General features: G+C 65.8%; 49 protein-coding genes and 1 other RNA gene (2 of these 50 running past the window's edge). 22 read left to right on the top strand and 28 right to left on the bottom strand.

The window, feature by feature from the left end:
- The 3 genes in view from CU669_RS05965 to CU669_RS05955 are tightly spaced (each overlapping or abutting the next) and all read left to right on the top strand, a layout consistent with a single transcriptional unit that may run on beyond the window.
- A protein-coding gene (locus CU669_RS05965) for a hydrogenase 4 subunit F (RefSeq protein WP_112142905.1) crosses the window boundary here: on the top strand, nt 1-1329 show its 3' portion. Its footprint begins 162 nt before the window's first position; 1329 of the gene's 1491 nt are visible here — the last part of the coding sequence; the start codon falls outside the window, past its left edge; its stop codon occupies nt 1327-1329.
- Entirely contained in the window at nt 1326-2846 is a 1521-nt protein-coding gene (locus CU669_RS05960; protein WP_239988564.1) for a hydrogenase large subunit, read from the top strand. Before CU669_RS05965 ends, CU669_RS05960 begins: the two co-directional genes overlap by 4 nt.
- Nucleotides 2843-3373 carry an NADH-quinone oxidoreductase subunit B family protein gene (locus tag CU669_RS05955; protein ID WP_112142904.1) on the top strand — a complete coding sequence of 177 codons (531 nt, stop codon included), beginning with the start codon at nt 2843-2845 and terminating at the stop codon, nt 3371-3373. Before CU669_RS05960 ends, CU669_RS05955 begins: the two co-directional genes overlap by 4 nt.
- A 98-nt stretch (nt 3374-3471) precedes the next feature.
- On the opposite strand, the gene CU669_RS05950 is transcribed toward CU669_RS05955, so the two are convergent.
- Nucleotides 3472-4248, bottom strand: coding sequence for an FCD domain-containing protein (locus CU669_RS05950; protein ID WP_112142903.1), 777 nt, complete (start codon nt 4246-4248; stop codon nt 3472-3474).
- Between the two features lie 149 nt (nt 4249-4397).
- Between CU669_RS05950 and pyc the strand changes: the two genes are divergently transcribed.
- Together pyc and CU669_RS05940 are read left to right on the top strand one after the other, a co-directional pair.
- Nucleotides 4398-7859, top strand: a complete 3462-nt coding sequence (gene pyc, locus CU669_RS05945) for a pyruvate carboxylase (protein ID WP_112142902.1) — start codon at nt 4398-4400, stop codon at nt 7857-7859.
- A 108-nt stretch (nt 7860-7967) separates the two neighbouring features.
- Entirely contained in the window at nt 7968-8198 is a 231-nt protein-coding gene (locus CU669_RS05940) for an FmdB family zinc ribbon protein (RefSeq protein ID WP_112142901.1), read from the top strand.
- A gap of 258 nt (nt 8199-8456) precedes the next feature.
- On the opposite strand, the gene ftsZ is transcribed toward CU669_RS05940, so the two are convergent.
- From ftsZ to CU669_RS05850, 18 genes are all read right to left on the bottom strand, one after another.
- The gene (gene ftsZ, locus CU669_RS05935) at nt 8457-10157 is read right to left on the bottom strand and encodes a cell division protein FtsZ (protein ID WP_112142900.1); all 1701 of its coding nucleotides are present in this window, start codon (nt 10155-10157) and stop codon (nt 8457-8459) included.
- 53 nt (nt 10158-10210) lie between these two features.
- The gene (ftsA, locus tag CU669_RS05930; RefSeq protein WP_112142899.1) at nt 10211-11458 is read right to left on the bottom strand and encodes a cell division protein FtsA; all 1248 of its coding nucleotides are present in this window, start codon (nt 11456-11458) and stop codon (nt 10211-10213) included.
- 1 nt (nt 11459) lies between these two features.
- A complete protein-coding gene (locus CU669_RS05925) occupies nt 11460-12404 on the bottom strand; it encodes a cell division protein FtsQ/DivIB (RefSeq protein ID WP_112142898.1) in 945 nt (314 codons plus the stop codon).
- The gene (locus tag CU669_RS05920) at nt 12392-13309 is read right to left on the bottom strand and encodes a D-alanine--D-alanine ligase (RefSeq protein WP_112142897.1); all 918 of its coding nucleotides are present in this window, start codon (nt 13307-13309) and stop codon (nt 12392-12394) included. Before CU669_RS05920 ends, CU669_RS05925 begins: the two co-directional genes overlap by 13 nt.
- A gap of 133 nt (nt 13310-13442) precedes the next feature.
- On the bottom strand, nt 13443-14363 hold the full coding sequence (gene murB, locus CU669_RS05915) for a UDP-N-acetylmuramate dehydrogenase (RefSeq protein ID WP_112143042.1): 921 nt from the start codon (nt 14361-14363) through the stop codon (nt 13443-13445).
- On the bottom strand, nt 14363-15781 hold the full coding sequence (gene murC / locus CU669_RS05910) for a UDP-N-acetylmuramate--L-alanine ligase (protein ID WP_112142896.1): 1419 nt from the start codon (nt 15779-15781) through the stop codon (nt 14363-14365). The genes murB and murC overlap by 1 nt, the downstream gene beginning before the upstream one ends.
- 3 nt (nt 15782-15784) lie before the next feature.
- Complete coding sequence (murG, locus tag CU669_RS05905; protein ID WP_112142895.1) at nt 15785-16897, bottom strand: undecaprenyldiphospho-muramoylpentapeptide beta-N-acetylglucosaminyltransferase; 1113 nt, start codon at nt 16895-16897, stop codon at nt 15785-15787.
- A 118-nt stretch (nt 16898-17015) separates the two neighbouring features.
- Nucleotides 17016-18146 carry a putative lipid II flippase FtsW gene (gene ftsW, locus CU669_RS05900; RefSeq protein WP_112142894.1) on the bottom strand — a complete coding sequence of 377 codons (1131 nt, stop codon included), beginning with the start codon at nt 18144-18146 and terminating at the stop codon, nt 17016-17018.
- A 148-nt stretch (nt 18147-18294) separates the two neighbouring features.
- Nucleotides 18295-19668 (bottom strand): UDP-N-acetylmuramoyl-L-alanine--D-glutamate ligase, encoded by a 1374-nt coding sequence (gene murD / locus CU669_RS05895; protein ID WP_112142893.1) that lies wholly within the window; start codon nt 19666-19668, stop codon nt 18295-18297.
- Nucleotides 19669-19675: 7 nt separating this feature from the next.
- Entirely contained in the window at nt 19676-20764 is a 1089-nt protein-coding gene (gene mraY, locus CU669_RS05890; RefSeq protein WP_112142892.1) for a phospho-N-acetylmuramoyl-pentapeptide-transferase, read from the bottom strand.
- Nucleotides 20765-20770: 6 nt separating this feature from the next.
- Nucleotides 20771-22162 carry a UDP-N-acetylmuramoylalanyl-D-glutamyl-2,6-diaminopimelate--D-alanyl-D-alanine ligase gene (locus CU669_RS05885; protein WP_112142891.1) on the bottom strand — a complete coding sequence of 464 codons (1392 nt, stop codon included), beginning with the start codon at nt 22160-22162 and terminating at the stop codon, nt 20771-20773.
- Nucleotides 22159-23595 carry a UDP-N-acetylmuramoyl-L-alanyl-D-glutamate--2,6-diaminopimelate ligase gene (locus tag CU669_RS05880; RefSeq protein WP_112142890.1) on the bottom strand — a complete coding sequence of 479 codons (1437 nt, stop codon included), beginning with the start codon at nt 23593-23595 and terminating at the stop codon, nt 22159-22161. The genes CU669_RS05885 and CU669_RS05880 overlap by 4 nt, the downstream gene beginning before the upstream one ends.
- Before the next feature lies 1 nt (nt 23596).
- On the bottom strand, nt 23597-25363 hold the full coding sequence (locus tag CU669_RS05875) for a peptidoglycan D,D-transpeptidase FtsI family protein (RefSeq protein ID WP_112142889.1): 1767 nt from the start codon (nt 25361-25363) through the stop codon (nt 23597-23599).
- Nucleotides 25360-25944 (bottom strand): cell division protein FtsL, encoded by a 585-nt coding sequence (ftsL, locus tag CU669_RS05870; RefSeq protein WP_112142888.1) that lies wholly within the window; start codon nt 25942-25944, stop codon nt 25360-25362. The genes CU669_RS05875 and ftsL overlap by 4 nt, the downstream gene beginning before the upstream one ends.
- Complete coding sequence (gene rsmH, locus CU669_RS05865; protein WP_112142887.1) at nt 25941-26903, bottom strand: 16S rRNA (cytosine(1402)-N(4))-methyltransferase RsmH; 963 nt, start codon at nt 26901-26903, stop codon at nt 25941-25943. The genes ftsL and rsmH overlap by 4 nt, the downstream gene beginning before the upstream one ends.
- 2 nt (nt 26904-26905) lie before the next feature.
- Complete coding sequence (gene mraZ, locus CU669_RS05860) at nt 26906-27373, bottom strand: division/cell wall cluster transcriptional repressor MraZ (protein WP_112142886.1); 468 nt, start codon at nt 27371-27373, stop codon at nt 26906-26908.
- A 325-nt stretch (nt 27374-27698) separates the two neighbouring features.
- Nucleotides 27699-28108, bottom strand: an RNA gene (gene rnpB, locus CU669_RS05855) — RNase P RNA component class A.
- A gap of 144 nt (nt 28109-28252) precedes the next feature.
- The gene (locus CU669_RS05850; protein WP_112142885.1) at nt 28253-28978 is read right to left on the bottom strand and encodes a protein phosphatase CheZ; all 726 of its coding nucleotides are present in this window, start codon (nt 28976-28978) and stop codon (nt 28253-28255) included.
- A 290-nt stretch (nt 28979-29268) separates the two neighbouring features.
- Between CU669_RS05850 and CU669_RS05845 the strand changes: the two genes are divergently transcribed.
- From CU669_RS05845 to CU669_RS05815, 7 genes are all read left to right on the top strand, one after another.
- The gene (locus CU669_RS05845; RefSeq protein WP_112142884.1) at nt 29269-30255 is read left to right on the top strand and encodes an endonuclease/exonuclease/phosphatase family protein; all 987 of its coding nucleotides are present in this window, start codon (nt 29269-29271) and stop codon (nt 30253-30255) included.
- Nucleotides 30256-30347: 92 nt separating this feature from the next.
- Nucleotides 30348-31499: a cyclic nucleotide-gated ion channel gene (locus CU669_RS05840; protein ID WP_239988563.1), complete on the top strand. Its 1152-nt coding sequence runs from the start codon at nt 30348-30350 to the stop codon at nt 31497-31499.
- Nucleotides 31496-31840 carry a DUF1491 family protein gene (locus CU669_RS05835; protein WP_112142882.1) on the top strand — a complete coding sequence of 115 codons (345 nt, stop codon included), beginning with the start codon at nt 31496-31498 and terminating at the stop codon, nt 31838-31840. The genes CU669_RS05840 and CU669_RS05835 overlap by 4 nt, the downstream gene beginning before the upstream one ends.
- Nucleotides 31841-31903: 63 nt before the next feature.
- Nucleotides 31904-32278, top strand: coding sequence for a RidA family protein (locus tag CU669_RS05830; RefSeq protein WP_112142881.1), 375 nt, complete (start codon nt 31904-31906; stop codon nt 32276-32278).
- A 4-nt stretch (nt 32279-32282) separates the two neighbouring features.
- Complete coding sequence (locus CU669_RS05825; RefSeq protein WP_112142880.1) at nt 32283-32951, top strand: SDR family oxidoreductase; 669 nt, start codon at nt 32283-32285, stop codon at nt 32949-32951.
- A gap of 10 nt (nt 32952-32961) precedes the next feature.
- Nucleotides 32962-33564: a 2-hydroxychromene-2-carboxylate isomerase gene (locus tag CU669_RS05820; RefSeq protein WP_112142879.1), complete on the top strand. Its 603-nt coding sequence runs from the start codon at nt 32962-32964 to the stop codon at nt 33562-33564.
- Nucleotides 33565-33611: 47 nt separating this feature from the next.
- Complete coding sequence (locus tag CU669_RS05815) at nt 33612-34019, top strand: flagellar biosynthesis repressor FlbT (protein WP_112142878.1); 408 nt, start codon at nt 33612-33614, stop codon at nt 34017-34019.
- Here the strand turns inward: CU669_RS05815 and CU669_RS05810 are convergent.
- The 6 genes from CU669_RS05810 to CU669_RS05785 are packed head-to-tail and all read right to left on the bottom strand — an operon-like array spanning nt 33977 to nt 42540.
- On the bottom strand, nt 33977-35737 hold the full coding sequence (locus tag CU669_RS05810) for a tetratricopeptide repeat protein (protein WP_112142877.1): 1761 nt from the start codon (nt 35735-35737) through the stop codon (nt 33977-33979). The two genes, CU669_RS05815 and CU669_RS05810, sit on opposite strands and share 43 nt — an antisense overlap.
- A gap of 13 nt (nt 35738-35750) precedes the next feature.
- Entirely contained in the window at nt 35751-37907 is a 2157-nt protein-coding gene (locus CU669_RS05805; RefSeq protein ID WP_112142876.1) for a flagellin, read from the bottom strand.
- Between the two features lie 11 nt (nt 37908-37918).
- Nucleotides 37919-40534: a flagellar hook-associated protein FlgK gene (gene flgK / locus CU669_RS05800; protein ID WP_112142875.1), complete on the bottom strand. Its 2616-nt coding sequence runs from the start codon at nt 40532-40534 to the stop codon at nt 37919-37921.
- A 24-nt stretch (nt 40535-40558) separates the two neighbouring features.
- A complete protein-coding gene (locus CU669_RS05795; RefSeq protein ID WP_112142874.1) occupies nt 40559-41026 on the bottom strand; it encodes a flagellar protein FlgN in 468 nt (155 codons plus the stop codon).
- A 1-nt stretch (nt 41027) separates the two neighbouring features.
- Entirely contained in the window at nt 41028-41363 is a 336-nt protein-coding gene (locus CU669_RS05790; protein WP_112142873.1) for a rod-binding protein, read from the bottom strand.
- Nucleotide 41364: 1 nt separating this feature from the next.
- Nucleotides 41365-42540 (bottom strand): flagellar basal body P-ring protein FlgI, encoded by a 1176-nt coding sequence (locus CU669_RS05785; RefSeq protein WP_112143041.1) that lies wholly within the window; start codon nt 42538-42540, stop codon nt 41365-41367.
- 263 nt (nt 42541-42803) lie between these two features.
- Here CU669_RS05785 and CU669_RS05780 point away from each other — a divergent pair, with 263 nt between their 5' ends.
- From CU669_RS05780 to CU669_RS05770, 3 genes are all read left to right on the top strand, one after another.
- Nucleotides 42804-43232, top strand: coding sequence for a flagellar assembly protein FliX (locus tag CU669_RS05780; RefSeq protein ID WP_112142872.1), 429 nt, complete (start codon nt 42804-42806; stop codon nt 43230-43232).
- A gap of 116 nt (nt 43233-43348) precedes the next feature.
- On the top strand, nt 43349-43765 hold the full coding sequence (dksA, locus tag CU669_RS05775; protein ID WP_112143040.1) for an RNA polymerase-binding protein DksA: 417 nt from the start codon (nt 43349-43351) through the stop codon (nt 43763-43765).
- 150 nt (nt 43766-43915) lie between these two features.
- On the top strand, nt 43916-45688 hold the full coding sequence (locus CU669_RS05770; protein ID WP_161539594.1) for a glycosyltransferase family protein: 1773 nt from the start codon (nt 43916-43918) through the stop codon (nt 45686-45688).
- Here CU669_RS05770 and pseI read toward each other — a convergent pair.
- A complete protein-coding gene (gene pseI / locus CU669_RS05765) occupies nt 45641-46693 on the bottom strand; it encodes a pseudaminic acid synthase (protein WP_112142870.1) in 1053 nt (350 codons plus the stop codon). The genes CU669_RS05770 and pseI overlap by 48 nt on opposite strands.
- A 60-nt stretch (nt 46694-46753) precedes the next feature.
- On the opposite strand from pseI, the gene pseG reads away from it, so the two are divergent.
- The 6 genes from pseG to CU669_RS05735 are packed head-to-tail and all read left to right on the top strand — an operon-like array spanning nt 46754 to nt 55266.
- Nucleotides 46754-48196 carry a UDP-2,4-diacetamido-2,4,6-trideoxy-beta-L-altropyranose hydrolase gene (pseG, locus tag CU669_RS05760; RefSeq protein ID WP_112142869.1) on the top strand — a complete coding sequence of 481 codons (1443 nt, stop codon included), beginning with the start codon at nt 46754-46756 and terminating at the stop codon, nt 48194-48196.
- Nucleotides 48193-50010, top strand: a complete 1818-nt coding sequence (locus CU669_RS05755; protein WP_112142868.1) for a glycosyltransferase family protein — start codon at nt 48193-48195, stop codon at nt 50008-50010. The genes pseG and CU669_RS05755 overlap by 4 nt, the downstream gene beginning before the upstream one ends.
- Before the next feature lie 51 nt (nt 50011-50061).
- On the top strand, nt 50062-51099 hold the full coding sequence (gene pseB, locus CU669_RS05750; RefSeq protein WP_192884583.1) for a UDP-N-acetylglucosamine 4,6-dehydratase (inverting): 1038 nt from the start codon (nt 50062-50064) through the stop codon (nt 51097-51099).
- Nucleotides 51096-52283 carry a UDP-4-amino-4,6-dideoxy-N-acetyl-beta-L-altrosamine transaminase gene (gene pseC / locus CU669_RS05745; protein WP_112142866.1) on the top strand — a complete coding sequence of 396 codons (1188 nt, stop codon included), beginning with the start codon at nt 51096-51098 and terminating at the stop codon, nt 52281-52283. Before pseB ends, pseC begins: the two co-directional genes overlap by 4 nt.
- The gene (locus CU669_RS05740) at nt 52280-53233 is read left to right on the top strand and encodes a Gfo/Idh/MocA family protein (RefSeq protein WP_112142865.1); all 954 of its coding nucleotides are present in this window, start codon (nt 52280-52282) and stop codon (nt 53231-53233) included. The genes pseC and CU669_RS05740 overlap by 4 nt, the downstream gene beginning before the upstream one ends.
- On the top strand, nt 53230-55266 hold the full coding sequence (locus CU669_RS05735) for an aminotransferase class III-fold pyridoxal phosphate-dependent enzyme (RefSeq protein ID WP_112142864.1): 2037 nt from the start codon (nt 53230-53232) through the stop codon (nt 55264-55266). Before CU669_RS05740 ends, CU669_RS05735 begins: the two co-directional genes overlap by 4 nt.
- A gap of 151 nt (nt 55267-55417) precedes the next feature.
- On the opposite strand, the gene CU669_RS05730 is transcribed toward CU669_RS05735, so the two are convergent.
- A complete protein-coding gene (locus tag CU669_RS05730) occupies nt 55418-56731 on the bottom strand; it encodes a methyl-accepting chemotaxis protein (RefSeq protein WP_239988561.1) in 1314 nt (437 codons plus the stop codon).
- On the bottom strand, nt 56706-57224 hold the full coding sequence (locus CU669_RS05725) for a PAS domain-containing protein (protein ID WP_112142862.1): 519 nt from the start codon (nt 57222-57224) through the stop codon (nt 56706-56708). The genes CU669_RS05730 and CU669_RS05725 overlap by 26 nt, the downstream gene beginning before the upstream one ends.
- A gap of 439 nt (nt 57225-57663) precedes the next feature.
- Here CU669_RS05725 and CU669_RS05720 point away from each other — a divergent pair, with 439 nt between their 5' ends.
- On the top strand, nt 57664-57671 hold the start of the coding sequence (locus CU669_RS05720; RefSeq protein WP_112142861.1) for a 23S rRNA (adenine(2030)-N(6))-methyltransferase RlmJ. It continues 856 nt past the right edge of the window; the window shows 8 of its 864 coding nt (coding positions 1-8); its start codon is at nt 57664-57666; the stop codon falls past the right edge of the window.

Below are 57671 nucleotides of genomic sequence, written 5' to 3'. Positions count from 1 at the left end.
ATGCTGCTGGATCATCGCCCGGCGGCGACCCGGCTGTTGTTCATCGACGACTTCAACGTCTATCTGGTGGTGCTGACCAGCTTCATCGGCCTGACCACGGCGGTGTTCTCGGCCGCCTATATCGCGCGGGAAAGCGAGGCGCAGCGGCTGTCCGACCTGCATCTGCGCTTCTATCACTCCATGTATCAGGCCTTCCTGTTCACCATGCTGCTGGCGCTGACCGCCAACAATACCGGCGTGATGTGGGTGGCGGTGGAGGCGGCGACACTGACCACCGTGCTGATGGTCAGCCTGTACCGGACCCGCGAAGCCATCGAGGCGGCGTGGAAATACTTCATCTTGTGCTCGGTGGGCATCGGGCTGGCGCTGTTCGGCACCACCCTGGTCTATCTGGCGGCGCAGCCGGTGATGGGCGACGGCGCCGACGCCATGGCCTGGACCCTGATGATCAAGCGAGCCCATGCCTTCCAGCCCGATCTGCTCAATCTGGCCTTCGTCTTCGTGCTGGTGGGATACGGCACCAAGGTCGGTCTGGCGCCGCTGCATTCCTGGCTGCCCGACGCCCATGCCGAAGGCCCGACCCCCATTTCGGCGGTGCTGTCGGGGCTGCTGCTCAACGTGGCGCTTTACGCCCTGCTGCGCTTCAAGATGCTGATCGCCGCCAACGGCCAGGCCCTGACGCCGGGGCCGCTGCTGGTGATGATGGGGCTGTCGAGCCTGTTCCTGGCCGCCTTCATGCTGTACCGGCGCGGCGACATCAAGCGGCTGTTCGCCTATTCCTCCATCGAGCATATGGGAGTGATCACCTTCGCCTTCGGCATGGGCGGCGCGCTGGCCAACTTCGCCGGGCTGATGCACATGACCATGCATTCACTGACCAAGTCGGCCATCTTCTTCGCCGTCGGCATCATCAGCCAGAACGAGGGCACCAAGCGCATCGCCGATATCAGGGGCCTGACCGCGTCGCATCCCGTGCTGGGCTGGGGCTTCGTGCTGGCCGTGCTCGCCATCGCCGGTCTGCCGCCCATGGGCGTGTTCATGAGCGAGTTCCTGGTGGTCAGTTCCACCTTCGCCCGCCAGCCGCTGCTGGCGATCCCACTGGCGCTGGGCCTGCTGTTGGCCTTCGGCGCCCTGGTCAGCCGCTTGCAGATGATGGCCTTCGGCGAGCCGCCCAAGGTGGTGGCCTCCCACGGCACCGCCACCACCTTTTCCAGCATCCTGGCCCTGACGCCTCTTTGGGTCCATATGCTGCTGGTGCTGGTGGCCGGGCTGTATCTGCCCAAGGAATTGGTGGCGTGGTTCCAGGTGGTCGCGAGGTTGCTGGGATGATGGGCAACGTCACATTGCTGGACTTCCTGTCCTCCGGCACGCCGGTGGAGGGGCATCGGCCGTTTCCCCGCTTCCGGCTGGACATCCGGGCGTGGCGGGCTTTGGTCGGGCAATTGTCCGCCTCGGACTGGACGGTGATGGCCCTGTGGGGCGAGGCGGAAGAAATCCATGTGGCGCTGTGCGACGACGATACCGGCGATATCGCCGTGGCGTCGCATCCCTGTCCGGAACGCTGGTTCGTCTCGCTGGGCCGGGCGCGGCCGGGGGCGATCCGGCTGGAGCGCGCCGTCTTCGATCTGTGGGGCCTTGCCCCCATGGGGCTGGAAGACCGCCGTCCCTGGCTGGACCACGGGCGTTGGCCCAGCCGCAGGCCGCTGTCGCCTCAGCCTCAGCCGCCCGCCGACGCGCCCTATGTCTACGACTTCCTGACGGCCGAGGGCGAGGGGCTGCACCAGATTCCGGTGGGGCCGGTCCATGCCGGAGTGATCGAGCCGGGCCATTTCCGCTTTCACTGCCAGGGCGAGGCGGTGGTGCGGCTGGAACAGCGTCTCGGCTATCTCCACAAGGGCATCACCGGCCTGCTGGCGGGCAAGACCGCCGAACAGGCGGCCCGCATCGCCGGTCGGGTGTCGGGCGACGCCACCGTCGCCTATGCCACCGCCTTCTCGCGGGCGGTGGAGGCCGCCACGGGCTGCGAGATTCCGCCCCGCGCCCATTGGCTACGGGCCTTGATGGCGGAAATGGAGCGCATCGCCAACCACGTCTTCGACATCGGGGCGGTGTGCAACGACGCCGCCTTCGCCATCATGCTGTCCCATATGGGGGTGCTGCGCGAGAAGATGGTGCGGGCCAACGACGCCCTGTTCGGCCATCGCCTGCTGATGGATCGGGTGGTGCCGGGCGGCGTGTCGCGCGATCTGGCCGACGAGGGGGCCGAGGCGCTGAAATACCTGCTGCACGGCTTTTCCAAGGATTTCGAGCGGGCCTTCAAGATCTACGACAACACCCCCTCGCTGTCGGACCGCACCCAAGGGACCGGCATCGCCCAGTCATCGCTGGTCCATCGCTATGGCGCGGGGGGCTTCGTCGGCCGCGCCTCGGGGCGCGGGCACGATGCGCGCCGGGCGCCCGGCTATGCGCCCTATGACATGCTGGATCTGACCATTCCGGTTTACAGCGAGGGCGACGTCAATGCCCGCCTGATGGTTCGCTTCGACGAGGTCCGCGAAAGCCTGGGCCTGATCACCCAGATCCTGGCCGACATGCCGCCGGGCGCCTATCAGGTGCCCTTGCCGCAGGTGGCGGGTGAGGGCATGGCGGTGAGCGAAAGCTTCCGGGGCGAGGTGCTGGCCTGGGTGCGCATGGCCGAGGACGGCGAGGTGATGGCCGGGCATCTGCACGATCCCAGCTGGTTCCAGTGGCCGCTGCTGGAAGCCGCCATCGAAGGCAATATCGTCGCCGACTTCCCGCTGTGCAACAAGTCGTTCAACTGCTCCTACACGGGGGTTGATCTATGATTCCCCCTATTTCCAAGGTTCTGTTCAAGCATCTGGTGCGCGGGCCGCATACCATGCGCAATGTGCCGCCGCCCGATCCCGACGGCAGCGAGGAACTGGCCCGGGCCCTGGGCGAGGCGGTGCGTCAGCGCCTGGGACGCTCGCTGGCCATTCGCGAGGTGGATGCCGGGTCGTGCAATGCCTGCGAGTTGGAAATCCACGCCGTCAACAATCCCATCTACGACTTGGAACGCTTCGGCATTCGCTTTGTCGCCAGCCCCCGTCACGCCGACGTGCTGCTGGTGACCGGGCCGGTCAGCACCAATATGGCCGAGGCGCTTCGTCGCACCTATGACGCAACGCCCGATCCCAAATGGGTGGTCGCCATGGGCGATTGCGGCAAGGACGGCGGCTGTTTCAAGGGCTCCTACGCCGTGGTCGGCGGCGTCCACGAGGTGGTGCCGGTGGATCTCCACATCCCCGGCTGCCCGCCCAGCCCGAAGCAGATTCTGGCCGGATTGCTGGCTTTGCTGGAAACGGTGTCTTAGCCAAGTCGCGCCGGGGAGGAGGTGCGGGGGGAGGAGGTGCGGGCGGGACGCCCGCGCTCCAATATTGGACGCCGGGAGCGCGGGCGTCCCGCCCGCATTCACCGCTTGGCGGCCACCAGATCGGTCCGCGCGATGCGGCGCAGCGAGACTTCCAGGCGCGCATCGGCCTTGGCGATTTCCTGCAACGCTTCCCGGGTGAAGTCGATATGGGCCTCGGCGGCGGATCGCGCCGCGATGGGATCGCCCGCCATCACCGTCTCGTAGACGGCGCGGTGCTGTTCCAGCAGAAGCTCGCGCACGCCTTGGCGCTGATACAGCTTGGCGCGGTTGTAGAACACGTCCTTGCGCAGCATGTCCGACAGCGAGCGCATGATGTGCAGCATCACCAGATTGTGCGAGGCCTCGTAGACCGCCAGATGGAAATCGGCGTCGGAATCGGCTTCGTCGCTGGAATCGTCCTTCTGGTGGGCGGCTTCCATGGTCTCGAAGCACTGCTTGATCAGGGCGCGGTCCACGTCGGTGCCACGCAGCGCCGCGAAATAGGCGGCCGAGCCCTCGACGAAGCGGCGGAACTCCAGATAATCGAAGGTGGTCTCGGGGCGGGACGCCAGGGCGGAATAAAGCGGTTCGGTGAATCCTTCGCCCAGGAGCGGCGCCACGAAGGTGGAGCCACCCCGGCCCGATGACAGCAGACCGCGCTTCTCCAGCTTCTCCAGCGCCTCGCGCAGGGACGGCCGCGACACGTCGAAGCGCTGCGCCAATTCGCGTTCGGCCAGCAGCTTCTCGCCCGGCCGCAGGCTGCCCTCCAGGATCAACTGCTCCAGGTGGTCGGCGATGGTATCGGCCAGTTTCGCTGGACGAATGGGTTCCGTCATCTTGTGACCTCATTGCGAACGAGGACTCTGTAACCTCAGCGAATGCTCATGTAAAGTCGCTTCTACCGCGAGTGTAGCACCACAAACCAGCTTTACAGAAATGGTAAAAAGATTTATCCACCGATCCTCAAAGTGAAAAAGGGTGATCCATGACCGCGACGGCTTCTTCCTCCTTTCCGCTCCGCAAGCTCCTGGTCGCCAATCGCGGCGAAATCGCCATCCGCATCTGCCGCGCCGCCACGGAACTGGGGCTGGCGACGGTTGCGATCTACTCCACCGAGGACCGCTTCGCGCTGCATCGCTTCAAGGCCGATGAAAGCTATCTGATCGGCAAGGGCAAGGGGCCCATCGACGCCTATCTCGCCATCGACGAGATCGTGCATGCGGCCAAGGAGGCGGGCTGCGACGCGGTGCATCCGGGCTATGGCTTCCTGGCGGAGAACCCGGATTTCGCCGACGCGGTGCGCGCGGCGGGCATGGTCTTCGTCGGCCCCAGCTCCGACGTCATGCGCCTGCTGGGCAACAAGGTGGCGGCGCGCAATCTGGCGGTGAAGGCGGGCGTGCCGGTGATGCCCGCCACCGGCCCGCTGCCGGACGACGGCGAGGGTTGCCTGACGCTGGCGGCCGAGGTGGGCTATCCCCTGATGCTGAAGGCCAGCTGGGGCGGCGGCGGGCGTGGCATGCGGGTTGTCGAAGGCCCCGACGAGCTGATGGAACTGGTCTCGGTGGCGCGCCGCGAAGCCAAATCCGCCTTCGGCAATGACGAGGTCTATCTGGAAAAGCTGGTGCGCCGGGCGCGTCATGTGGAAGTCCAGATCCTGGGCGATTCAAAGGGCAATCTGGTCCATCTGTTCGAGCGCGACTGCTCGGTGCAGCGGCGCAATCAGAAGGTGGTCGAGCGCGCCCCGGCGCCCTATCTGGACGGCCGCCAGCGTGACGAGCTGTGCGCCTGCGCCCTGAAGCTGGCCCAGGCGGCCCGCTATGAGAATGCCGGAACCGTCGAATTCCTGATGGATATGGAATCCGGCAAATTCTACTTCATCGAGGTCAATCCCCGCGTCCAGGTGGAACACACGGTCACCGAGGTGGTCACCGGCATCGATATCGTCAAGGCGCAGATCAGGATCGCGGGCGGCGGCTCCATCGGCTCGCCCGGTTCCGACGTGCCAAAGCAGGCCGATATCAGGCTCAACGGCCACGCCATCCAGTGCCGCATCACCACCGAGGATCCCGGCAACAACTTCATCCCCGATTACGGCCGCATCACCGCCTATCGCGGCGCGGCGGGGTTCGGCATCCGTCTCGACGGCGGCACCGCGTTCTCGGGCGCGCTGATCACGCGCTATTACGACTCGCTGCTGGAAAAGGTCACCGCCTGGGCGCCGACCCCGGAAGAAGCCATTGCCCGCATGGACCGCGCGCTTCGCGAATTCCGTATCCGGGGGGTCGCCACCAACCTCACCTTCCTGGAAGCGGTGATCAGCCATCCCCGCTTCGTCGGCTGCGCCTATACCACCCGTTTCATCGACGAGACGCCGGAACTGTTCGCCAAGCAGGACCGCCGCGACCGCGCCACCCGCATCCTGCGCTTCGTCGGCGAGGTGATGGTCAACGGCAACCCGGAGGTGGCGGGCCTCGCCAAGCCCAAGGCGCTGGCGCTGCCCGACGCGCCCGCCCATCCCCTGTCCGATCCGCCCGCCGGGTCCAGGCAGTTGCTGGACAAGCTGGGCGCCAAGGGACTGGCCAAATGGATGCTGGACCAGAAGCAAGTCCTGATCACCGACACCACCTTTCGCGATGCCCATCAGTCGCTGATCGCGACGCGCATGCGGACCTATGACCTGCAAGCGGCGGCGCCCGCCTATGCCCGCCTGCTGCCGGGTCTGTTCTCGGTGGAATGCTGGGGCGGCGCCACCTTCGACGTGGCCATGCGCTTCTTGAAGGAAGACCCGTGGGAGCGTCTGCACGGCTTTCGCAAGGCCATGCCCAACCTGCTGCTGCAAATGCTGCTGCGCTCGGCCAACGCGGTGGGCTACACCAACTATCCCGATAACGTGGTCAAGCACTTCGTCCGCCAGGCCGCCGACAATGGCGTCGATGTGTTCCGGGTGTTCGACTCGCTGAACTGGGTCGACAACATGCGGGTCGCCATGGATGCCGTGGGCGAGTCGGGCAAGCTCTGCGAGGCGGCCATCTGCTATACCGGCGATCTGTTCGATGCCGACCGGGCCAAATACGATCTCAAATACTATGTCTCCATGGCCAAGGAGCTGGAGAAGGCGGGCGCCCATGTGCTGGGCATCAAGGACATGGCCGGTCTCGCCAAGCCGCGTGCCATCGCCGCCCTGGTCAAGGCGCTGAAGCAGGAAATCGGCCTGCCCATCCACTTCCACACCCATGACACCTCCGGGCTGTCGGCGGCCAGCGTGCTGGCGGCGGTGGAAGCGGGCGTCGACGCGGTGGACGCCGCCATGGATGCCATGAGCGGGCTGACCAGCCAGCCGCCGCTGGGCTCCATCTGCGCCGCCCTGAAAGGCCACGACCGCGACCCCGGCCTGGATCATCAGGCGCTCAACCAGTTGTCCGCCTACTGGGAGAAGGTGCGCGCCGTCTATTCCCCCTTCGAGGCCGATATCCGGTCCGGCACCGCCGATGTCTATCGCCACGAGATGCCGGGCGGCCAATACACCAATCTGCGGGCTCAGGCCCGCTCGTTGGGCGTCGAGCAGCATTGGGACTGGGTGGCCCAGGCCTATGCCGACGTCAACAAGATGTTCGGCGACGTGGTCAAGGTGACTCCCACCTCCAAGGTGGTGGGCGATATGGCGCTGATGATGGTGACCAGCAATCTGACGCCCGCCGACGTGCTGGACCCCGACAAGGAAATCGCTTTTCCTGAATCGGTGGTGTCGTTCTTCAAGGGCGATCTCGGCCAGCCGGTGGGCGGCTTCCCCGCCGCCCTGCAAAAGAAGGTGCTGGGTGCCGCCAAGCCCATCACGGTTCGTCCCGGCGCGGTGTTGCCGCCCGCCGATCTGGACGCCGAGCGGGCCGAGGCGGAGAAGAAGGCCGGGCGCAAGATCTCGGAAGCGGAGCTGGCCTCCTATCTGATGTATCCCAAGGTCTTCACCGATTACGCCGCGCATCACCGCCATTACGGCGACGTCTCCATGCTGCCGTCGGATGTGTTCTTCTATGGCATGCAGCCGGGCCAGGAGATCACCATCGACCTGGAAAAGGGCAAGAGCCTGGTGGTCCGCTTCCTCGCCATCGCCGATGCCGACGAGGACGGCGAGCGCAAGGTGTTCTTCGAACTCAACGGCCAGCCCCGCACCGTCAAGGTCACCGACAAGACCGTCGCTCCTGCCCGGGTGGCGCGGCCCAAGGCGGAACCCGGCAACGCCAACCACGTTCCGGCCCCCATGCCCGGTCTGGTGGTCAGTGTCGCCGTCCATGCCGGCCAGGAGGTGGAGAAGGGCGACCTGCTGGTGGCCATCGAGGCCATGAAGATGGAAACCGCCGTCCGCGCCGAACGGGCGGGCACCATCGCCTCGGTCGCCGTCACTCCCGGCACCCAGGTGGAGGCCAAGGATCTGCTGGTGGTCATGGCATAGGATCGGCCGTGGCTCTCAAAATGGCACCATTTCCCCCCGTCCTTGATTTGGCTGGTGGCGGTGATATTCTGACGCACCGCCACCTTCGCCATATCGCGGGGGAATTTGATGCCGTTGTTCACGTATAGCTGCAAAGGGTGCGAGGCCATCTTCGAGACGTTGGTGCGCGCCTCCGATACTCCCACCTGTCCCGCCTGTGGCAGTGGAGACCTGGAACGGCAGATCGCGGCCATTGCGCCCGATGCCAAATTTCCGGGCGTTAAAAGCCGGGTGCGGGCGCAAGCCGCCCGTGAGGGGCATTTCAGCAATTATTCCCGATCCGAACGTCCCAAGAAATAGGGTGCGGCCGACCTTGGTCGGTGGCGATATCGGGTGATGGCGGTCCGTCAGGCGCGGCGACCGCGCTCTGAATGATGCGCTGTTCTCGGAGCGCGGACGCCCCGGATAGAGCCTTCTCCGTCATTCGCCCCTTCCGCTGTTTCCGGGGGGGAATACCTGGGGATGTATCAAGAAAAGAAGGCCCGTCCGGGAGAACCGGGCGGGCCTTTGAAGTTCAGCGCGGACGGGGGTTTCCCCCCGAAGGTCGTCTATGGGGCCTCAGTTCGCCTGACGGCGGAGAAAGGCCGGAATGTCCAGATCCTCACCGGAACGCGGCGGCTCGCGACGGGCTTCCATGCGGGGAGTCGGCGGCGCGGCCGGTTCCGGAGCGCGGGCGGTGGGAGCGGGCGAGACCGCTTGGCGGCCGCGATTGACCAGACGGTCGATCAGGCTGCCGACCCGGCGGGTCTCCGGCTGGGGGTGCTGCTGCGTGGGCGCGACCATGTCGTGATGGTCGGTTTCGGTAATGTTGGAAATGGCTTTGTGCATGTCCAGCATGTCGGGCTCGCGTTCGTGGCCGAAGGCCGGAGCACGGCCGAGGCTGGGCTCGGGGCGCATCTCGGGCTCCACGCGCAATTGCGGCTCTTGCCGCAATTGCGGTTCGGGCTGGCGGATGTCCAGCTCCGGCTCGCGATGGAGCCGCTGGGCGGCGGCGGCATGGCCATGGGCCTGAGCCGGTGCGTGGTGAACCGCGCTTGCGGCGACCTGCGGTTGCGCCTGGGGCTGAACCTGGGGCTGAATCCGGGGCTGGGCCGGGGTCTGGACCGAAGCCGCCGCCGGGGTCGCCACCTGCGGCCGGAATTGCGGCTGCGACTGCGGCTGCGACTGGGGCTGCTGCGCGTGGGGCTGCGGCGCATGGGGCTGCACATGGGCGGCGGCGGGCATGGCCGGGCGCGGCGTGATGGCAGGCGGAACGTTGACCAGATTGATGACGGTGGGCTTGGGCTGGGCGGCGGCTTCCGACGCGATGCCGGTGGCGACCACCGAGACCCGCATCTTGCCGTTCAGCTTCTCGTCGAAGGTGGAGCCGAAGATGATATTGGCCTCCGGGTCCACTTCGTCGCGAATGCGATTGGCGGCCTCATCCACCTCGAACAGGGTCATGTCCATGCCGCCGGTGATGTTGATCAGGACGCCCTTGGCCCCCTTCATGGAGGTGTCGTCCAGCAGCGGGTTGGAGATGGCGGCCTCGGCGGCGTCGATGGCGCGCTTGTCGCCCTCGGCCTCGCCGGTGCCCATCATGGCCTTGCCCATCTCGCTCATGACGGTGCGGATGTCGGCGAAGTCCAGATTGATCAGGCCGGGCATGATCATCAAGTCGGTGACGCCGCGCACGCCGGAATACAGCACATCGTCGGCCATCTTGAAGGCGTCGGCGAAGGTGGTGCGCTCGGTGGCGACACGGAACAGATTCTGGTTGGGGATGATGATCAGGGTATCGACGAACTGCTGCAGCTCCTCGATGGCGCCCTCTGCGGTGCGCATGCGGTGCGCGCCTTCGAAGTGGAACGGCTTGGTCACCACGCCCACGGTGAGGATGCCCTGTTCGCGGGCCGCCCGGGCGATGACGGGCGCGGCGCCCGACCCGGTGCCGCCGCCCATTCCGGCGGTGATGAACACCATGTTGGCGCCGTTGATCTGGCCCAGGATCTCGTCCAGGCTTTCCTCGGCGGCGGCGCGGCCGATATCGGGACGCGATCCGGCGCCCAGACCCTGGGTCACCTGATTGCCCAACTGGATGCGGCGTTCGGTGCGGCTTTGGCCCAGGGACTGGGCGTCGGTATTGGCGACGATGAACTCGACGCCTTCAAGCCGCGACAAAATCATGTTGTTGACGGCATTGCCTCCGGCGCCGCCGACGCCGATCACCGTGATGCGAGGCTTGAGCTCTTGAGGAGCTCCGGGAAGAAAAGTCAGCATGTCATGGTCCTCCGCGCTGTTTCGGCCGCTTCGATGTCGGCCGTCGGTTAAGTCTAAAAATTCCGTTTCAACCACGAACCCAAACGACCCAGGCCCGATCCCGATCCATCGCCCGCTCCGGCCGAGCGCTTGCCGCGCGTCGGCGCGGGGACGTGGACCATGGCGTAGCGGATCAATCCGGCGCAGGTGGAAAAGGCGGGGCCGCCGGTGGCCTCCGGCAATCCCTGCAATCCCACGGGGCGGCCGAGGCGAACCTGCTTGTCCAGCACCAGTCCGGCCAATTCGCGCACCCCCTGCATCTGGCTGGCGCCGCCGGTCAGCACGACCCGGCGCCCGGCCATCTTGTCGAAGCCGCCTTGTTCCAGGTGCGAGCGCACAAGCTCGAAAGTCTCTTCCAGCCGGGGCTGGATGATCTGGATCAGCATGCTTCGCGGCACCTGATTGGAAGCGCCGTCCTCGTCCTCGCCCACCAGCGGCACCTTCAGGATCTCGCGGTCGTCGGCGGCGGACGGAATGGCGGAGCCGTACAGCGTCTTCATGCGCTCGGCGTGGATCAAAGGCGTCGACAGGCCGCGGGCGATATCGCTGGTCACATGGGCGCCGCCCACGGAAATCACGTCGGTGTGGATGAGCTGGCCGCCGTGGAACACCGCGATGGAGGTGGTGCCGCCGCCCATGTCGATGCAGGTGACGCCCAGTTCCTTCTCGTCGTCCACCAGGCAGGCCAGACCGGCCGCATAGGGGCTGACCACGCGGGCCTCGATATCGAGATGGCAGCGGTTGACCACGGTGGACAGATTGCGCACCGGGCCGATCCCGGCCGAAATGATGTGGATGGCGACGCCCAGGCGGTCGCCGAACATGCCGCGCGGATCCTTGATGCCTTCGTTGCCGTCGATGGTGTAGTCCACCGGAATGGCGTGGATCAGCTCGCGCTCGGCGCTTTCGTGGTGGGCGCGGCCGTGTTCCAGCATGCGGCGGATATCGGCTTCGTTGACGGCGTGGCCGTTCATGGCCACTTCCACCTTGACGTTGTTGGAGCCGGGATGGCCGCCCGAGATATTGATGGCCACGGTGCGGATGCGCTCGCCCGCCATTTCCTCGGCGGCGTCCACCGAGGCGCGGATCGAGGTTTCCAGCTCCTCCATGTCCACCACGGCGCCGTTGCGCATGCCGCGCGCCAGTTGGTGGCCGATGCCGACGATGCGCGGCGCGCCGTCGTCTTGGACGCGAGCGATGAAGCAGCACACCTTGGTGGTGCCCACATCGACGGCGGCGATCAGTCCATTGCGGGTGGCCATGTCAGTCCTCCTTCCGGCTGTCGGAGGGAGTACGGCGCTCGGCGGCCTGCTGCTGATCGCTTTTGAGGATCAGCCGCTCGGCGACCCGAAGGTCGATCATGGTGATCTGCTTCGAGGTCAGGCCGCGACGCTTCTCCAACTCGGCGAGGCGATGCCACGCGCTCTCGGTGTCCAATTCGGGCAGACGGACCTCGAGGCCTTTTTCCACATCGTCCAACCTGACGTTCCAGCGGCGGTTGCCCACCCGGGTGGCGGCCTTGACGCGGGCGGCCATTTCCGGCTCGGCGGAGAGCAGGACGAACAATTCCTCCACCCGCTGGGGCGCGCCGTCGCCGACCACCAGGGGCAGATCCTCGAAACCTTCGATGGCGCCGGGAATCTGGTGGCCGTCGCGGTCCACCAGGACGAAGCGGCCTTCGGATTGCCACAGGGCGACCGGCTGGCGCTCGACGATGGACAGATGCAGGGCGCCGGGCAGGCGGCGTTCCACGGCGGCGGCGCGCACGCTGGGCAGCGCTTCCAGCCGGGCCTTGGCGGCGCCGATATCCAGGCCGAGAATGGGGTCGCCATGATGGGCGGCCAGGGCGGTGACCACCTGATCCGTGGGGGTGCGCCTGCGGCCCGCCACGGTGATTTCGCCGATGCGAAGACCCATCTGGGCGGTGGAGGCCAGGGCGGCATTGCCGGTATCGCGGATCATGCGGCTCGGCGCGCCAGAGCGCCAGACCACGGCTCCGGCCACCAGCACGGCGGTGACGACGACGCCCAGGGCGGCGAATTTCTGCACCGGAGTGATGGCGAGCCGCCAGCGGGCAGGCTTGCGCTTGGGCCGGGGCTTGGGTGTCGACTGGGGCGCGGCCTTTTGGGCCTCGCGCTGGGGCCGTACTCCCGCGAAGGAGCCGCCCAGCCGGTCGTCGGGGGTGATGACGATGTCTAGGCGTCGCATCGCGCCTCCTCCACCATCCAGCGCACCAGCGCGGGAAAGTCGATGCCGGTATGGGCGGCCATCTCGGGAACCAGCGAGGTGGCGGTCATGCCCGGCTGGGTGTTGACTTCCAGCACGATCAGCCGGGGCGGCTGGCCGGGCCTTGTGTCGTCATAGCGCAGATCGGTGCGCGAGACGCCCCGGCAGCCCAGGACGCGGTGGGATTCCACCGCCAGTCGGCAAGCCTCGGCGTAGTCGGACGCGGGCAGCGGAGCGGGCATGATGTGGCGCGATCCGCCCGGCGCGTATTTGGCCTCGTAGTCGTAGAAGCCCCGGTCCGAGGTGATTTCCAGCACGCCCAGCGCCTTGTCGCCCATGACGGCGGCGGTCAGCTCGCGGCCGGGGATGAACTCTTCCACCAGTACTTCGTCGGACTCGAAGGGCCAGTCCTTCAGCGGATCGCGGCTGTCGCCTTCCATCAGGATGTAGACGCCGACGGACGAGCCCTCGTTCAACGGCTTGACCACATGGGGACGCGGCAGCGGCGAGGCCTCGCCCTTCCTGACCACGCAGCCCTTGGCGACCGGGATGCCCGCGGTCTCGAACAGGCGCCGGGCGAAGGCCTTATCCATGGCGGCGGCCGAGGCCAGCAGGCCGGAATGGGTATAGGGCACCCCCATCAGGTTCAGCACGCCCTGGACGCAGCCGTCCTCGCCGAAACGGCCGTGCAGCGCATTGAACACCACGTCGGGTTGGGTCTCTTCCACGGCGCGGACCAGTTCATGGGGATCGCGCCCGGCATCCACCAGGGTGACGGCATAACCGGCCTTCTCCAGCGCGGAACCGGCGGCGCGGCCGGAGCGCAAGGACACCTCGCGCTCGGCCGAGGCTCCCCCCATCAGGACGGTGACGCGCTTTATGCTCATTGCTTCTGTCCCTCAATCGCCGGGCGGCCACATCCGTGGCCTTGGCTCTCGCGCCACGAGGCGCGCGCCCTCCCTGCGGGCAATTGCCCGCCCGGGCCTATGGGCAACGGGCTAGTCGCTGCGCTCCGGTCCTTCATGGCTCTTTCCTCACCCCGATGCGCTGGATTTCCCAGCGAAGCTCGATCCCGCTGGCGTCCATCACCCGACGCCGGACTTCCTCGCCCAGATCCTCGATGTCGGCGGCGGTGGCGTCGCCCAGGTTGAGTAGGAAATTGCAGTGCTTCTCGCTGATCTGGGCGCCGCCCATGGTCAGGCCCCGGCAACCGGCGGCGTCCACCAGCTTCCAGGCGCTGTGACCGGGAGGATTGGCGAAGGTGGAGCCGCCGGTGCGGGCACGGGTGGGCTGGGCCTCTTCGCGACCGGCGCGGATTTCCTCCATCTTGGCCGCGATATTGGCCTCCTTGCCGGGGCGGCCCTTCAAGGTGGCGGCCAGGAAGATCCAACTGTCGTCCAGGGCGCTGTGGCGATAGGAAAAGCCCAGATCGTCCAGCGAGAAGATGTGAAGCTGGCCGGTGCGGTCCAGCGCCTCGGCGCTGGTGGTGACGTCCTTCATCTCGCTTCCGAAGGCGCCCGCGTTCATGCGCAGCGCGCCGCCGATGGTGCCGGGAATGCCGGACAGGAATTCCAGCCCGGCGATGCCTTCCTCCATCGCGACCTTGGCGACGGTGAGGTCCAGCGCGCCCGCTCCGGCGGTGATGGAGCCCTGGCAGGGCTCGATGGTGGCGAAGGGCCCGGTCAGGCGGATGACCACGCCGGGAACGCCGCCGTCCCTGACCAGCAGGTTGGAGCCGACGCCGATGGTGGTCACCGGAATCTCGGGCGGCAATTCGGCCAGGAAGGCGATCAGGTCGTCCAGATCGGCGGGACGGAACAAAACCTCCGCCGGGCCGCCGACGCGGAACCAGGTATAAGGCGCCATGGGCTGGTCGAAGCCGATCCGGCCCCGGACCTGGGGCAGGGCGTCACGCCAGTCATGGGTTTGCCGCTTGGTCATCATTCGGCGGGCTCCGGCAAAGCTGCCAGCTCGGCGGGCAGGGCATGGGCCCAGCCGGTGATGTTGCCCGCGCCCAGGCAGACCACCATATCGCCCGGCCTGGCGATGCCGTTGACAACGGCGGCCAGTTCCTTCGGCCCCGACAGGCCGACGGCGTGGCGGTGGCCGTGTTCCTGCAATCCCTTGACCAGACCGATCTTGTCGAAGCCCTTGATGGGCTGCTCGCCAGCGGCATAGACATCGGCGACGACCACCGTGTCGGCGTCGTTGAAGCAGGTGCAGAACTCGGCGAACAGATTGGACAAGCGGGAATAGCGGTGGGGCTGGACCACCGCGATGACATTGCCCGAGGTGGCGCTGCGCGCCGCCTTCAGCACGGCGGCGATCTCCACCGGATGGTGGCCGTAATCGTCGATGACGGTGACGCCCTTGGCCTCGCCGGTCTTGGTGAAGCGGCGCTTGACCCCGGCGAACGAGCCCATGGCCTTCTTGACCACGTCATTGGCCAGACCCAACTGGGTGGCCACCGCCACGGCGGCCAGCGAGTTCAGGATGTTGTGCTCGCCGAACATGGGCAGGTGAATGTCCTCGATGCACCGCACCCGCTCGGTGACCCGGTCGGTGATGGTCACGTCGTAGCGGGCGCCGTCGGCGCCGGTGCGCACATTGGAGGCGCGTACCAAGGCCTGGGGCGAGAAGCCGTAGGTGACGATCTTGCGGTCGGGCACCTTGGCGATCAGCGCCTGGACTTCCGGGTGATCGATGCACATGGCGGCGAAGCCGTAGAACGGGATGTTCTCGACGAAGGTGCGGAAGGCGTCGCGCAATTTGTCGAAGCTGCCGTAGTAGTCCATGTGCTCGGGGTCGATATTGGTGACCACCACGGCGGTGGACGGCAGCTTGATGAAGCTGCCGTCGGATTCGTCGGCCTCCACCACCATCCAGTCGCTCGCGCCGAGCCGGGCATTGGTGCCGTAGGCGTTGATGATACCGCCGTTGATGACGGTGGGGTCCATATGGGCGGCGTCCAGCAGGGCCGCGATCATGGAGGTCGTCGTGGTCTTGCCGTGAGTGCCGCCGATGGCGATGGCGGCCTTCAGGCGCATCAGCTCGGCCAGCATCTCGGCGCGGCGCACCACCGGCACCAGCTTGGCGCGGGCGGCCACCACCTCGGGATTGTCGGGCTTGACCGCCGAGGACACCACCACGACGCGGGCCTCGCCCAGCGCCTCGGCGGTGTGGCCGATATGGACGGTGATGCCCTTCTTGCGCAGCCGCTCGACATTGTAATTGTCGGCGATGTCGGTGCCCTGGACGGCATAGCCCAGATTGTGAAGGATCTCGGCGATGCCCGACATGCCGATGCCGCCGATGCCGACGAAATGGATGGTCCCGATGGAGAGCGGCATGTGGCGCATGGGTCAGATCCCCGTCGCGGGTGAGATGAGGCCGGCCACCAGATCGGCCAGCCGGGCGGCGGCGTCGGGGCGGCCTGCCTTGGCGGCGCATTCGGCGGTGCGGATCAGGGTTTCCGGCTGGCCCAACAGGGTTTCCAGCCGGGCGGCCAGGGCCTCTGCGGTAAAGCCGTCCTGCTGCATCAGCCAGGCCCCGCCGCTGTCTTCCACCGCATGGGCATTGGCGGTCTGGTGGTCGTCGATGGCGAAGGGATAGGGGACCAGGATGGCCGGACGCCCCAGGGCGGTCAGTTCGGCCACGGTGGAGGCTCCGGCACGGCCGATCACCAGATGGGCGCCCGCCAGCCGCTCGGGCACGTCGGTGAAGAAGCTTTGCAGGGTGCAGGTGATACCCGAGCCCTCATAGGCCTTGCCCACCGCGTCGAGATCCTCGGGACGGCATTGCTGGGCGATGGAAATGCGCCGACGCAGGGCTTCGGGCAGGCGGACCAGCGCGGCGGGAACCACCTCGGACAGGATGCGGGCGCCCTGGCTGCCGCCCAGCACCACCAGATTGATCGGGCCGGTCTGGTCCAGCGCCGGATAGGCGACCGAGCGCATGGCGTCGATGCCCGCCCGCACCGGCATGCCGGTATGGACCAGCTTGGGGGCCAGGCGGGGCTCCACATGGCTGACCTCGGCGAAGGAGGTGGCGATGCGCTTGACCCTGCCCGCCAGCAGCCGATTGGCGCGGCCCAGCACGGCGTTCTGTTCGTGGATGGCGGTGGGAATGCCGGTCAGCACGGCGGCGACCACGCCGGGAACCGAGGCATAGCCGCCGAAGCCCACCACCACGGCGGGGCGGATGCGGGACAGCAGGGAGCGGGCCTGCAGCACGCCCAGGCCCAGTTCGGCCACGGCGCGCAGCTTGGCCAGCTTGCCGCGTCCCGCGATGCCGCCAGCAGAGATACGATGGGTCTCCAGCGAGCCCAGGGTGCCGCCATAGGCGGCGCCGCGCTTGTCGGTCACCAGGGCCAGCCGGTGGCCGCGCTCCAGCAGCACGGCGGCCAGGGCCTCGGCGGGAAAAACGTGGCCGCCGGTACCACCGGCGGCGAGGGCGATGAGAGGGGGAGTGGTCATGGTTTAGCCCTCATGCGCCGGGCGTTCGCTCCGCTCACTGGGCTCCTCCGCTTCCCTCCTTCGCTGCGCTTCCTCGTCGCTCCTGGGCGCTCAACGCGCCCGCGCTCCCTGCGGTCGCTCATGCGTCGTGGCCCTCCCTGCCATAGCGGGTGCGGGTCAGCGCCAGGACCATGCCCATGCCCAGCGCCAGCGCCACCATGGACGAGCCGCCGTAAGAGATGAAGGGCAGCGTCATACCCTTGGCGGGCATCATGCGCAGGGTCGAGGCCATGTTGACCATGGCCTGCAGGCCGAACTGGACCAGCAGCCCGGCGGTGGATAGAACCACGAACAGATTGTCTTCCTTCAGCACCCGCGAGAAGCCGCGCAGCACGATGAAGGCGAACAGCGCCAGGATGAACAGGCACAGCACGATGCCGAATTCCTCGCCGCCCACCGCCAGGATGAAGTCGGTATGGGCATCGGGCAGCGACAGCTTGACCCGGCCCTCGCCCGGCCCCTTGCCGAACAGGCCGCCGTTCTTGAAGGCGTTGAGAGCGGTGGTGACCTGATAGCCCCCCGCTCCGGAAGGGTCCATGAACTTGTCGATGCGCGCATGCACATGGGGGAAGGCGTAATAGGCGGCCATGGCGCCCACCGGGGCGGCGAGGCCCAGCCCGACCACCCAGCCGATGGACAGACCGGCCAGGAAGAACTGGACCGCCCAGATGGCGGTCAGGATGGCGGTCTGGCCCACATCGGGCTGGACCAGCAGCAGGGCGGCGACCACGCCGAACAGTCCGGTGGCGATCAGGCGGCCGGGGAAGCCTTCCTCGATGCGGGCGGAGGCGAACATCCAGCCCGAGACCACCGCGAACATGGGCTTGACGAATTCCGACGGCTGGATGGACAGACCGCCGAGATTCAGCCAGCGCTTGGCGCCCTTGACTTCGGCGCCCAGCACCGGCACCAGGGCCAGAAGCACGATGGTGCCGATCAGACCGATGACCGCCATGCGGCGGATCTGCTTGGGGCTCAGCAGCGACACCGCCACCATGGTGATCAAGGCGGGGGCCAGGAACATGAACTGGCGGCGCACGAAGTGGAAGCTTTGCACGTTGATGCGCTCGGCCACCGCCGGGCTGGCCGCCATGGTCAGCAGGGCGCCCACCGCCACCAGCAGGACCAGGGCGGCGATGGACCAGCGATCCACCGTCCACCACCAGCGGCCCAGGGTCGAGGTATCGGTGCGGCCAAAAGTGATGGTCATGATGAAAGCCCCTCAGTCGCCGGGCGCGAACTCCGTTCGCTTGGCTTCCGCGCCACGAGGCGCGTGCGCTCAACGCGCATAGTCGCTTCGCCGGAGCGCGGGCGTCCCGCCCGCATTCCGCTCCGCTCCATCTCGGGTGCCGGGTGCGTCATTCTCCTCCCCCCCCGGCGAAGGCCATCACCAGTTCGCGGAAGCTGTCGCCGCGATGCTCGAACGACGTGAACTGATCCCACGAGGCGCAGGCGGGCGACAGCAGCACCACCGAGCCGTCGATGGCGTCCGAGGTCGCCAGGTTGCGGGCGCTGGCGACCGCATTGGCCAGGGTGGCGCAGCGGGTAAAGCGGACCTTGCCGTCAAGGGCGGCGGCGAAATCCTCGGTCGCCTCGCCGATCAGGAAGGCGTGCTCGATGCGGCCGAAATGCTTTTCCAGCGAGGCAATGCCGCCTTCCTTGGCTTGGCCGCCCAGGATCCAATAGATGCGGTCGTAGCAGACCAGCGCCTTGTCCACCGCGTCGGCGTTGGTGGCCTTGGAATCGTTGATCCAGCGGATGCCGTCCACGGTGGCGATCAGTTCCTGGCGATGGGCGAGGCCGGGATAGCTGGCCAGCGCCGCCACGATGGCCTTGGCTGGGACGCCCTCGGCGCGGGCGGCGGCATAGACGGCGCAGGCGTTCTGCCAGTTATGGCGGCCCGGCAGGCGGGGGAAGTCCTTCAAGTCGCAGACCGGCTTGCCATTGTCCAGCAGCACGCCCTCGGGGGCGGAAACGCCGTCGGCCAGCACCTGCTTGACCGAGACCGGCACCACCCGCACACCCAGGCGCGACAGTTCGGCGGCCATGGATTTGGAAGCGCCGTCATCCATGCCGATCACCGCCGCGCCGCCGGGAACCAGGAAGTCGAACAGGCGGCGCTTGGCCGCCACATAGCCGTCCATGCCGCCGTGGCGGCCGAGATGGTCGGGGGTGATGTTGAGCAGGATGCCGACGCCCAGCTTCAGGCTGTGCACCAGCTCCAACTGATAGGAGGACAGTTCCAGCACATAGCGGCCGTCGCCGGGAAGCTCGGGCATGTCCAGCGCGGCGGTGCCCAGATTGCCACCAGCCGCCGCCGGGTGGCCCGAGGCCTGGAAGACATGGGTCAGCAGGGTGGTGGTGGTGGACTTGCCATTGGTGCCGGTCACGGCCAGGAAGCGGTGCTCGGGCTTGGCCAGGGCCAGCAGTTCCACGTCGCAGACCATGGGCACATTGGCCGCCTTGGCCTTTACCGCCACCGGATGCGGCTGGGGATGGGTGTGGGGAATGCCCGGGCTCCACACCAGCAGATCGGCCTTGGCGATGTTCATGACCATCAGGTCGCCGATGGGCAGGCCGTCCTCGGCGCCCATGCGGCGCGCCCCGTCGTTATCGTCCCAGGCCATGATGCCCGCGCCGCTGGCCAGCAGCGCGCGTGCCGTCGCCGTCCCGGACTTGCCGAGACCCATCACCGCGACGCGCTTGCCTTTGAGGAACGGGACCGGGATCATGACGCGCCTATCTCAGCTTCAGGGTGGACAGGCCGACCAGGGCCAGGATGGTGGCGATGATCCAGAAGCGGATCACCACGGTGGGTTCGGCCCAGCCCTTCTTTTCGTAGTGGTGGTGCAGCGGCGCCATGCGGAACACCCGCTTGCCGGTCAGCTTGAACGAGGCCACCTGGACAATGACCGAGACGGTCTCCAGCACGAACAGGCCGCCGACGATGCCCAGCACCAGCTCGTGCTTGGTCACCACGCTGATGGCGCCCAGGGCGCCGCCCAGCGCGAGGCTGCCGGTGTCGCCCATGAACACCATGGCGGGCGGCGCGTTGAACCACAGGAAGCCGAGACCGGCTCCCACCAATGCGCCGCAGAACACCGCCAGTTCGCCCGATCCGGTGACGTAGTGGATTTGCAGGTAGTTGGCGAAGACGGCGTGGCCGACCAGATAGGCGATGATGGCGAAGACGCCCGCCGCGATCATCACCGGCACGATGGCGAGCCCGTCCAGGCCGTCGGTCAGGTTCACCGCGTTACCGGCGCCGACCACGATGAACACCGCGAAGGGCAGATACAGCCAGGACAGCTGCAGCAGCACGGTCTTGAAGAACGGCACCGCCAGGGCGCCCGCCAGGGGCTCGCGCTGCAAGGCCATGACCCAGGTGGCGGCGATCAGGGCGATGACCACTTCACCCACCAGCTTGGCCTTGCCGGGCATGCCCTTGGGGTTCTTCTTGGAGACCTTGAGATAGTCGTCGAGAAAGCCGATCAGTCCGTAGCCCAGGGTCACCAGGGTGACGATCCAGACATATTGATTGCGCAGATCGGCCCATAGCAGGGTAGACACCGCCAAGGCGATCAGGATCAGGAAGCCGCCCATGGTGGGGGTTCCTTTCTTGGTCAGCAGATGGCTTTCCGGCCCGTCGGCGCGGATGGGCTGGCCCTGCTTTTGCCATTTGCGCAGGGAATTGATGATGGCCGGGCCCAGCAGGAAGGACACGATCAGCGCGGTGAGGACCGCGCCGCCGGTGCGGAAGGTCAGGTATTTGAACAGATTGAAGACGGGAACCTGATCCGCCAGCGGGTAGAGGAGGTTGTAGAGCATGTGGTCCTATCTCTCCTCTGCCAAAGCCTGGACCACCCGGCCCATCTTGCTGCCCGCCGATCCCTTGACCATGACCACGTCGCCGTTGCGCACCGCTTGGCGGACCAGCGGCGCCAGGGCGTCGGAGGATTCGGCATGGCCGCCGCGCCGGTGGTCGGGCAAGGCGTCGCGCAGATGGCGCATCAGGGGGCCTGCGGTAAAAACGGTATCGATGCCCCAGTTCTCGATGGTCTCGGCCAGCGAGGCGTGCAGCGCCGGTCCGGTCTCGCCCAGTTCCAGCATGTCGCCCATCACCGCGATGCGGCGCGCGCCCTTGGCCGGTTTGGCCGAGGCCAGGGTGGCGATGGCGGCCCGCATGGACACCGGCGAGGCGTTGTAGCTTTCGTCGATCAGCTCGGCATTGCCGCCGGGGACGGCGACGCGGCGACGTTCGCCGCGTCCCTTGGGGGCCGACATTCCGGCCAGCGCCTTGGCGGCGCGATCCCCATCGGCGCCCAGTGCCTCGGCCACCAGCAGGACGGCCAGGGAATTCATGGCCCAGTGCAGACCGGGAATGCCGATGCGGTAGGACAGGGCGCGCTCGCCCAGCAGGGCGAACACGACGGTGGCTTCGGGATCGACGGCGGCGTCCATCAGCCGGGCGGTGGCTTCGATATGGCTGCCGAAGGACTGAATGGAGGAATTCTTGACCGCCCCGGCCAGCCGGTGGAAATGGCGGTTGTCGCGGGGCAGCACGGCGATGCCGCCCGGCTCAAGCCCTGCGAAGACCTCGGCCTTGGCGTCGGCGATGGCTTCGGTGGAGCCGAAGAACTCCATATGCACCGCTTCGACGGTCGTAATGGTGGCCACATGGGGGCGCACCAAGCGGCTTAGGGGCGTCAACTCACCGGCATGGTTCATGCCCAGTTCGAAGACGCCGAACCGGGCGTCGCGCGGCATGCGGGCCAGCGACAGTGGCGCGCCCAGGTGGTTGTTCAGGTTGCCGGTGCTGGCATGGGTGCGACCCTGCTCGGCCAGGACCAGGCGCAGCATCTCCTTGGTGCCGGTCTTGCCCACGCTGCCGGTGACGGCGACGATGCGGGCGGTGCTCCGGGCGCGGGCGGCGGCGGCCAAGTCTTCCAGCGCCGCCGTGGTGTCCTTGACCAGCAGCAGCGGCGCGTCGTCGGGCACGCCAGCGGGCAGGCGATGCACCAGGGCGCAGGCGGCGCCATTGGCCAGGGCGCCCGCCACATGGTCGTGGCCGTCGTGATTGGGGCCTTGCAGGGCGATGAACAGATCGCCCGGCTGGACGGTACGGCTGTCGATGGAGACGCCCGACGCTTCCCACATGGTGCCCGACGGGGTTCCCGCCACGGCGGCGGCGGCCTCGGTGGATGTCCAGAGCGGTTGCTCGCTCATGACAGCCTCCCATCGGCGAAAAGCACGGCGGCGCGCGCTTCCTCGGCATCGTCGAAGGGCAGAACGGCGCCCCCCACGATCTGGCCGGTCTCGTGGCCCTTGCCCGCGATCAGCAACAGGTCGCCCTTTTGCAGACCGGCCACGGCGGTGCGGATGGCCTCGCGGCGGTCGGCGATCTCGATGGCGCCGCGGCAGGCGGTCCGCACCGATTCGCGGATGGCGGCGGCATCCTCGGAACGCGGATTGTCGTCGGTGATGATCGTGGCGTCGGCCAGACGGCAGGCGACGGCGCCCATCAGGGGACGCTTGCCGGGGTCGCGGTCGCCGCCGCAGCCGAACACGGCGACCAGACGGCGGGTCGCATGGGGCTTCAAGGCGTTCAACACGGTGTCCAGGGCATCGGGGGTATGGGCGTAATCCACATAGATGGCGGCGCCATTGGCGCGTTTGGCGGCCAGTTGCAGGCGACCGGGAACGCCGTCCAGCTTTTCCAGCGCCGCCAGCGCCGCTTTGGCATCGGCGCCCGACGCCAGGGCGAGCCCCAGGGCGGCCAGGGCGTTATAGGCCTGGAACAGACCGGCCAGGGGTAGCTTGACGGTGGCGGAGCGGCCCATGATCTCCAGGCGCAGTTCCTGGCCGAACGGCTTGGCGGCGGCGGCGATCAGGCGCAGCTCGGCGGCTGCCTTGCCATAGCCCATGACCATGAGGCCACGGGCGGCGGCGGCCTGGGCGAAGCGGGGGCCGTGCTCGGCATCCATGTTGATGACCGCCGTGCCGCCGTCGCCCACCAGTTCGGTGAACAGCCGCTGCTTGGCCTTGGCGTAGGTCTCCATGTCGCCGTGATAGTCGAGGTGATCCCACGTCAGATTGGTGAAGGCGGCGGCCGCGAGGCGAACGCCGTCCAGGCGGTGCTGGTCGAGGCCGTGGCTGGAAGCCTCCATGCAGGCATGGCTGATGCCGAAGGCTTTCAGGCGGGCCAGCGATTCGTGCAGGGCGGCGGGGTCGGGGGTGGTCAGGCCGCCCGCGTTGTCCCATCCCTTGGCGATGATCCCCAGGGTGCCGATGGCGGCGGCCGGATGGCCCAATGCGTCCATGATCTGGCGGTAGAAGCTGGCGACCGAGGTCTTACCGTTGGTGCCGGTGACCGCGACCATGGTGTCGGGCTGGGCGCCATGGAAGGCGGCGGCCATTTGGGCGAAGCGGCGGCGTGGATTGGCATCGGTGATCAGGACCACGCCGGGCGGCAGATCCAGGGCCGAGCCCTCGGGGGCAAGAATGGCGGTGGCGCCTTTGGCGATGGCGGCGGGCACGAAGGCGCGGCCGTCGGCCTTGGTTCCCACCAGGGCGGCGAACAGGAATCCCTTGGCCACGGCACGGGAATCGGCGGTGATGCCGGCGATGTCCATGTCGTGGGCGAGGTTCGTTCCCATCATCTCACTCAACCGCCGCAACTTCTCTGCTCCTTCCGGAGGGGGGCACGTTCTTGGTGGCCACGGTCGGCGCCGGGACCACGGTCTTGGGCATCAAGCCCATCAGGGGGGCGATCTGGGCGATGACCCGACCGGTAACCGGGGCCGCCGTCCATCCCGCCGTGATGAATCCATAGGTCTCCTTGGTGGCCTGCGGCTCGTCGATCATGATCAGGACGGCGTAGCGCGGCGCATCCATGGGGAAGGCGGAGACGAAGGAAGACAACACCGCCTTCTTGCGATAGCCGCCATGGCCCGCCTTCTCGGCGGTGCCGGTCTTGCCGCCCACCTCGTAGCCGGGAACATCGGCCTTCTTGCCTGTGCCCTCGGTGACCACCATGCGCATCAGCGAACGGATCTGTTCCGAGGTCTTCGGCTTGATGATGCGGATGCCCGCGCTCTTCTCGTCGGGAGAGCGCGCCAGCAAGGTCGGCTGATGGTAGACGCCGCCATTGACCAAGGTGGCGACGCCGCTCAGCAGCTGCAAGGGCGTCACCGACAGGCCGTGGCCGAAGGCGATGGTGATGGTGCTGATCTCGCGCCAGGGATTGGGAACCATGGGCGCGCCCACCTCGGGCAATTCGATGGCGGGCGGGGCCAGCATGCCGATACGGGCCATGAAGGCGCGCTGGGCCTCGGTTCCGGCGTCCAGCGCCATGCGGGCCGAGCCGATATTGGAGGAATGGATCAGGATTTCCGGGATGGTCAGCCAGCGGTTCAGGGCATGGTCGTCATGGATGGTGTGGCTGGCGAAGACCAGCGGCTTGGAGGCGTCGAAGCTTGAATTGAGGTTGGCGCGCCCCAGGTCCAGCACCATGGCGGTGTTGAACAGCTTGAAGGTGCTGCCCATCTCGTAGGCGCCCTTGGTGGCGCGGTTGAACATGGCGGGATCGGTGGCCGGGGGGGGATCGTTGGGGTCGAAATCGGGCAGGCTGACCATGGCGATCATCTCGCCGCTATTGACGTCCATCACCATGCCGGTGGCGCCCACGGCGGAGAATTCCTGGACGGCGCGGGCCAGTTCGTTGCGCAAGATGGTCTGGACCCGGATGTCGATGGCCAGGCCCAGCGGTTCCCGGCTTTCGCGGATGGCGTTCTCGAACCGCTTCTCGATTCCGGCGACGCCCTTGTTGTCCACATCGGTCATGCCGACCACGTGGGACACCAGATTGCCGTGGGGATAGATGCGGCGCTCGCCCTTCTCGAATTGCAGGCCGGGAATGCCCAGCGCGTTGACATCGTATTGCTGGCGCGGCGTCAAATTGCGCTTCAGGTAGACGAACTGGCGCGACGAGGCCAGCTTCTCGATGGTGTCCTCCATGTCCAGATCGGACAGGACCGACACCAACTGGGCGGCGGCGCCCTCCACATCCACCTTGGCGGCTTTCAGGTCTTCGGGCTTGGCGAACAGCGACACGGTGGGCAGCGACGAGGCCAGCAACACGCCGCTGCGGTCGCTGATATCGGCGCGCTCCATCTCCAATCCGTCGGAGCGACTTTGGGGGGCGGCGGCCTGACGGGCGGGGGCGCGGTCCAGCAGCGACACGTCCACCATGCGAACGCCGATGGCGCCGAAGCCCATCAGGAAGATCAAGGCGGTGATGACCAGACGCGAGCGGCCGGTCTCGATGGCCTGCATGCGAACACCGTCCAGCCGCAGTGCGGCTCCGGCCTGAAGATCGTCGCCGGCGTGAAAGCCGGGCTGATGGCGCTTGGCGGGAAACAGGCTCACCGGCTCCCCCCATCTGTCTGGGCCAGGGCCGGTGATTTCACCACGATGGTGTGTCCCCCCTTCGCGGGGGCCGCCAGCACAGTGGGCGGTGGGGCCGTGCCACTGGCGACGGTGACCCCGCCGGGCTTTGGCTGTTGCGGTTTGGGGGGCGGTGGCTTGCCGGAATCCGCCGGGCGTGGATTGGCGGGGGTTTCGGCCAGCTTGATCTGTTGCTTGGGCGCGTGTTCGGTGGGCTTGGCGGCGATGGTCGCGGGCTGACGCGGCGGCAACGCGGCGGCCATCATGGTCGGCGACGCCAGGCCATCGCGCAGCACCGAATCAAGACTGGCGATCTCGGCGGGCTTGACCGCATGCATGCCCAGATGCTTTTCCGCCAGCATGCGCAGGCGGGAGGGATCGTTGAGATAGCTCCACTCGGCGCGCAGCACGTGGATGGTTTCCTGATTGCGCTGAATCTCGGTGGTCAGGGAGGTCAATCGACGCTCCTGATCCTTGACCTCGTGCTTGATGAAGAACAGGCCGACGCCGATGCAGCCCGCAAGCAAGGTCCACAAGATGGTGCCGAGCAGGCCGCGCTTCATGACGGCCTCCCCGATTGGGTCCAGGCTTGGGCTTCGGTGCGGATGGCGGCGCGCAGCTTGGCCGAGCGGGCGCGCGGATTGGCCTGGGTCTCTTCCTGTCCGGCCTTGACGGCGCGGCGATGCAGCAGGGTGAAGCTGGCCGCCGGGCCGGAGGCCGCCTGGGGCAGATGGCGCGACGGACGCGCCGCCTCGCCGCTGCGGTCGCGCATGAAGTCCTTGACCACCCGGTCTTCCAGGGAATGGAAGGTGACGACCGCCAGCCGCCCGCCGGGGGCGAGCAACCGCTCGGCGGCGGCCAGTCCCCGCTCCAACTCGCCCAGTTCGTCGTTGACCGCGATGCGCAGCGCCTGGAAGGTCCGCGTCGCCGGATCGATGCCGTCGGCATGCTTGGGGACCACCCGGCGGATGACGGCGGCCAGCTCCGAGGTGCGTTCGAACTTCTTGTCCTTGCGCATGGTCACGATGGCCTTGGCCACCCGGCGCGACAGGCGTTCCTCGCCGTAGCGATAGATGATGTCGGCCAGCGCCGCTTCCTCGGTGTGATTGACGAGATCGGCGGCGCTGGGGCCGCTTTGCTCCATGCGCATGTCCAGCGGTCCGTCCTTGGCGAAGGAGAAGCCGCGCTCGGCCTCGTCGATCTGCATGGAGGACACGCCGATGTCCAGGGCGACGCCGTCTACCTGGTTGACACCCTGGATACGCAAAAGCTCGTCCATCTGGCCGAAGCGGCCTTCGATCATGGCGAAGGCGCCGCCGCGCTGGGTTTGCAGCGCACGGCCCCGCGCCACCGCATGGGGGTCGCGGTCGATGCCGTGGACGGTGCAGCGGGCGCCGTCGAGCATGGCCATGGAATAGCCACCGGCCCCGAAGGTGCCGTCCACATAGATGCCGCCGTCGCGCGGGGCCAGCGCCTCGATCACCTCGGACAGCAGGACCGGGATATGGGGCGAGGGGGTCATGATCAAGCCCCCGCCACGGGCTTGGGGCGCAGGGGCAGGGTCGGGCGCGAGGTCAGGGCCTTGGCGCGGATGTCGGCTTCCACCGCCTTGTAGGCGTCGGGCTGCCAGATCTGGAAGGTCTGGCCCTTGCCGACGAAGGCGACGCTTTCGGTGATTCCGGCATGGGCCAGGATGTCCTCGGGCAGGCTGACGCGGCCTTCCGGATCCCAGGGAAGCTGGCGGGCATCGGCGAAGATCAGGGCGGCAAGGTTTTCCTGCTCGTCACTGAAGGCATCGAACGCCTGGGCGCCGTCGGACAGGCGCTCCATGAAGTCCATGCCGCAGCCCTCGATGCAGGCGCTGGTGAACGAGCGATAGGCGACGATTCCGGGAAAGGCCCCAGCGGCCAAGGCAGCGCGGAAGGTCGCCGGAACCGAGGTCCGGCCCTTCTTGTCGATCCGATTGACGAATGTGGATAGGAACAACGCCACCTTTCGTCCGCCTTGCCTGACTGTTTCCGAAACACCCGCCTCGACACACTACGCCCCTGGCGCCGAATGGTGGGTGTTAATGGGATAGCATGGGATGAGATGGGCGTCAATGGAATCGGATAGTAAAACTTTGGGAAATGGGTGGAATTCCGTAGTCCAGCCTCACTTTTACTAAAGTACTCGAGGAAATCGATGCAAATTGTTGATATTTAGCGATCTTTCCCGCCTTGGTGCCAAGGGTGCGGAAAGTGTGTTCTTGGTATGGACCGAGAACAGCATTGCGGCGGATGCGGCAACCCATACCTAGGGTTAGGAGGGGGGGAGATGCGTCAGACGGCCTGTAAGCCGGGTTCTGTCCCTCCCGTCCCATGGTTTCCCATGAAAGCGGGAATAGACGGCCATTCATCTGGGACGTCCGTTACCGAACGCCTCTCGCGACCGACCCGGGCGGCTACGCGGAAACGCGTTTCGTCCCTCCGAAGAGGAAGCATGCCGCCCCTATTTGGTCTTGCTCCCGGTGGGGTTTACCGTGCCGCTTCCGTTGCCGGTCGCGCGGTGCGCTCTTACCGCACCCTTTCACCCTTACCCGCTGCTCGCGAGGAGGAGCGGGCGGTTTGCTTTCTGTGGCACTTTCCCTAGGGTCGCCCCCGCCGGACGTTATCCGGCACCGTGTTTCCGTGGAGCCCGGACTTTCCTCCCCGCGATTGCTCGCGGGGCGGCCGTCCGGCCGTCTGACGCGCCGGGACTTTGGGCTTGGAGGGAGGCCCCGTCAAGCATGATCGGCACAAATGGAAAGGCCCTCGTCTTGCGAGGGCCATTGTCGTTAACCTTTTAAGTAAGCGCCAGGTGAATACCTGATGTTTACTTGCGGTTTGACTGTCATCCAAACAGGCTGTCGATCTCGGCTTGGCTGATGCCCTTGTTTTCCAACTGCGGGCCATTAAGCAATTTGGAATCGTCGTCGCGATGCTCCTCGAAAATCTTGGGCGAGACGTCGGCGATGTTTTCCTGGCCCCAGATCTCGATCATGGCGTTGATGCGGTCTTCCACGTATTTCAGGGTCTTGACCACCTTGGTGATGCGCTGGCCGGTAATGTCTTGGAAGTTGCAGGCCTCGAAGATGGAGCTGACGGTGTCGCCGATATCTTCCACCAGGCGGCTGACATAGCCGTCGGCGGCATGGGCTTGGATTTCCTTTCCGATGGCCTCGATCTTTTCCGAGGCTTCCAGGATCTGCTCGGTGGCCCTTTCGGTGGAGGACACGATGGCGTCCAGTTCGAAGGTCACGGCGATCAGGCGGTCGTCGTCGGCTTCCTTGGGCTTCAGGGCGGCGATTTCGGCCTTGGTATGCTCGATGCAGACGGCCAGGGCGCGCAGCTCGGTCTTCAGCATGGAGACCTCGGCGGCCTTTTGCGGCAGCGCGTCATCGGCGGCGGGAGTGGCGGCGGGGGCCGGAACCTCGCCATGGGTGACAAGGTGCTTGAGGTCTTCCCGCAATTCCTTGATGGCCTTCAGAACCTCGGCGTTGGAGGCGTTGGGGGAAGCATCGCCGCGCTGCTGAAGCCTTTTGATTTCGGCCGTGAACAACTTGCGTTCGGTAGTCATGATTCCCCGAAACCCCTTTCCGACATCGGCGGCGGGGATGCCCCATCGCCATTTGTCCGTTCCACTCACGGCCTATTGGAGTTATCCGAAACCCGGATGCACTCGGTCAACCTATTCTTCATCACATCGACCACTTAGCGATCAAGGCGCCCGGTCGAGAAACGCGGCGCCCAAGTCATGCCCCACGCCGTCATGACTGATTTCGTTTCACTATACCGAAGCGCCGTCAGGGCACAAGTCGGAGCCTTATCATACTCGCGGCCGACAGTGACCGGGAGTACAGTGGAAGAATGGTCCGAATAGCCACCTTCAATCTGGAAAACTTGGATGATCGCCCGCGCGGAGTCATCGATTTCGATGATCGCCTGCGTGTCTTGCGGCCGCAATTGCAGCGGTTGCGGGCCGACATTCTGTGTTTCCAGGAAATCAATGCCCATGCCCAATCCAAGCACGGGCCTCGTTTGCTGTCGGGCCTGGACCGGCTTTTGGAGGGAACCCGCTACGAGGGATGGCATCGGGTGATCAGCCTGAATCGCGGCGGCGCGCATCCGTCCGACCTCCACAATCTGGTCATCTTGTCCCGCCACGCGCCCGAGAGTCATGATCAATTCTGGCACGATCTGGTGGAGCCGTGCCAATGGCGGCCGACCCGGACCGACCCGCCATCCCCCTCGGCCATGGCGCTGGAGTGGGACCGGCCGGTCCTGCATGCCGCGTTCCGGCTGGCCGATGGACGGAGCTTGCATGTGATCAACCTGCATCTGCGGGCGCCACGGGCGGCTTGGCTCCATGGCCAGAAGGAAAGCCCCGGCCGCTGGCTGTCGGTGGCCGGTTGGGCGGAAGGCTTCTTCATGGCCAGCGTCAAGCAGGCGGGACAGGCGCTGGAGGTGCGCCTGCTGGTGGAACGCCTGTTCGACGCCGAGCCCGACGCGCTGATCGCGGTGTGCGGCGATTTCAACGCCACCGACCGCGAGGCGTCGCTTCGCATCATTCGCGGCGACGAGGAGGATATCGGGAACGGTCACCTCGCCATGCGCATGCTGGTGCCGGTGGAACGCTCGCTACCGGAAAGCGCCCGCTTCTCGGTCATCCACCATGGCCATCCGGTGCTGCTGGATCACATCGTGGTGTCGCGCAACCTTCTCGGCGGCTTTAAGGCGGCGGAGTTGCATAACGAGACGCTGGGCGACGAGTTGGTGTCGCCCGCCGCCATCGTCGGCCCGCCGGAAAGCTATCACGCCCCCATCGTCGCCGAGTTCGAGGTGACTCTGGCCTAACCGAGGTGTCGTGGCCGGTAGCGCCTCGAATATCTCGCAGGTATAGTAGCTCCTTCTAAACGGGGGCCTCCATGCGAGAGTGGATAAAAGGATTGATTGCGGAAGGTCCGTTTCCGCCCAAGCGGGCGGTGGTGTTCCGCTCCGTTCTCATCGTCTGCATCGTGCTTTCCACCTGCGTCGCCATCCTGAACACGCTCGACGGGGTCTGGGGGGCGCATGAACCGCTGGCCGCCGGGATCAGTGCCCTGCTCTTGGTGGCGCTCACCACCGATTACGCCCTCCGTCTCTATGTCAGCGGCCTCGATCCCATCGACGACGATACGCCCCTGGCGGCGCGGCTGCGCTATGCCCTAAGCCCTTACGGCCTGTTCGATTTTCTGGCGGTGGTGCCGTTCATGGTCGGCGAGGCGTTCCAACTGCCGGCCGACGGCGCCACCGTATTCGGCATCGTGCGGTTCCTGAAGCTGGCGCGTTATTCGCCCGCCTTGGAAACCCTTGGGGTGGTGGCGCTGAATGAAATGCGGCCGCTGCTGGCGTCGCTGTTCATCATGCTGTTGATGGCCATTTCGGCCTCGACCCTTCTTTATTTCGCCGAACGAACCGTCAATCCGGGATTCAAGTCGGTGCCTGACGCCATGTGGTGGGCCATCGTCACCCTGAGCACCCTCGGCTATGGCGACATCGTGCCGACCACGCCGGTGGGGAAGATGCTGGGCAGCGTCGTCGCGGTGATGGGGCTGTGCATGTTCGCGCTGCCGGCGTCCATTCTGGCCTCGGGCTTTTCCGAGGAAATGAAGCGGCAGAATTTCGTGTCCACCTGGCATCTGGTGGCCAAGGTGCCGTTCTTCGCCCGCCTGCAAGCCAGTCAGATCGCCCAGATCGCCAATCTGGTCCGCCTGTCGCGCGCCATCAAGGGCGAGGTGCTGATGCGCGAAGGCGATACCGGCGAATGCATGTATTTCATCGTCACCGGACAGGTGGAGGTGAAAGGCAAGATGGGAACCTTCATCCTCAAGAACGGCGATTTCTTCGGCGAGATCGCGCTGATCGAACGTTGCCCGCGCACCGCCACGGTGAAGGCCATCAGTCGCTGCCAGCTGCTGATTCTCGACGCCCGCGACTTCCATAAGTTCGTCGCCAACGACCACGCGCTGCTGGAAGTCATTTGGGAAACCGCCAGAGCCCGCATGGGCCTGGAACAGGCGCCGCCGCCCGGCGGCAATCTCCCCGAGCCAAAGGCGTGACGCAACCCCGCCTGAAGGCCAAGCTGTGGGTTCATGCGGTGATCCGCCAATGCGGCGTCCTCGCCATTCCCGCCTTCGTGGTCAAGAAGGGCGACGAGGACGCAGGCGCCGTGCTGGTCAAACTCAATCGCGGCGCCGCTGGCTGCGAGGTGTTCAGCCAAGTGCGCGACGGCACCGGCGAGGCCGCATGGCTGCGCGCCACCGGCCCAGATCCGGTGCCCGAGGACAAGGCCGATGCCTATATCGCCCGGCAACGCGACTTCGACTGCGACCTATGGGTGATCGAGATCGAGGATCGCGAGGGCAGGGTGCCGTTCCTGGATCGCATCCTGAGTGGTTGAAGGCTCGTCGCGCCCGATATATGACTCGTCGTCTCTGTTCCTCTCGCTGACAAGGATGGTTCCATGACCCGTCGTCTGATTTCCTCCGGCTCCTCGTTCGAAGACGTTGCCGGCTATTCCCGTGCCGTCCAGCAGGATCCCTGGGTGTTCGTGTCCGGCACTTCGGGCTTCAAGGACGGTCAGATCGCCGACGACGTGGTGGCCCAGGCCGAGCAGTGCATGGCGACCATCGCCGCCGCGCTGGAACAGGCGGGCGCGTCGCTCAAGGACGTGGTGCGGGTCAAGGCCTATATCACCGAGGCCGCGTTCTTCGAGATCATCGCCCCGGTACTGGGCAAGGCCTTCAAGGGCATCCGCCCCGCCAATACCACCATCGTCTGCGGCCTGGTCGATCCCCGCATGAAGGTGGAAATCGAAGTCACCGCCCTCAAGGCGTAATCCCATGCCCGCCATCCTGATCATCGGCGCCAGTCGCGGTCTCGGCCTGGAATTCGTCCGCCAATACGCCGCCGACGGCTGGCGGGTGTTGGCGACGGTGCGCGACCCCGCCAAGGGTCGCGCCGTTTCCGAGGCGGGGGCCGAGATCTATATCTGCGACGTGGCCGATCCGGCCTCGATCCGGCGGCTGGCGGCGTCCTTGGCCACCGTCAAACTGGACATCGTGCTGCACAACGCCGGAATCTATGGCGAGGCTCAGGACTTCGGCGCGGTGGACCCGGACAAGTTCCTGGAGGTCATGCGCATCGACGCCCTGGCGCCGCTCAAGGTGGCGGAGGCCTTTGCCGACCATCTCGACGGCCGCAAGATTTTCGCGGCGGTGTCGTCCATGATGGGCTCGGTGACCGACAACACCTCGGGCGGCTCCTACGCCTATCGGGCGGCCAAGGCGGCGCTCAACATGGTGATCAAGGGATTGGCGGTGGATTTGGCCCCGCGCGGTATCCTGACGGTGGCGTTGTCGCCGGGATGGGTGCGTACCGATATGGGCGGGCCGACCGCCCCGCTGGACCCGCCCGAGGCGATCACGGGCATGCGAAAGGTATTGGCCGACCTGAAAGCCGCCGACAGCGGCCATCTCGTCCATTACGATGGGCGGGTGCTTCCGTGGTGAGGAGTGGGTCATGAGCGATGCCATCTCGTTCTATTTCGATTTTTCGTCGCCCTATGCCTATTTCGCGGCGCTTCAGGCCGATGACTTGGCGTGGCGATCGGGGCGCGAGGTGGCGTGGAAGGCCATCATGATCGGTTCGGCCTTCAGGGCGTCCGGCAACAAGCCACTGGTGGACCAGCCCATCAAGGGCGCCTATGCCCGCCATGACTGGGAGCGGGTGGCGCGCCTGATCAACGCGCCCTACCGCATGCCCGACCGGTTCCCGGTGGCGTCGCTGGCGCCGTCGCGGGCTTTCTGGTGGCTGGCGGACCGGGACCAGGCGTTGGCGCAACGCTTCGCCAAGGCGGTATTTCACGCCTATTTCGCCGAGGGGGAGGATATCTCCGACCTCGCCTTGGTGGTCCAACTGGGCCGGACCGTGGGAATCGATCCCGCCGCGCTGGAAGCGGCCGCCCAGGACGCGGTGTGGAAGCAGCGCCTGAAGGACGAGACCGAGACCGCCATCGAACAGGGCGTGTTCGGCTCGCCCTTCTTCGTGGTCGACGGCGAAGGCTTTTGGGGCGCCGACCGCATGGCCATGGTCGAGGACTGGGCCAAGCGTGGCGGCTGGTAGGCATCGCCAAGCGGTGGTATGAATGCTCATGCCTTTGGAGAAAAGACGTGCCCCTACTGATTGATCTGAAGCCCGGCGAAAAGGTGATCGTGAACGGCGCCGTCGTCGAGAATGCCGGACATTCCACCAAGCTACGGGTGTTGAACGATTCCAATATTCTGCGGGAAAAGGACATCATCGCCGACGGCGATAGCATCACGCCCGCCGGTCGCGTCTATTTCTTCGTTCAGAACGCCTATATCTTTCCGGGCAGTCGGACGAAATATCTGGGCCTGTTCGAGCGTTGTCTGACCGATTACGTGGAGTCATGCGCCAGCGCCGCGCCGCTGGGCGAGGAATTGCGGGCGGCCGTCGCCGCCCAGGAATTCTACAAGGCGCTGAAGCTGTCGCGCAAACTGCTCAAGCACGAAGCTCAGGTGCTGGAGAATTTCAAGATATCCTCCGCCAAGGCCTGATGCATTTCGGCCACCACGGAAGACCAGTCGCCGGGCGTGGTTTGGCGAAACAGCCGCGCACTCGGGTACCACGGGCTATCGGCGCGTCCCTGCATCCATAGGAAAGCACTGGTCGGAGCGGGCAGCAGGATCCAGACCGGCTTGCCCAGCGCCCCCGCCAGATGGGCGACGGCGGTATCGGCCGACACGATCAGATCCATTGCACCGATGGCGGCGGCCGTGTCGGCGAAGTCGCCCAGCAGCGGCCCCAGGTCGATCATCAATCCGTGATCGAACAAGTCCGAAGCGGTGGCGGCGGCATCGCCCTTTTGCAGTGAATACAGGCGGCAATCGCCCAGTTCCAGCAGGTCGTGAGGCCTGAACGAGCGCGGCTGGTTGTCGCGTCGCGTGCTGCTGCCGCTCCAGGCGACGCCGACCTTCAAGCCGGGATGGGCGGCCACGTCCGGGAAGGTGGCGGCGCCGTCGGGAGCGCGCAGATAGGGCACGCGGCTCGGGATGCTGTTCAGGGTGGTTTGAAAGCGCAGGGGCAACGACATCAGCGGAACGTGATAGTCGGTATCGGGCAGTGGCTGGCTTCCCACTTCAAAGACGCTGACGCGCGGGTCCAAGGTGGTGAAGAGCCGTCCGAGTCCCGGTCGGCATTCCAATGTCACCGTGGCCCCCATATCCGCCAGCAGGGGCACGAAGCGGCACATCTCCAGGGCATCGCCAAAGCCTTGTTCCGCATGCACCAGGATGGTCTTGCCGTCCAGGCTTTCGCCCTGCCATTCGGCCGCATTGAACTCACGGACGAACCTGGCGAAGTGAGGCGTTCGCCAGCGCCATTCGTATTCCCGCCAGCCATCGAGGTAATTGCCCCTGGTCAGTTGGACGAGGGCGAGATTCCAGTGCAATTCCGCCTCGTTCGGGGCCAGGGCCAGGGCGTCGCGCACCGTCGTCTCGGCATCGTCCAAACGGCCCATATCGCGGAGAACGGCACCGAGATTGATGCGGGCGTCCAGATAGTTTGGCTCCAGTTCCAGGCATTTGCCATAAGCTTCCGCCGCTTCGGCGAAGCGGTGAAGGGCGTAATAGGCATTGCCGAGATTGAAGCGCTTCATCGGCCCGTCGGAAAGGGAGATGGAGTGCAGATAGGCCTCCACCGCCGCGTCAGGGGCGCCCAGCGCCATATGGGCATTGCCCATATTCATCCACGCCAAGGCGTTGGATGCGTCCAGCCGGGCGGCCTTGACATAGGCTTCCAACGCTTCGCCGGGGCTTTCCAGCCCCATCAGGGCATTGCCGAAATTCACATGGGCATCGGCCATTTCCGGCGCAATCAGGATGGCTTGGACCGCCATGTCGGCAGCTTCGCCATGGCGTCCGGTTTGATTGAGGGCATCGGAAAGGTTCAGATAGGCTTCGGCCGAGGATGGATTGAGGGCGATGGCCTGTTGAAACGCATCGATGGCCTCGTCGTGGCGTCCCTGGGCTTGCAGCGCATTGCCGAGATTGACGCGCGAGACAAACCAGTCAGGCTGTTCGCTTACCGCCGCGAAGGCGAGAGAGGCGGCGGTTTGGAAATCTCCGGCGGTCAAGGCGAGCACGCTCATCAGGTTGAGAGCGTCCACATTGGCCGGATCCACTTCTAGAACCAGCTTGTAGTGGCGAACCGCATCTCCCAGTCGCCCCGCCTTTTGCAGCTCGATCCCTTGCTGCAATTCGCTCTCTATGTCCATTCGGCGGTTTATCCTAGTGCAAGTAGTTCAACAGGCTGAGCCCCTGGATTTTCGCCAGGGATTGGTAGCTGGCCTGAAGCGCGTTGGAATCCGACAGCAGCGAGGTCACCGCCACGTTCTTGTCGATCTGCTCGATGCCGTCGATGCGGGTCTGCAGGAAGTCGATGAAGCTTTGATGCTTGGAGTTCTTGTTGGCGATCACCTGCTGCACGAAGCCGAGGTTTTGCTGCACCGAATTGATGTCGCCGCGCATCTCGGTGCCGAACGGAGGCGTTCCGGCGGCCGGTGATTCGATGGCGTCGTTCAGCAGGTATTTGGCCTGGGTGATGCGTTGCTGGTTCTGATCCAGTCCACCGGCGGTGCCAAAGGCCCCCTGGGCGATCAGGCCCAAGGCGCGGAACGCTTTCTCGAAAGCGGTGTCCGACGCGTAGATGCCCACATTGACCTGACGGTCGTCGTCGATGCGGTGCTGGACCTGCAAGGTGTCGCCCTTATACCACGATGACGCGTCGATCTTCGCGGTGCTGACCGTCTCGCTGGTCGGCAGGATGCTTTGAACCTCGATATAGCTACCCGTATTGGCGGTCACCGTATACGAGCCGTCATTGACCCCCGAGGTGCTGGACAACTGAATGACCTGGCCCACGGCGGGGTAAAGTGCTCCGCCGCCCGTCACGAAGGAGGTGGCGCCCGCCGAACCGGTGATGCGTTCGCCGGTGGTCCCGGTGGGGCTGAAGGTCAAGGTGCCGTAGCCGGTGTTGGCGCTGGTGCCGGAACCGGCGGTGATCTGGTCGTTGGTGGCGCCCGGGCCGACCTGGAATTTGATCGCCACGTCGCTTCGGCCGGTCTGGGGCACGAACTGACTGACCCGGACCGCATCGGAATTTTCCACGAAGGAAACGCTGCTGCCGCCCGCGCCCACCGCCGAAACGGTGAAGGTGCCGTTATGGCCGCCGGATCCGCCGATGGTGATGGTGTCGCCGACGGAATAGGCGGCGAAGTCCGTCGCGCCGGTGGTGGTTACGGTGATGGTGGTCTTGCCCGTTGCCGTCGAGGGCACCGCCGTCATGGACACCGCCCCGGTGGTCAGGCTGGTGGCGGCGCCGTAATTGAGCGACAGCGACAGCGGCGACGTGGTGGCGGTCTGGGTCAGGCTCTCGGTCTTGCCCTGGTCGGTGTCGGTGGCGAATTCCACCACGCCGTTGAGGTTGCTGACCACCTTATAGGCGCCGTCCCAGGCATTGCCGGTCGATCCATTGATGGTGAATTTTGTTCCCGCCGTCATGGGCGACAGGGTGTTGGCATTGGCCGGTGTCATGGTCATGTTGCCGTTGGCGGCGAAGGCGAAGGTCAGTGCGCCGGTGCCGCCCGCCGCCGTGCTCAGATTGGTGGGCGTGCTGCCATAGCTGATGGTCGCGGCGCCGACGGCGGAGGTTCCTTCCGCAAGGGCGGTGCCACCGACATTCATGGCGGCATGGGCGCGCACCTGATAGGTGGTGTTGTTGGAAACGCTGTTGGTGATGCTGAATCGGGCGCCGGTTGCCAATTGCGACAGACTGTCGGCATCGGCGGCCCGAATGGTGCCGGTGGCGGAATTGACGATCAACTGGGTGGTGTCCGACGAGGTCATGGTCGTCGACAGCAGTTGGGCGCTGCGGCTGGTGGGCCATTGCACGGTGCTGCCGTTGTAGATGGCCTGGAAGCCGGACAGGGTCGAGGCCGGAAGCTGCACCGGATCCTGGCTGACGCGGCCGCCCGCGAACAGATACTGGCCATTCACGTTGGCCCCCAGATAGGACTGGATATCCAGCATGGCCTGATAGGCGAATCCCTGGATCTGCTCCACGTTCTTGCGGTCGGTGGTATTGCCCGAATAAAACGAGCTCAACTGGTTCTGGAAGGTCTTCAGGCTCTTCTGGATGCCGGTCAGGGAACTGGCGGCGGCGCTCAGCTTGGTTCCCACCGAGGTGTTGCCCTTGATGAACTGTTGCGCCGAGGCCTTTTCGGTCTCGAAGTTCAACAGGGAATTGGCATCGGTGGCGATGCCCGCATAGGTCTGGGACTTGAGGCCAGTGGAAACCTGAAGCTGGCCATCGTTCATCCGGCTTTGAATGTCCAAGATGCGATCGACGTAGGCGGTATTGGCTCCGAGTGTGCCGATGCGTGTCATGACCGGCCTCCCTAACGAATGATGTTGACCAGAGTGTCGAGCATTTGCTGCAGCGTCGAGATCACCTTCGCCGAGGCGGAATAAGCCTGCTGGAAGTTGATCATATTCGCCACCTCTTCGTCGAGGTTCACGCCGCTCATGGAGGTATATTGGTTATTGAGCGCTTGGCCCAGGGTGGTCTGATAGCTTCGCTGCTCGTCGGCGTGGGCGGCGCCGGTGGACACCACGGAAATGCTGGCGGCCGCGTATTCCGAGAAGTTGTAGCTGCCGGCATAGATGTTGCCCGCCGAGGCCATGGACTGCTTGTTGGCCATGGCTTGGCTGATGGCGAGCGTGGTGGTGTTGTCGCCCTCGGACAGATAGTACTTGTCCAGGTCGGCGTTGTACTGGGTGGCGCCGCGACTGACCAGCGACGGCGAGCCCTGGATGTCGGTGCGCACCGACAATCCGCTGGCCATGCGGGTGGCGGCGGCGTGCAGGCCGAGATCGGTGACGATGCTGCCGGGAGGCGTCTGGCTGTCCGGGGTGGCGCCGATGAACAGTTCCTGGTCATTGGTCTGGCGGATGCGCAGTCGATAGCCGGAACCGTCCGGAATGACCGAGGCCTGGACCAGATTCGCCTTTCGCATGCCGAGGTAACTGTCCAGCGTGGCGCCGCCGACGGTGCCGCCCGAGGCAGACACGGTCAATTCAACGCCGCGGCTGTCCCAGACGCGAAGCTGATAGCTGCTGGGTCCGTTCTGCACCACCTTGGCCAGAACCGAACCGCCCACATTGTTGATCTGTTGGGCGATGACGTTGAGGTCGGTGGTCGTGCCCGCCGCCAGGGTGATGGGAAAGCCGGTGATGTTGCCGTTGGAATCGGCGATGGACAGAGTCGAATTGCCCACCATGGTCATGGAGTGACTGGACAAGACCGCGGATTCGTTGGTTTGGGTCTGCTTGTTGATGGCGTCGGCGATGGACGACAAGGACGACCCCGCCAGCACGGTGACGGTATTGCCGATCTGACCGCTGGGGTCGAGCAGGCGGAAGGTTCGCGTGCTGTTCAGTGTCGTGGCCTGGTCGAGAATGGTCGAATCGCTGATGGAGCGCGGCGAGACCTCGGTGAACAGATCGTTCAGCCCGAAGAAGTTCGAGAATCCCTGGACCTGCTGATCGGCGCTGCCGTCGCCGTCCACGTCGAAATTGATGGTGGCGTCGGTTGCCGTGCTGCCCTTGGTGCTTGAGGCTTGATCGCGGAAATCCAGGGTCACCGAGGTGTTGCCGGTGTTCAGCGCGAAGGTGCCGTTGGTGATGGAGGCGGTGGCGTTGGACAGCGCGTTGTTCTGGTAGTTCTGCGCCCGCATCCAATTCTGAATCTTGGCGGCCACGTCGGTGATCTTGACGCCCGGAGTCGTCGCCGAGGACGAAATGTCGAGCGAGGTCGCCGCGCCGGCGGCATCGTTGTAACTGGTGCTGCCCATGATGGTCTTCAGCGTGGTGCTGACGATTTCATTGCCGTTGGGGTCGAACAGGGTGATGGCGACGTCGTTGCTGCCGCTCAGCCACATCGTCTGCGAATTGGGGGTGATGGCCGCCGGGATCAGCCCGCCGTTGATGGACGGGTTGTTGGGATCGATCAACTGGTGGGTGCCGGTCATCTGCGAGCGCGCGGTCGGATAGGTGGTGCCGCGATTATGCGCCAGATTGACCGTGTCCTTCAGCTTGTTGGCCAATTCGTCCACCTGGGACTGCAGATTGGGCAGGACGGAGTCGCGCAGGTCCAGCAGGGCGCGAATCTTGCCGTCCTTGATATCGGCGGAGATATCGATATTCGGTTCCGACGTGGTGGACAGGGTGATGGAATTGAAATTGCCGCCGGCCGCCGTCATCCACGAATCCGTGACGGTGGTGGAGACGTGGGTCATGGTGGCCGCTCCCTTATCCACCAGGGTCTTGCCGGTCTTGGTGTAGACGCCGACCGATCCATCGCCGCGCTCGAAATACTGGATGTCCATGTACTGGGCCAGAGCGGTCAGCGCGTTGTCGCGCTTGTCCTTCAGGTCGCCGATATCGGCGCCGATGGCGCCGCCGCGCACGATCTTCTGGTTGAGATCGAAGATATTGGATATCTGCTCATTGATCAGTCCGACCGTGTCCTGAATGCCGCGATCGGCTTCCAGGCGCAGATTCTGGATGTTGTCGGTCATCTGGCTGAACTTGTTGGCGGTGTCCAGGCTGGTGGTGATCACGGCGGTTTGCAGGGCCGAGGTGTTGATCTGAACACCCAGGGCGTCGAACGAGGATTGCAACGTTTCCACCTGATGGGCGATGGAATTGTTGTCGCCCACTTGGCCGAACAGATCCTCGATGCGGGGATAGTAGTCGTGCAGGGTGTCGAGCGATCCCTGGGTCGAGGTCTGGCGGCGGATATCCTTCATCAGGCCTTCATCGACGTTGCGCACGATGGCGCCCGTCTGCACACCGGCGCCCATACCGGCCACCGTGACGGATTCCGGTGTCATCACCTTGCGGACATAGCCCTTGGTGTTGACGTTGACGATGTTCTGGGAAATGACGTCCAGACCCTTCTGGTTCGTCAGTAGTCCCGAGAGCGCCGTGCTGAGACCGAGTGTGAGACCCATGATCTTCTCCCCGCCTTTCTGGCGTTAGAGCGACTTGTTGTAGGTAAGCGATCCGCCCGTGGCGCAGGACGGGTCGAAGGTGCCTGCCCTGCCGTAGTTGGTCGCGTTGATCTTTTGCTTCTTCGCCTTGTCGGCCAGGATGTCCATGACCCGCTTATAGGCCTCCATCTCCGCTTCCAGGCGAAGGGTGTTGACCTTGGTCAGCTCCTGCAGCCGCAATCCCACCGCCATCAGCTCGTCGCGCTGCTCCGGCTCCAGGGTTTCGGCCAGTTCAGGGCTTGTGACCATGGGCTGCATGGCCTGTTCGTACAGGCGTGACAGCGAGACCTTGTTCTCGGTCAGAATCTTGACGGTCTCGACGTCGTGGCTCAGCAGCGCCTCGTTCTCGATCTCGAGCAGTTCGCACAGATTGGTGCAGGCGAACATCAGATCGTCGAAGGCGATGATGGGGCCGCTGTCGGGCGTGTCGTCGTCGTGGAGGATGTCGGTCATGTCACTGCACCTCCTGGTGCTTCAACAGCATTTTCTGAACGGCGGCGCCGATGCCGAAGCCGCTGGCGTTGGGATTGTTGGCGGTGCCGCGATTGGCCACCATCTTACCGTATTCATCGACCAGCAGGGACCGGAACATCTCTTCGCCGGAGCCGCCGCCGAACACGCCGTCGGTCTTGATGCCCTCGAACATGTGCTGGAACATCTGCGAGACGAACTGCGCCTCGAACTGACGGCCGACCTTCTGGGCGGTGGCCTTGTCGGCGGACTTGACCATGGGGGGCGGCTTGGGCGCCATGTCATAGGAGTCGAACGAGGGTGTGATGGCGGCGGTCATGTTACATCACCTCCAGTTCGGCCTGCAGGGCGCCGGCGGCCTTGATGGCTTGCAAGATGGTGATCAGGTCGCGCGGGCCGATGCCCAGGCTGTTCAGGCCTTCGACCAGTTCCTGCAAGGTGACCTTGTGGGGGACCACGGCCAGCTTGTTGCCCGCGCCTTCGTCCACCTGGATGTCGGTGCGCTGCACGGTGGTGGTGGTGCCCGCGTCGGAGAAGGGCGAGGGCTGCGAGACCTGGGGCGTCTCGCTGATGCGGATGGTCAACTGGCCCTGGGCGATGGCGACGGTGCTGATGCGCACGTTCTCGCCCATGACGATGGTGCCGGATACTTCGTCGATGACCACGCGGGCGACCTGATCGGGCTCGACGCGCAGCTGCTCCACGTCGGTCAACAGGCCGACGACGTTGCCGCGATAGCCGGGCGGAACCACGATCTGGACGGTGCCGGGATCGACCGGGCGGGCCATGTCGCCGCCCAGGAAGGAATTGACCGCCTGGGCGATGCGCCGCGAGGTGGTGAAGTCGGGATTGCGCAGGCTGACCTTGACCGCTTCCAGATGGGCCATCTCGAAGGGAAGCTCGCGCTCGACAATCGCTCCGTTGGAGATGCGGCCGGCGGTGGGAACGCCCTTGACCACCGAGGTGCCGGACGCGCCCGAGGCGGAGAAGCCGCCGGTGGCGACCTGGCCCTGGCCCACGGCATAGACCTCGCCGTCGGCGCCGATCAGCGGGGTGACCAGAAGGGTGCCGCCGCGCAGATCCTTGGCGTCGCCCATGGCCGAGACATTGGTGTCGATGCGGGTGCCCTGGCGGGCGAAGGGGGGAAGGACGGCGGTCACCATGACGGCGGCGACGTTCTTGGGGCTGACGGAGGTGATGGCGCCGGTCTTGTCGCGGATGTTGACGCCCAGGCGTTCCAGCATGCCGGTCAGGCTTTCCTTGGTGAACGGCGCGTTGGTCAGCGAGTCGCCGGTTCCGTTCAGGCCGACCACCAGGCCGTAACCCACCAACATATTGTCGCGCACGCCTTCGAAATCGGCGATGTCCTTGATGCGCGATGCCCCGAAGGCCTCGGCCGGCATCAGTCCGATGGTCACCGCGACCAGCGAGGCGGCCAAAAGGAAGGCGCGGATCGGGGCGGTGAAGGTGGCGGCTTTTACGTCGATGCGGGTCATGATGGTCTCACCCTGGGCAAAGCGGGTCACGGGTCTTGCGGGAATGACGATGCGAAAGGCGTGCCAGCCGCGAAATCCGCCAAATGCAAGGGTGTTGGGCCGGGCGTGGCGGAAAAACAGGGGCGGCGGCGGCAGTTAACTCCCTCTCGGCCCGGCAATTCCTGCCCAGTTGACCGCAAGCCTCGGCTCTGGCGAAATAGCGCCTATCGCTGAGAGGCCCCAAGGGGCTAGGATCACAACGACATGACAACCACCGGGCACTCATGAAGATTTCCGGAGTCGGTTCCAAGGGGCCTGCCGCAGGCGCCAGCAAGACCGGAAAAAGCCAAGGTAAAGGCGAATTTCGCCAAGCCCTCGTCGATTCCATGGATTCGATGGAGGAGGCCCATGCCGTCGGGGCGACGGCCGGGATCTCCGGCATTGATGCCATCTTGATCGTCCAGCAGGTGGATGACGCCGCCGAACGCGAAGCCCGCCGCCGACTGGTCAAGCGTGGCGAGCAACTGCTCGACGGACTCGAGGATCTGCGCCACGGACTCCTGATGGGGGAAATTCCCAAGGAGAAGATGATGGCCCTGGCGCAATCGGTTCGCCAGCGCCGGGAAAATTGCGGCGATCCCAGATTGGGCGCCCTGCTCGACGAGATCGAGCTGCGGGTCGAGGTCGAACTGGCCAAGCTGGGCCGCAACTAGCATTTATTCCCGGCTCCCCCCGAAATGTGACGATGCTTAATTGCGCTTGCGGGGGTGCCCCTCGATCCATATATTGCGCAGCGACTAAGCTCGACCGTGACATCAGAGGGATGTGGATGACCGTCACGTTGCCGCCGGATTATCGTCCTGCCGAGGACGAAATCTTCATGAACGAGAATATGAAGGAATATTTCCGCCAGAAGCTGTTGCGCTGGCGGTTAGAGCTGTTGCGGGAATCGGACGAGACCTTGCAGCACCTTCAGGAAGGCGGCCTTCAAGAGCCCGACATCGCCGATCGCGCATCGGCCGAAACGGATCGCGCCCTGGAATTGCGGACCCGCGACCGCGAGCGCAAGCTGATCGCCAAGATCGACGCCGCCATGCAGCGTATCGACGACGGCAGCTACGGCTTTTGCGAGGAATCGGGCGAGCCCATCAGCATCCGCCGCCTGGAAGCCCGGCCCATCGCCACCCTGTCCATCGAGGCGCAAGAGCGCCACGAGCGCCTGGAACGCACTCACCGCGAGGATTGAGACCAGTTTGTCATCCCGAGTGTAAGCGAGGGATCTCTGCCTGGATTGGTGGTGCCGGTTCTGAATCGCGGTTCCAGAATGAGATCCCTCCTCCCGATGGTCGTCGGGATGACGGGTTGGTTTTGGCGCTTCCACGGGGGAGGGCGTAACTTGGTCAATTCGCCGGACGCCGAGCGAGGACTGCATGGCGCGGTCATGGCCGGTTGGATCGAGGAACAGGCGCCCGAACCGATTCAGTCCTTGCTGTTCGACCTGCTGGATACTTGGCAGTCCGATCCCGAACGCCCCACCTCCCTGCTCTGGCATTCCATCGCCCAGGCCCTGGTCGCCGAAGGCTGCTTCGACGCGGAAGTCGCCTGCTGGGAGGCTTTGTCGGGGCTGGCGGCGGGGGAGCCCGCGGTCTTGTGCCGGTTGGCCGAAGCCCATGGACGCCGTGGCGATACGGCCGCCGCCCGTGCCGCCCTGGCGGGCGTTCCCCCGCACCATCCCAGCCGCGTCCAATCCCTGCTGTTACGGATGGAACTGGGCGAGTCGTCCTGCGCCGATGAACTGATCCCGGCGTTGCTGGCCCGTCCCGCCTGGGAGCCCGCGCATCATCAACTGGTGCGACGGCTGGTGGCGGCCGGCATGGCGGCGCGGGCCTCGGGATTTCTGGCTGCCTGGACCGCCGCCCGCCCGGCGGACGGCGTCGGCATGCTGCTGGAACTGGGCTGGCTGGCCATGCATGTGGGTGACGCGGCCGCCGCGCGTGATTTGTTCCAGCGCCTCTGGGCCTTGAACGATCCCGATATCACCGGGGTGGCGGGATGCTTCGACGGCAGCATTCCCCCCTATACCCCCGAGGTGGAAGCCTCCATCCTTGCCCGCGTGGAGGCCGCCTTCGCCTTGCCGGAATCGGGTCTGGCGCGGGTGACGCTGGCCGACGGCCCGCTGCCGTCGCTCAAGGTCATGTTCGTCGGCTTCGAGCGCCTTGCCCTGCCCAATGATCTGGCCGAGCATTTTCGCCGCGCCGCCCAGGCGGCCGGGGTGGATTTCAGCCTCTATCTGGACAACGCCATCGTCTTTTCCCATGAATTCCGGGGGGGCGACGATGCCGTGCGGGACAGGGTCGCCGCCTTCGAGGCGGCGCTGGACGAGCGGCGGCCCGACATGGTGATCCTGGACAGCGCCTATATGCCGAGCCAACGCGGCCTGCGGCCCGAGCGCATGCGGGACTTGGCCGACCGGCTGGGCTTTCATCTGGTCTGCATGATGCGCGACGCGCTGGACAGCACGCTGCCCTATCTGCTGGCCTGGGCGCCCGTGGCCGATACGATCCTGACCTATGATCCCCACTGCGCGCTGCTGCGGCCCGACCATGCCGCGTTTCATTCCAAGGTGCTGGTGACGCTGCCGCCCGCCCAGCATCTGAGCGCCGAGGGCGCCAACCGCGACATGGGCCTGCTGTTCGTCGGCGCCAACACCTATGGCGTGCGCAACATGCTGCTGTCGGTGCTGATGACCGAGGATATTCCGTTCACGGCCATCATCGGCGAGCGCCGGGCGGTGGAAACCCCCGACATGGACTCCTATGCCACCGCCCTGGGGCGGGCTCGGGCGGTCCTCAACGTGGCGGCCCATTCGCGCAGCGAGTTCCTGGTGACCGGCCGGGTGTTCGAATCCATCGCCTGCGGGGCGGTGCTGCTGGAGCAGGACAATGCGGGGACGGCATCGTTCTTCACGCCCTGGCGGCATTACCTGCCCTGGACCCATGTGGCGGATATCGTCCAGCTCTGCCGCTTTGTGGAACGCAATCCCGACCTGGCGGCGCGCATGGCCGCCGAGGCGCGGGGATGGTTGGACCGCAACTATGATTGCCGTCGCTTCTGGGCGTCCCTACTCGGGCGTCACCATGTCCCAGCCAAGGGGCGTTCCCCGGCTTAAGGGACGGGTGGCGCGGCGGCCCATGATTTCGGGCAGATGCTTGGGGGCAAGGCCGAATCCGGGGCGGATGGAGCGCAGGTTGGCGGCGCTGAACGTCTCGCCTGCCGCCATGTCGGCGGTGACATAGAGCGAGCGGCGGAATTGCAGATTGCCGCTTTCCGACGGCTTGAGGTCGTAGGAAACGCGGCCCAGCGCCGCCCAGGCGGTACGGCAGCCCTCCACCAGCGCCTTCAACTCGTCGGGTTCCAGCGAGAAGGCGGCGTCGGGGCCGCCATCGGCGCGCTTCAAGGTGAAGTGCTTCTCGATGAAGCTCGCCCCCAGCGCCACCGAGGCCACCGAGACGGCGATGCCCATGGTGTGGTCGGACAGACCGGCCTGAACCCCCAAGCTCTCGGCCAGATGGGCAATGGTGCGCAGATTGGCGTCTTCCGGGGCGGTGGGATAGCCCGACACGCAATGCAGCAGGATCAGGTCGCGACAACCGCCGTCACGGGCGGCGGCGACCGCTTCGCGGATTTCCTCCAGGGTGGCCAGCCCGGTGGAGATGATCATGGGCTTGCCGGTGGCGGCGATGCGGCGCACCAGGGGCAGGTCCATCATCTCGAACGAGGCCACCTTGTAGGCGGGGGCGTCCAGGCTTTCCAGCAGGTCCACCGCCGTGGCGTCGAAGGGCGACGAGAAGATGGTGATCCCCAGGGCGCGGGCGCGCTCGAACAGCGGCTTGTGCCACGCCCAGGGCGTATGGGCCTCGGCATAGAGGTCGTGCAGCTTGCGGCCATCCCACAATCCACCCTGGATGACGAAGTCGGGGCCGTCATGGTCGATGGTGATGGTATCGGCGGTATAGGTCTGCAGCTTGACCGCATCGGCGCCGGAAGCCTTGGCGGCGTCCAGCAGCGCGAAGGCGCGGTTGATGTCGCCGTTGTGGTTGCCCGACATTTCGGCGACGACATAGGGCGGATTGCCGGGGCCGACCGGGCGGCCATCGATTATTATGCTGTCCATGACGGAACTTTACGACATCGCGGCGTTGATCGCATCAGGCTTTGCGGCGATGATCGGGCCATGGTGACAACCCCTCGGACAGCTCTGTTTCGCGCCGATGCTTCCGCGACACTCGGCATCGGCCACGTCATGCGGTGCCTGACCCTGGCCGCCGAATTGAATCGGCGCGGCTGGCGCTGCCGCTTTGCCTGCGACGCGGAGACTTTGCGGACGGTTCCGGCGCTGCGAAGCGCCCCGGTGGAGTTGATCGAACTTGCCGCCGCCCGCGACCCCGCCGCCCTGGCGGCCCTGGCACCGCCGCAATGGCTGGTGGTCGATCATTACGGCCTCGATCAAGCCTATGAGAGGGCATTGGCCGCTTGGGCCGAACATATCCTGGTGCTCGACGATCTGGCCGACCGGCCGCATCACTGCGACATCCTGCTGGACCAGACCATCGGTGCCTCGGCCGATCGCTATCTTGGCCTGGTTCCCCACTGGGCGGTGGTGCTGGCTGGCGCCGGTCATGCGCTGTTGCGTCCGGATTTCGCCGAGGCCGGGCCCAGCCGTGTGGTGCCGCTGGACCGCATCCTGGTTTCGCTGGGCGGCACCGATCCCACCAATGCCACCGGATTGGCGCTGCAAGCCTTGGCGGCGGTGGGACTTGGGCTTCCGGTCAGCGTGGTGATGGGCGGGGCCGCGCCGCATCTGGAGGCGGTGCGGGATCTGGCGTCCCGTTTGACGCCGCAAGCCGAGGTTCTGGTGGATGTGGCCGACATGGCGGCTTTGATGGCGCGCTGCGGCTTGGCGGTGGGGGCCGCCGGGACGTCGGCGCTGGAACGCTGCCGCATGGGATTGCCCTCGGTGGCGGTGGTGATCGCCGATAATCAGCGCGATATCGCCAAGGGGCTGGAGCGCGAAGGCGCCGCGCTGGTTTCCGCGCTGGATATTGCGGCGCTGGCCCGCAGCCTGTCGCTGCTGGCGGGCGACGAGCGCGCCCGGTCGCGCATGGCCGGGCGGGCGCGGTCCCTGTGCGACGGTCGGGGCGCGGCCCGGCTGGCGGATTTGATGAGCCTGGACTTGCGCCGGGCGGGGCCGGAAGACGGCGAGGTGCTGCTGGCGTGGCGCAACGATCCCGTGACGCGGGCCAATTCGCTGGAGACCGCCGAGGTGGAGCGCGACCACCATTTCGCCTGGCTTGATCGCGTCCTGGCGGATCGCGAACGAATCCTTATGATCGGCGAATATGGCGGCGAGCGGATCGGCATGGTGCGGTTCGACACCTGCCGTGACAAGGAATGGCGGGTGTCCGTCTCCGTCGCTCCCGAGGCGAGGGGGAAAGGCGCCGGACAGGCTTTGCTGACCATGGCGGTCTCGACGCTGTTGCGCCAAGTGGGGCCGGTGGACTTGATCGCCGAAATCCGCGAGGCCAATCCCGCCAGCCGGAAGATTTTCGTCGCCTGCGGCTTCGTCCAGGCGGATCGCGCCGACGAAATTCTCTATTTTCGGAGGAATTCGAGGTGACGCCGCCGGAGGTTCCCGCCATGGCCGCCATCGCCTGCGGCTGGATCGAGGACGAAGTCCCCGAGATGCTGCAAGCGGGCATGCTGGAGCGGGTCGATAAATGGCTGGCCCATGGACATCTGCCGCTGGGGGGGCTGTGGCATCCCATCGTGGAGACCCTGCGGCGCAGTGGCGCCTATGACGTGGAACTGGCCGCCTGCCGGGTGATGGTGTCGCTGGAACCCATGCAGCCCAGCTTTCGTCTGCGGCTCGGCCAATGCCTGATCCGGGTGGGTCGGCAGGACGAGGCGCGGCGGATGCTCGGCGGCCTTGTCGGTCTGCCGCTGATCCGGATCGAGGCCTTGCTGCTGCTGGCCGCCAATGGCGGGCTGTCTTCGCCGCAATGGGACGAGCTGGAAGCTCTGCTGGCGGAAGAGGGCGGTTGGACCGGCAGCCATGGCGCCTTCATCCGCGGCATGGTGGCCTGCGGCATGCCCGAGCGCGCCGAGGCTTTCATGACCCAGTGGACCAGGCGCTGGACCATCGCTCCCACCCAGATCATGGAGATGGGGGTGATCGCCATGCTGCTGGGCCAACCGCTCAAGGCGCGTGGTTTCTTCGACCCGCTGTGGAAGGACGCCTCCGACGCCCAGGCGGAGATGGTCGGACGATTTGACGGCACCGTCCGGCCCTATGATGACGAGATCGAGGCCGCTTTGCTGTCGCGGATCGAAGCGGCATTCGCGCTGGACGAGGAGAATTTGGCCCGCATTGTCCTGCCCGATCACGGCCCCGAGGCGCTGCGGGTGCGGGTGATGATGGTGACCTTCGGCGACCGCGCCCTGGCCAACGACTTCGCGGTGCATTTCCGCGAGAGCGCAAGAATCGCCGGAGTCGATTTCCACCTCCATGCCGATTCGGCCCTGGCGGTTCCCCGCGAATTCCAGGGCTCCGATGCCGAGGTGGCCGAAAGGCTGGCGTTCTTCGAGTCTGAATTGGAGCGCCTGCGGCCCGATGTGGTGGTGATCGACTGCGTCTCGCCCTTGATCCTGCGCGGTCTCAATCCTGGCATCCTGATGGATTTGAAGCTGCGGCTGGGCTTCAAGGTGGTCTGCCTGATGCGCGATTCCCATCGCTACGCCATGGCCCTGCTCAGTGCCTGGGCGCCGGTCTGCGACGCCATGGCCGCTGATATCCTGTCGCCGGTCTTCGGGCCCGATCATGCGTCCTTCAACCATCGGGTTCTGCCCATGGTGGTGCCCGCCCTGCACGATGCGTTCCTGCGGCCGCATCATTCCGACCTGGACATGGTGTTCATCGGCAGCGTCAATTTCGTCGCCCGCTACGCCCTGTTGTCGGTGCTGATGACCGAGGATATCGGCTTTTCCGCCATCATCGGCGAGCGCCGCGCCAAGGAGGCGCCCGACATGGAGGCCTATGCGCGGATATTGAGCCGCGCCTCGGCGGTGCTGAACATTTCCGTCCATACGCCGGAAGATCATCTGGTGACCGGTAGGGTGTGGGAGACCATCGCGGCGGGATCGCTGCTGGTGGAGCAGGACAATCCCGGCACGGCGCGGTTCTTCCAGCCCTATCGCCACTACCTGCCCTGGGGCAGTCTGGAAGAGATCGTCCATCTCGCCCATTTCATCAAAAGGCAGCCCCGCTGGGCCGAGCGCATCGCGGCGGAAGCCCATGGCTGGGCGACGCGGTGGTATGGTCCCAAGGCGATCTGGGGCGGATTGCTGGGCCGCGCCCTGACCCAGGCGCCGCCCCCCGATCCCGAGGCGGCGCGGGCCGCCGCCCATGCTTGGATGTCGGTGACGTTTGGCTAAATCTTAACCATTTCCGGCGACCCTGAGGGGTCCGCTTTTTCCGAAGGAATGATGACCGTGACTCTCCTGAACACCTTTCGGCGCGACGATATCCGCGAAAAGCTGGCCGGCAAGTCCATCCTGGTGACGGGTGGAACCGGCTCGTTCGGCAAGCAGTTCGTCCGCACCGTGCTGGGGCTGGATTGCGTCAAGCGCCTGATCGTGTTCTCTCGCGACGAGCAGAAGCATTTCGACATGCAGCAGGAATTCCCGGATCACAAATATCCGGCCATCCGCTATTTCCTGGGCGATGTGCGCGACCTCGAACGCCTGCAGATGGCGTTTCGCGGCGTCGATATCGTCGTTCACGCCGCCGCCCAGAAGCATGTCTCGCTGGCCGAATACAATCCCACCGAATGCCTGCGCACCAATGTGTGGGGCGCCGAGAACGTGGTGCGCGCCGCCATCGACAACGGCGTCGGCACGGTCATGGCCCTGTCCACCGACAAGGCGGTCAGCCCGGTCAACCTCTATGGCGCCTCCAAGCTGGCGGCCGAGAAGGTCTTCATCGCCGCCAACAATCTGTCGGGCAGCGCCCAGACCCGGTTCGGCGCCGTGCGCTACGGCAATGTGGTGGGCTCGCGCGGCTCGGTGGTGCCGTTCTTCCGCGACCTGATCCGCAAGAACGCGGAATTCCTGCCGATCACCGACGAGCGCATGACCCGCTTCTGGATCACCTTGCAGCAGGGCGTCGATTTCGTGCTGTCCTCCATGTGCCTGATGAAGGGCGGCGAAATCTTCATTCCCAAGATTCCCAGCATGAAGATGACCGATCTGGCGAAGACCATGGCCCCCGACCTGCCCTACAAGGTGGTCGGCATCCGCCCCGGCGAGAAGCTGCACGAGGTGATGGTCAACGAGGAAGAAGCCCGCACCACTCGCGAGATGGACGACCGCTATGTCATCCATCCCATGCTGTCGTTCTGGACCACCGATGCCCAGACCGAGGGCGTGCCGGTGCCCGACGATTTCCGTTATGCCAGCAACACCAATAGCTGGTGGCTGTCCGAACACGAATTGCTGGGGATGATCAGTCGGCTGGAGCTATGACACGACCTCTGCCCTATGGCCGCCAATTCATCGACGATGACGACATCGCCGCCGTGGTGGCGGCGCTCAAATCCGACTGCCTGACCACCGGTCCCGCCGTGACGGCCTTCGAGGCGGCATTGGCGAAGGTGACCGAGGTGGCCGATGCGGTCGTGTGCTCGTCGGGGACGGCGGCCCTGCATCTGGCGGCGCTTGCCCTGGACCTGGGGCCGGGCGATGCGGTGATCGTGCCGTCCGTGACCTTCGTCGCCACCGCCAATGCGGCCCGCTATGTGGGGGGCGAGGTGGTGTTCGCCGATGTGGACCCCGCCACCGGCCTGATGGGCTCCGAGCATCTGGAAGAGGCGCTGCGCCGCTGCGGCGGCCTTGTCCCCAAGGCGGTGTTTCCCGTCCATCTCAACGGCCAGTGCGTCGCCATGAAGGCGCTGTCCGAGGCCGCTCGCCGTCATGGTCTGGCGGTTGTGGAAGACGCCTGCCACGCCCTGGGCAGCCGTCAGGGCGAGGCGGCCACCGGGGCCTGCGCGTGGTCCGACATGGCGGTGTTTTCGTTCCATCCGGTCAAGACGGTGGCCATGGGTGAGGGCGGTGCCGTCACCACCGGCGACGCGCGTCTGGCCGAGCGGCTGCGGCTGTTGCGCAGCCATGGCATTACCCGTGACCCCGACGGCTTTCTTCAGCCCGACGAGGCGTTCGACGCCGAGGGGCGTCCCAATCCCTGGTATTACGAAATGGCCTCGCCCGGCTTCAACTACCGGGCCAGCGACCTGTCCTGCGCCCTTGGAACCAGCCAATTGGCCAAGCTGGATCGCTTCATGGCGCGCCGCGCCCAACTGGTGGCCGCCTATGACCGGGCCCTGGCGCCCCTGGCGCCTCGGGTGGTGCCGGTCGGCCGCGCCGCCGACGGCGTTCCGTCGTGGCATATCCAGGTGGTCCTGATCGACTTCGCCGCCTGTGGCACCACGCGGGCCAAGGTGATGCGGGGTTTGGCCGAACGGGGAATCTCCACCCAGGTGCATTACCTGCCGGTGCATCGCCAGCCCTATTATCGCGGCCGCTCGCCGGGGCTTTCGCTGCCGGGGGCCGATGCCTATTACGATCGCTGCCTGACCCTGCCGCTGTTCTACGGCATGGAGGACGACGAGGTCGAACGGGTGGTCCGTGAATTGGGGAGGGTGCTGTCATGATCGGAGTTCTCGGCCTCGGCAGTATCGGACTGCGCCATGCCCGCAACGCCCTGTCCCTGGGCGAGCGGGTGGTGGGATTCGACCCCTCGCCCGAACGACGGGCGCTGTTGGAAGCCGAAGGCGGCCGCATCGCCCTATCGCGGGACGCGGCATTGACCGCGTCGCGGGCGGTGGTCATCGCCAGCCCGTCCGACCGTCACGAGGACGATCTGGCCGCCGCCATCGCGGCGGGCCGCCATGCCCTGGTGGAAAAGCCCTTGGGCCATCGTATCGGCCGGTTGCCGGACTTGCTGGAACAGGCCGACAAGGCCGGGCTGGTGATCGCCGCCGCCCTCAACATGCGGATGCATCCCTGCGTCCAATTGACCCGTGCCGCCCTGGCCGACGGCGCCTTGGGGCGGGTACTGTGGGGCCGCTTCCTCGCCGCGCTCTATCTGCCCGACTGGCGGCCGGGCCAGGATTTCCGGCAGGGCTATGCCAACGATCCCAAGACCGGCGGCGCCATCTTCGACTATATCCACGAATTCGATCTCGCCACCCATCTGTTGGGCAGCTTCCGGCCGCTGGCCTGCGTCGCCACCCGGACCGGGACGCTGGGACTGGCCTCCGAGGACATGGCCGACGCCATTCTGGAACATGCCAACGGCGTGACCTCGACCATCCATGTGGATTACGTGACGCGGCCGCGCCTGCGCGGCTTTCACCTTGCCGGGACCGGCGGGCAGATCCATGTGGATCTGGACCAGCGTCACTTCCGCCATGTGGGCAATGACGGCAACGTGCGGGTCGATGTGACCATGAACGGCGCCTATGCCGATGATTACCGTGCCGAAATGGCGGCATTCCTGGCCTCGACCAAGGGGGCCCCGCCGGTTTGCGGCGGGGCGGAAGCCCTGGCGGTGCTGGAAGGCGTCATTCAGGCGAGAACCCTTGCCGGATTGCCGTCATGACTGCTGTCGCCATCATTCAGGCCCGCCTGTCCTCCACCCGTCTGCCGGGCAAGGTTCTGCTGCCGCTTGGGGGGCGTCCCGTGTTGGATTGGGTGGTCACGGCGGCCCAGGCCATTGCCGGCATCGACAAGGTGGTGATCGCCACTTCTGGCCAAGGCGATGACGACGCTATCGCCGCTTGGGCCAAGGCGGCGGGCGTTGCCTGCCATCGCGGCCCGCTTGACGACGTGCTGGAACGCTTCGCCCAGGCGGCAAGGGCGGAACGCGCCGATATCGTCATGCGGCTGACCGCGGACTGCCCGCTGCTGGACCCCCGGGTCTGCGGCGAGGTTCTGGCTCTGCTGAAACGGAGCGGCGGCGCCTATGCCAGCAATGTCACGCCCGCCAGTTGGCCCGACGGTCTGGACTGCGAGGCCTTCACCATGGCGGCATTGGAGAGTGCGGCGGCGGAGGCGACGCGGGCGGCGGACCGCGAGCACGTTACCGTCTTCATCCGTGATCGCCGTCACCGCTTCGCCCAGTCCAGTCTGGTCTGCCCGCTGCCCGGCTTGCAGTCGGAGCGTTGGACCCTGGACGAGCCCGCCGACCTTGCCTTCCTCGAAGCGCTGGTGGAGCATCTGCCGGAACGGCCGTCCTATCTGGACGTGCTGGCGGCGCTGGATGCCCGGCCGGAATTGCGCGCCATCAACGCCCGCATCATCCGCAACGAGGGTTTCGCCAAGTCGCTGGCCAAGGAGTCCCTGCCGACCTGGAATGGCGCCGTCACCAGCACGGCGCTGCTGGCCCGCGCCGAGAAAGTGATTCCGCTGGGCAGCCAGACATTCTCCAAGAGCCGACTGCAATATCCCGCCGACTCGCCCATGTTCCTGACCCACGGATTGGGCGGCAAGGTGTGGGACGTGGACGGCAATTCCTATGTGGACATGGTGTGCGGTCTGCTGCCGGTGGTGCTGGGCTATCAAGATCCGGACGTGGATACCGCCATCCGCAACCAACTGGCCAACGGCATTTCGTTCAGCCTCGCCACCACCTTGGAGACCGAACTGGCGGAACGGCTGGTGGACCTGATCCCCTGTGCCGAATCCGTGCGCTTCGGCAAGAACGGCACCGACGCCACATCCGCCGCCATTCGCCTCGCCCGCGCCTTCACGGGCCGCGACCGGGTGGCGGTGTGCGGCTATCACGGCTGGCAGGACTGGTATATCGGTTCGACCACCCGCAACAAGGGGGTGCCCGAGGCGGTTCGGGGGCTGACCGGCACCTTCGCCTACAACAATCTCGATTCGGCCCGCCAACTGTTCAAGGAGCATCCCGGCGAGATGGCCGCCCTGATCATGGAGCCCATGAACGCCGTCGATCCGGCGCCCGGCTATCTGGCGGAGCTGAAGGAACTGGCCCACGCCCATGGCGCGCTGCTGGTGTTCGACGAGGTCATCACCGGCTTCCGCTATCACTTAGGCGGCGCCCAGACGCTGTTCGGGGTGACGCCCGATCTGGCCTCGTTCGGCAAGTCCATGGGCAACGGCATGCCCATTTCGGCGGTGATGGGCCGCGCCGACGTGATGCATGAGATGGAGGAGGTGTTCATCTCCGGCACCTTCGGCGGCGAGGCGCTGTCGCTGGCGGCTTCCATCGCCACCATCGACAAGATGAAGCGCGAGCCGGTGATCGATCGCTTGTGGCAAACCGGCGGTCATTTGGCCACCGAGGTCGCCAAGCTGGCCGCCCTGCATGGGCTGTCCGAGGTCTTCTCCCTGGTGGGCCGCGCACCGTGGATGATCCTGGCGGTGCAAGACCACGCCAAGGCGCGCAAGGAGGCGATCAAGACCCTGTTCGCCCGCGAGATGCTGCGGGCAGGCGTGCTGTTCCTGGCCAGCCACAATGTCTGCTATGCCCACGACGGCGCCGATGTGGCGCGGGTGCTGACCGCCTGGGACGTGGCGCTGGCCAAGGTGGCGGAGGAACTGGCCACCGGACGGCTGGAAGAGCGTCTGCCCTGTCCGGCGGTGATGCCGGTGTTCAAGGTCCGCTAACGGGTTCTCCTGCCATCTGGATGGATGATAACGCTGTCCCACGCGCAGGCGGCCGGGACGCCCGCGCTCCAATTGACGCGCTATTCTCGGAGCGCGGCCGTCCCGGCCGCTTTCCACAAGAGTCGTCTCATCGGACGTGCGTATCGCCGCACTACCCCTGCTTGATCCCCGAACAGACACGGGCGACGAAGGCGTCGATATCGTCGTTCATGGACACCGTGCGGGCGGCAAGGTCGCCCGCCGCGATCAGAACCTGACCGGCGGCGTCGGTGGCGGTTCCGGCGGTGGACGCCACGTCGCCGATGGTGTCGGCCACGGTCTGCACATCGGCGGCGACGGTCCGGATGGACCGGCTCATCTCGGCGACGGCGGCGCTTTGCTGCTCGGTGGCGGCGGCGATGCCGGTGGCATTGTCGTTGATCTCGCGAATCTTGCCCGCGATATTGCGAACGGCGCCCACCGCATGGTGGGTGGCATTGCGCATGCTTTGGATCTGGCTGGAAATCTCGTCGGTGGCGCGCGCCGTCTGATTGGCCAGATGCTTGACCTCGTTGGCGACCACGGCGAAGCCCTTGCCCGATTCCCCGGCGCGGGCGGCCTCGATGGTGGCGTTCAGCGCCAGCAGATTGGTCTGGCTGGCGATCTCGGTGATCAGGTTCACCACTTCGCCGATTTTCTGGGCCGCCTGGTTGAGTCCGTTGATGGCCTCGTCGGTCTCGGTGGCGACGCGCACGGTTTCCTGGGCCATGGAGGCGGAATGCTGGATGCGCTCGGCCACCTCGCGGATGCCGCCGGAGACCTGCTCGGCGGCGGCGGCCACGGATTCCACATGGCTGGAGGCATCGTTGGCGGCATCGGCGACCCGCGCCGAGGTGTCGCTGGTCTGGTTGGCGATCTCCGACATCTGGCGCGCCGTGGCTTCCAACTCGGTGGCGGTGGCGGCGACCACATTGGTCACATGCTTGATGCTGTCGCCGATGCCCGCGGCCTCCGAGGTGAAGGTCTTGGCGCGGCCTTCCATTTCGCTCAGCGCCTTGTTGATCAGGCGGGCGTGATCGGAAAACTCGCCCACCAGGCCGTCGGTCAGGATGTGGCGGAAATAGCGTCCCTCGGAGGTCAGCGCCATGGCGGCGTCGGCTTCCTTGGTGAAGACCTCGGTCAGGTCCAGCAGGCGGTTGATGGTATGCTCCAACTGACCCAGCACACCCGTTTCCGAGATTCCGACGATGCGGGCATCAAGACGCCCCGAGGCAGCCTCGCCCAGCACGTCGCAGGCGCGGTGGACGGCGGTGCGGGCCTGATGGATGCAATACAGCGCGACCAGCGAGCTGACGGCGGCGGTGGCGATGGCGGCGGCGTCCAGGGCGGCGCCGCGGGTCAGGGTGATGATCGCCCCCACCACGCACAGACCGGCGGCGACGGCGCAGGCGATCAGCGCCTTAGAGAGAGAAGACGAATTCATCATACGGCACTCCGGCGGTTTGCAGCGTGGCGATCACGGCCTGGAACGCCGCTTCCATCCCGGCCTTGCGGTCGGGGTTGCCCTGCTCGATGGCGAGCAGTTGCCGATACAGTCCCTCTGCCTTCTCGACCGCTTCGCGGCGTGGGGCGCGGCGGTTGGAGTGGTAGCTGACGATGTTGCCGGACTTGTCGAATGTGGGGGTGACATGGGCCAGAACCCAATAATGGTCGCCATTCTTCGCCCGGTTCTTCACATAGGCGAAGATTTCCTTGCCGGTGGAGATGGTGTCCCACAACAGCTTGAAGACGCATCGCGGCATCTCGGGGTGACGGATGATGCTGTGCGGCTGGTTGAGGATTTCAGCCTCCGAATATCCCGCCATCCGAAGGAAGACTTCGTTGGCATAGATGATTCGGCCCTTCGCGTCGGTCTTGCTGACGATGATCTCGTCGGAGGCGAAGCTTCGCTCGACCCCAGAGAGGTATGTGTCGGCCATATTGAGATCTCTCCCCACAGAGAATACGCCAAAACTCAAATAACGGACCCGAACTTTCATCGACCTTGGAAGTTCGCGGATTATACATGATCGGGCATATGAAAACGATAGATTAGTAAAAATAAAATTTGACAAAATGTCACAGGGTTTGGTCGCCACCTACCATTTGGCGCCTTCGCATAGTGTCAACACTGTATTGGAGGAGTCGACATTTCGGCGAATTTAAAATCATTACAATTTAAGAAGAACCCCTGGTAGAATTTTTTGATCGCGTATTTTTAAGTTATGGTTGGACTGCCGATGCTTTCGAATTTCGCCTGTCTCGCTTATACAAAGCCCCATTGATCGAAACCGATCACCGGGCCCTTCATGCGCCGGGCGGGGATCGAGGAAATCCTTGGTATTATGGTCCGGCAAACCTGGAGAACACGGCCCCACGATGAATTA

Source organism: Paramagnetospirillum kuznetsovii (assembly GCF_003284725.1).
Taxonomy (GTDB): domain Bacteria; phylum Pseudomonadota; class Alphaproteobacteria; order Rhodospirillales; family Magnetospirillaceae; genus Phaeospirillum; species Phaeospirillum kuznetsovii.
This window is presented reverse-complemented; position numbering and strand designations above follow the sequence as displayed.

Excerpts from the sequence above, each read along its gene's own strand:
- CU669_RS05960 (WP_239988564.1), top strand. The coding sequence starts at position 1,326 with ATGATGGGCAACGTCACATTGCTGGACTTCCTGTCCTCCGGCACGCCG.
- CU669_RS05955 (WP_112142904.1), top strand. The coding sequence starts at position 2,843 with ATGATTCCCCCTATTTCCAAGGTTCTGTTCAAGCATCTGGTGCGCGGG.
- CU669_RS05950 (WP_112142903.1), bottom strand. The coding sequence starts at position 4,248 with ATGACGGAACCCATTCGTCCAGCGAAACTGGCCGATACCATCGCCGAC.
- pyc (WP_112142902.1), top strand. The coding sequence starts at position 4,398 with ATGACCGCGACGGCTTCTTCCTCCTTTCCGCTCCGCAAGCTCCTGGTC.
- CU669_RS05940 (WP_112142901.1), top strand. The coding sequence starts at position 7,968 with ATGCCGTTGTTCACGTATAGCTGCAAAGGGTGCGAGGCCATCTTCGAG.
- ftsZ (WP_112142900.1), bottom strand. The coding sequence starts at position 10,157 with ATGCTGACTTTTCTTCCCGGAGCTCCTCAAGAGCTCAAGCCTCGCATC.
- ftsA (WP_112142899.1), bottom strand. The coding sequence starts at position 11,458 with ATGGCCACCCGCAATGGACTGATCGCCGCCGTCGATGTGGGCACCACC.
- CU669_RS05925 (WP_112142898.1), bottom strand. The coding sequence starts at position 12,404 with ATGCGACGCCTAGACATCGTCATCACCCCCGACGACCGGCTGGGCGGC.
- CU669_RS05920 (WP_112142897.1), bottom strand. The coding sequence starts at position 13,309 with ATGAGCATAAAGCGCGTCACCGTCCTGATGGGGGGAGCCTCGGCCGAG.
- murB (WP_112143042.1), bottom strand. The coding sequence starts at position 14,363 with ATGACCAAGCGGCAAACCCATGACTGGCGTGACGCCCTGCCCCAGGTC.
- murC (WP_112142896.1), bottom strand. The coding sequence starts at position 15,781 with ATGCGCCACATGCCGCTCTCCATCGGGACCATCCATTTCGTCGGCATC.
- murG (WP_112142895.1), bottom strand. The coding sequence starts at position 16,897 with ATGACCACTCCCCCTCTCATCGCCCTCGCCGCCGGTGGTACCGGCGGC.
- ftsW (WP_112142894.1), bottom strand. The coding sequence starts at position 18,146 with ATGACCATCACTTTTGGCCGCACCGATACCTCGACCCTGGGCCGCTGG.
- murD (WP_112142893.1), bottom strand. The coding sequence starts at position 19,668 with ATGATCCCGGTCCCGTTCCTCAAAGGCAAGCGCGTCGCGGTGATGGGT.
- mraY (WP_112142892.1), bottom strand. The coding sequence starts at position 20,764 with ATGCTCTACAACCTCCTCTACCCGCTGGCGGATCAGGTTCCCGTCTTC.
- CU669_RS05885 (WP_112142891.1), bottom strand. The coding sequence starts at position 22,162 with ATGAGCGAGCAACCGCTCTGGACATCCACCGAGGCCGCCGCCGCCGTG.
- CU669_RS05880 (WP_112142890.1), bottom strand. The coding sequence starts at position 23,595 with ATGATGGGAACGAACCTCGCCCACGACATGGACATCGCCGGCATCACC.
- ftsL (WP_112142888.1), bottom strand. The coding sequence starts at position 25,944 with ATGAAGCGCGGCCTGCTCGGCACCATCTTGTGGACCTTGCTTGCGGGC.
- rsmH (WP_112142887.1), bottom strand. The coding sequence starts at position 26,903 with ATGACCCCCTCGCCCCATATCCCGGTCCTGCTGTCCGAGGTGATCGAG.
- CU669_RS05850 (WP_112142885.1), bottom strand. The coding sequence starts at position 28,978 with ATGACTACCGAACGCAAGTTGTTCACGGCCGAAATCAAAAGGCTTCAG.
- CU669_RS05845 (WP_112142884.1), top strand. The coding sequence starts at position 29,269 with ATGGTCCGAATAGCCACCTTCAATCTGGAAAACTTGGATGATCGCCCG.
- CU669_RS05830 (WP_112142881.1), top strand. The coding sequence starts at position 31,904 with ATGACCCGTCGTCTGATTTCCTCCGGCTCCTCGTTCGAAGACGTTGCC.
- CU669_RS05825 (WP_112142880.1), top strand. The coding sequence starts at position 32,283 with ATGCCCGCCATCCTGATCATCGGCGCCAGTCGCGGTCTCGGCCTGGAA.
- CU669_RS05820 (WP_112142879.1), top strand. The coding sequence starts at position 32,962 with ATGAGCGATGCCATCTCGTTCTATTTCGATTTTTCGTCGCCCTATGCC.
- CU669_RS05810 (WP_112142877.1), bottom strand. The coding sequence starts at position 35,737 with ATGGACATAGAGAGCGAATTGCAGCAAGGGATCGAGCTGCAAAAGGCG.
- CU669_RS05805 (WP_112142876.1), bottom strand. The coding sequence starts at position 37,907 with ATGACACGCATCGGCACACTCGGAGCCAATACCGCCTACGTCGATCGC.
- flgK (WP_112142875.1), bottom strand. The coding sequence starts at position 40,534 with ATGGGTCTCACACTCGGTCTCAGCACGGCGCTCTCGGGACTACTGACG.
- CU669_RS05795 (WP_112142874.1), bottom strand. The coding sequence starts at position 41,026 with ATGACCGACATCCTCCACGACGACGACACGCCCGACAGCGGCCCCATC.
- CU669_RS05790 (WP_112142873.1), bottom strand. The coding sequence starts at position 41,363 with ATGACCGCCGCCATCACACCCTCGTTCGACTCCTATGACATGGCGCCC.
- CU669_RS05785 (WP_112143041.1), bottom strand. The coding sequence starts at position 42,540 with ATGACCCGCATCGACGTAAAAGCCGCCACCTTCACCGCCCCGATCCGC.
- CU669_RS05780 (WP_112142872.1), top strand. The coding sequence starts at position 42,804 with ATGAAGATTTCCGGAGTCGGTTCCAAGGGGCCTGCCGCAGGCGCCAGC.
- dksA (WP_112143040.1), top strand. The coding sequence starts at position 43,349 with ATGACCGTCACGTTGCCGCCGGATTATCGTCCTGCCGAGGACGAAATC.
- pseI (WP_112142870.1), bottom strand. The coding sequence starts at position 46,693 with ATGGACAGCATAATAATCGATGGCCGCCCGGTCGGCCCCGGCAATCCG.
- pseG (WP_112142869.1), top strand. The coding sequence starts at position 46,754 with ATGGTGACAACCCCTCGGACAGCTCTGTTTCGCGCCGATGCTTCCGCG.
- pseB (WP_192884583.1), top strand. The coding sequence starts at position 50,062 with ATGACCGTGACTCTCCTGAACACCTTTCGGCGCGACGATATCCGCGAA.
- pseC (WP_112142866.1), top strand. The coding sequence starts at position 51,096 with ATGACACGACCTCTGCCCTATGGCCGCCAATTCATCGACGATGACGAC.
- CU669_RS05740 (WP_112142865.1), top strand. The coding sequence starts at position 52,280 with ATGATCGGAGTTCTCGGCCTCGGCAGTATCGGACTGCGCCATGCCCGC.
- CU669_RS05735 (WP_112142864.1), top strand. The coding sequence starts at position 53,230 with ATGACTGCTGTCGCCATCATTCAGGCCCGCCTGTCCTCCACCCGTCTG.
- CU669_RS05730 (WP_239988561.1), bottom strand. The coding sequence starts at position 56,731 with ATGATGAATTCGTCTTCTCTCTCTAAGGCGCTGATCGCCTGCGCCGTC.
- CU669_RS05725 (WP_112142862.1), bottom strand. The coding sequence starts at position 57,224 with ATGGCCGACACATACCTCTCTGGGGTCGAGCGAAGCTTCGCCTCCGAC.